The following is a 49,476-nucleotide window of genomic DNA, read 5'->3' as shown; positions in this document are numbered from 1 at the left end:
ATAACATGGATTTTAATCAATTTTCTTTTAGGGTGCGGTATGCCGAAACCGATCAAATGGGAGTGGTATATCACGGAAATTATCCGCAATACCTAGAGATGGGGCGGGTTGAGTGGTTAAGGGCGATAGGAATTTCCTATAAAACAATGGAAGAAAACGGAATAATGTTGCCAGTTATTTCTTTGAGTATCAAGTATAAAAAATCGGCATTGTATGATGACCTTCTTACAGTTACGACACGAATCCATAAGAAGCCATTGGTGCGGATAGAATTCGACTATGAAATACACAATGAAGCGAATGAATTGTTGATAACCGCGAACACGGTTCTGGCATTTATGGATACAAAGGCCAATAAACCTATGAAATGCCCAGATTATATTTTGGATAAACTAAATATCTAGTCGTTTTACTTTTACCGGATGCATGGAGGAAAACGTATTTTCCGTACGGTCAGCATCATTTTTTCTTACCGATATAACAATCTTACAGTCCATTTCCATTTCTTGGGAAATAATTTCCAATTGATTTTGTTTTATCGTTCTCATCACTTTATCCATATCAGGATAATCAAAGGAGAGTAAAAACTGCTGCTGTAAAGTCCTTTCCATGATATGGGCGCTCTCTAAGGCCATTTGTGCCGCAGTCCGGTAAGCGGCTATTAAGCCGCCTACGCCAAGTTTTGTGCCTCCAAACACCCTAGCGACAACAATTAACACATTGGTGATGCTAAAGGATTGTATTTGGCCATATATGGGCATTCCAGCAGAATTGTTGGGTTCCCCGTCATCATTAGCGCGATATTTAACATCCTCCACTCCTAATTGCCATGCATAACAAAGATGGTTGGCCGTTGGATGCTGTCTTCTGAGTTCCTCAAGAATCGGTTTTACCTCCTCTTCACTCAAAATCGGAAAAGCATAACCGAAAAATTTGCTTTTCCTTTCCTTGAACAAAATTTCCGTGCTTGGTTCGCTAATAGTTTTATAGGTATCAAGATTCATAATTACACTTAAAAATAGGCGACTAAAATGATGCTGATCACAGCAAGACTGATGCCCGCCCAGTTTTTTATACTGACTTGTTCTTTGAACAATACAATCCCCAATAGGGTTGTAGACATAACAATAGCCACATTGTTAATGGTGAAAACGGAAGCGCTGTTCAGCGCTTTGTGTTGGAGGGCAGCCAACAAAAAATAAATGGAAAAATAATTTGGGACCCCCAGAGCAATACCCCCTAGAACATTCTTTACTTTAAACTTTAATTTGTGTTTAAAGGATCTGACCGCTACAAAAATAAGTCCGGCCATTGCCGCAGATGCAAAAACAGTGGCCGAAAATAAAGGAAATTCCTCTATGGGCACTCGGGTCTCTTCCAAAAATTTAATACTCGTGTCTATTATTCCAGAACCTAAAAACACCAGTGCTGGCAAGATAAAAATATTTTTGGTTAAAGGGATGTCCTTTTCTTTTACAGAGGAAAAATATACGGCCGCCAAGGCTAAAACGATTCCGATTATTTTTAATGGTCCCAGTTTTTCGTTATAGACCACCACTCCAAATACCACTGGGATAACCAAAGACATTTTGGTGGCAACAGATGCAACCGAGATTCCACTTCGCTGTGAAGCTGCTGCCATAAGATTAAACACAAGGATAAATAATACCCCTAGTAACATAGTGCCCCAAAACCAAGGTTTTTCTGGGATTTCAGATAGGTTTATTTCCTTTGTGTAAAAGAAAAAACCAACCATAGAGGCTACTAGGTAATTAACAACAATGGCATATGGGGTTTCTACGCCAGTTTTGACAAACAACTTAAAGACTACAAATATGATGCTCGAAAATAGAACGCTCAGCCCAAGGTCTAGCATTACAACTTATTCTTTAGGTCAATGATGTCTTCTTTACCGACTAATAGATTCCAGGTTTTTATACCCAATTTTGACGCAGCTTCCGTATTTTCCAAAGTATCATCAATAAACAGAGTCTCTTCGGGGATTAGATGATTATTATCCAATACAAATTGGTATATTTCCTTATTCGGTTTTCTAAGTCTTATTTCATGGGAAAGGTAAAACTGCTCAAAACAATTTTTAAATCGCACGTAACGATCCATTCCTATAATCTGTTCCACATGTGGAATATGCAAGGCATTGGTGTTGCTTAAAAGGAATAATCGGTATTTTTTCTGACTTGCCAAGTCCTCAATAAACTTTAATCTGTATTCAGGGAAGTCCAACAGCATGGAATTCCAAATAGTGGAAATTTCGGTGGAGGAAAGATGATTGAAATCTGATTGTAGTTTTGAAATAAATTCATCGGGACTAATTTTTCCAACTTCAAAATCATCATTCAAGGCTAGGTAGCTAGGAGGAAATTCTAAAATCCCTTGATTTATGAACGCTTTAAAAACTACTTGCTTATCCAAGTTAATAAATATGTCCCCGAAATCGAAAATAATATTTTTAATCATGTCTGATCAGTGTTAAAGTATCGGTCAATAATGGTTTGTTTTCTATTACATTTCCTACTATCAACGGAGATTTTAATCCGGCACCAAACTGTGTTTGCCCTGTGAAAATTCTGGCCTCGTCCCATAGATCTTCTTCTATAAAGCTTTGTAAGGTTTTTGCGCCTCCCTCTATAATTACACTTAAAATTTGGTGTTTATGAAGTATGGTACAGACTTGTTGGGCTAAATTGTTCGTGAAATCTATTTTTTCGTAAGTAATGTCTGCAAGTGGTTCCTGTGGAAGGTTGCCAGTAATAACAATGGTTTTTACACCGGCGTCCATAACATGAAAATGGTTTGGGATTTTTAATTCCCGATCCAAGACTATTCTCGTAGGATTTTTTCCTTTCCAGCGCCTAACATTTAATTTTGGGTTGTCTGCAAGTACCGTATTTGTGCCAACCATAATAGCTTGTTCTTGACTTCGCCATTGGTGTACCAGCTGCTGGGAATAAGGATTGCTGATCCAAAATGGTTCAGGATTACCTTCTCGTTTAGTATCTAATGGGGCTATAAATCCATCACTGGTCTGGGCCCATTTTAAAATTATGTAGGGGCGTAGCTTGGTATGGAAAGTTAAAAAACGCTTGTGGTGTTCTCTACACTCTTGATCCATTATACCAACAATTACCTCGCAGCCTGCGGCCTTCAATTTCAGTACCCCCTCGCCGGCCACCTTTTCATGGGGGTCCAAAACGCCGATTACTACCCTTGGGATTTTATGTTTTATTATAAGATCGGCACAAGGTGGGGTTTTACCTTGATGGGAGCAGGGTTCCAATGTTACATAAAGCGTTGCCTTAGTTAAGAGTGTACTGTCTTGAACGGAATTAATGGCGTTTACTTCGGCATGCGCCCCGCCATAGGGACTGGTATATCCCTCCCCGATAATTTTTTGGTCATGAACAATTACACTACCTACCATTGGGTTAGGAAAGGTGCTCCCTAGACCATTTTTGGCCAGTTGTATACATCTCGAAATATATTTTTCATGTATCTTCACTCCGCTAAAATAGCACAATATTGGTAGAATTTAGGAAAGCATATGATAGGGACCATTATAAGGGAAATGGAAATAACGGATAATGAGAAGGTTGCTGGGGTAATACGAATGGTTTTAATTGAGTTGGGTGTTCCAAAAGTGGGCACCGCCTATGCCGATAGCTCATTGGACCGGATGTTCCAGAATTATGACCTACCCAGAGCTACCTACTTTGTGGTGGAGGAACAAGGAAGAATTGTGGGGTGTGCAGGGATTGCCCAATTGGAGAATTATGAGGGGAATGTGTGCGAACTACAGAAAATGTACTTTCTAGGAGAGGTCAGGGGTAGGGGGATAGGAGAAAAAATGATTAACAGCTGTTTAAAACGGGCCGTTGAATTTGGATATGAACACTGTTATCTGGAAACCTTACCTTATATGAAGGCAGCCCAAAAGCTGTACCTAAAAACGGGATTTGATTATTTGGAAGGTCCCATGGGCGATACCGGTCATTATTCCTGTAATGTTTGGATGTTAAAATCTTTATAGATTTTCAACCTTAGCTTTGTAGGTGCTTTACTATCATCTTATTATTGGCAATTAACGGATAAAAATGCAACTGAAAGAGATTAAAAATATATTCCATAAAGAACTGGATACACTTTTTCCCAACGAAGAGGTGGATAGTTTTTTTTATTTGGCCATAGAACATTATCTGGGCCTAAAGCGATTTGTATTGGCATTGGAGCCCAATCTAACTATTTCTAAGGAAGAGGAGGCGCAGTTGTTTAGGGTTTTGAGTGAAGTAAAACTGCAGCGGCCAATACAGTATGTGTTGGGGAATACACAATTCTGTGATCTGGATTTTATGGTGAATGAAAATGTGTTGATACCACGTCCAGAAACAGAGGAATTGGTCTATTGGATCCTGGACCAGCTCCCCCACAAGGGAAAAGAAATTTCCATATTAGATATAGGGACCGGGAGTGGCTGCATTGCGATATCGCTGTCCAAGAACCTCCCAAATGCCGAAGTAAAAGGGTTAGATATTTCAAAAAAGGCCATTCAGGTTGCGAGAAGCAATGCCGAAAAGAATAATGTAAAGGTGGAGTTTGTAGAATTTGATGCCCTCTCCTTAGAAGATTATGAAGGGCAATATGATATTATCGTTTCCAATCCGCCATATGTTAGGGAATTGGAAAAGAGCGCCATGAACAAAAACGTATTAGATTACGAGCCAAGTTCGGCACTCTTTGTTCCCGATGAGGATCCATTACTGTTTTATAAAAGTATTGTTAGGTTTGCCAGTGGCCATCTAAACAAAGGTGGGATGCTGTTTCTTGAGATCAATCAGTATTTGGGCGGAGAGACCAAAAAACTTATGGAAGATATGAGTTTTTCGGAAATTGAACTAAAGGAAGATATCTACGGGAACCATAGAATGTTAAAAGGGGTATGGAACCAATACATTTAAAAACTTCAAATTAAGCCGCGATGAGCAACTTACAATCAATTATAAGCAGTCTTAGTATCGCACTTTGATTTAAATTAAAAATATGAAATGAGCATGACCGAAATCTGGTCGCAAAAACGAATGAAGATATGCGAATCGCATATGACCGATAAAAATCAATAAATATCTACATATGAAAAGCATTGTAGTGTTTTGTGGTAGTAACGAGGGCAATGACCCACTAATAATACAAATGGCCTCCCAATTGGGCGAAGCATTTGCCAAAGACAATATTAGACTCATCTACGGTGGGGCCAAAATTGGAATTATGGGGAAGTTAGCTGCTGGTGTATTGGACAATAAAGGTGAGGTGATTGGAGTGATTCCCGATTTTCTAAAACTTAAAGAGGTCTTTCATACCCAACTTACCCAGCTCATAATCACTAAGAACATGCATGAGCGTAAATTGAAAATGCACGACCTATCCGATGCCATTATAGCACTTCCAGGAGGCTTTGGTACCTTGGAGGAATTATTTGAAATGGTTACTTGGGCGCAGTTGGGACTGCATCAAAAACCAATAGGCTTATTGAATATCAACGGTTTTTACGACGAACTGTTGGCATTCATGTGCACCATGGTGAATAAGGGATTTTTAAAACAGGAAAATTACGATATGTTACTGGTAGATGAATCTATTGAAGGACTTTTGACCAAAATGAGAAACTATCAGCCACAGCCATTGCCAAAATGGATAAAAAAGGAACAACTATAGATGGAGATTAAACAGCAAATAGAAAAACTGCGAAGAGAATTACATCAGCATAATTATAATTATTATGTGTTGGACAATGCTACCATAACCGACTATGATTTTGATATGAAATTGAAGGAGTTGCAGGCGTTGGAGGATAGGCACCCCGAATATAACGACTCCAATTCCCCAACCTTAAGGGTAGGAGGCGCCATTACTAAGAATTTTGAAACGTTGGCACACGAACGTCGAATGTATTCTTTGGACAATTCCTATTCCAAGGAAGATTTGGAAGACTGGGAAAAAAGGATCCAAAAAATATTGGGTGATGTAACGGTGGAATTCACCTGTGAACTTAAATACGATGGTGCCTCCATCAGTCTTACCTATGAAAATGGAAATTTGGTTAGGGGCCTAACAAGGGGAGATGGATTTCAGGGGGATGATGTTACCAACAATGTTAAGACCATCAGATCAATACCATTACAGTTGCAGGGGGATTATCCACTGAAATTCGACATTCGGGGAGAAATAGTGTTACCCTTTGAAGGCTTTGCCCAAATGAATAGAGAGCGGATCGAAAACGGAGAGGAGCCCTATATGAATCCGAGAAATACCGCTGCGGGGAGTTTAAAATTGCAGGATAGCGCATTGGTAGCAGAACGACCTTTGGATTGCCTTTTATACAGTATTGTGGGGACTGACCTAGGATTGGAATCACAATTCCAAATGTTAGAAAAAGCAAGGAACTGGGGATTTAAAGTCCCAACAGTAGCCAAGCTTTGTAAAAACACCGATGAAGTACTTCAATTCGTGGAGTATTGGGATGTGCACAGGCACCAACTCCCTTATGAAACAGATGGAGTTGTGGTTAAGGTAAACAGTATTCAATACCAAGAAGAACTGGGCTATACTTCCAAATCACCAAGATGGGCAATGGCCTATAAATTTAAGGCAGAACAGGTTTCAACTGTTTTGAATGAGATTTCCTATCAGGTTGGTCGTACAGGAGCCATTACACCAGTAGCTAATCTTGAGCCCGTTTTATTAGCAGGTACTACAGTAAAACGCGCCTCATTGCACAATGCAGACCAAATTGAAAAGCTAGATATCAGAGTAGGAGATACCGTTTTTGTAGAAAAGGGAGGAGAAATCATCCCAAAAATAATAGGGGTCGATTTTACTCAAAGACCTATAACGTCCCAACCTACAATTTATATTGACCGATGCCCGGAATGTGGAACACAATTGGAACGCAACGAAGGGGATGCCAAGCATTATTGTCCCAACGAATATGGGTGTCCACCCCAGATTACAGGTCGTATACAGCATTTTATTTCCCGTAAGGCCATGGATATTGAAGGGTTGGGTGGTGAAACAGTGGAGTTGCTTTTTAGGGAGGGTCTGATCCGGAATTATGCCGATCTGTATGGCTTAACTAAGGAACAGTTGTTACCCTTAGAGCGAATGGCAGAAAAATCGGCAGAGAATTTAATAAAGGGAGTCGCAGATTCTGTCAATATTCCATTTGAACGGGTGTTGTTTGCTCTGGGGATCAGGTTTGTTGGGGAAACCGTCGCTAAAAAATTAGCAAAAGCCTATAAGAGTATAGAAGCACTGCAGCACACCACGGTAGAGGAATTGATGCAAGTGGACGAAATTGGACAACGTATTGCAGAGAGTGTAGTTAATTTTTTTCAAAACGAAATCAATTTGGAGATTATTTCGAGACTAAAGGTGGAGGGAGTACAACTTGAGGTCTCAGCAGACAAACTTCTCAACCAGACAGACCTCTTTAATGGGAAGACTTTTGTAGTCTCTGGAGTTTTTGAAAATGTAAGTAGGGATGAGCTTAAGAAATTAATTGAGGATAACGGAGGCAAGGTAGGTTCCAGTATTTCTTCAAAAACTTCTTATCTTGTTGCGGGAGACAATATGGGACCCAGTAAACGAACCAAGGCCGAAAGTTTGGGAGTACCCATTATTTCGGAGACCGATTTCATAGGCATGCTATAATTTTGCCATCCGTTTAGAATGTAGATATTCAATTTTTGTCACAGAAAGTTTAGGGAGGTTATGAAGTTTAAAAAAAAATACTCGAAATAATATTTATGTATACCATCCTACTACTGTTAATCTGTATTGTTTTCATTATTGTAGCCTCTACCCGATTTAAGCTGCATCCATTTTTAGCATTATTGGCTGCCAGTTTGATATTTGGAATTTTTTCCGGACTTCCTTTGGAGGAGCTTATTAAAACAATTAATGAGGGGTTTGGTGCTACCATAGGAAGTATTGGTATTATAATTATTGCCGGATTAATCATTGGGACTTTCCTAGAAAAATCGGGTGGAGCCTATGCTTTGGCCAATCTTGTTCTACGGATTATTGGTCCCAAACGTGTTCATATGGCAATGGGTTTTATTGGTTATTTTATATCCATACCTGTCTTTGCAGACAGCGGTTTTATTATAGTCTCCCCATTAAATAGAGCACTTGCCAAAAAAGCCAAACTTTCCTTAGCGGGAACCACTGTGGCCTTATCCTTGGGATTATTGGCCTCGCACACCATGGTACCCCCAACTCCAGGACCTATTGCTGCAGCGGGAATTATAGGTGCCGATCTCGGTCAGGTAATTCTCTTTGGGTTAATGACCAGTATCCCAGCTTTATTGGTTTGTATTTTCTTTGCGAAAAAAATAGGTTCTAAGATATTTATTGATCCCGCACCTAAGATAACCGAGGAGCAGGTAAATGCCCAATTGAAAAATGCGCCATCGGTCCTTAAATCCTTTATTCCCATTGTTGTTCCTATTGTTCTAATTGTATTGAGATCCTTTGCCGAGTACCCGACCCTTCCTTTCGGGGAGGGAACTTTTAAGTTGGTAATTGGTTTTATAGGGAATCCTGTGGTAGCCTTATTGATCGGAATGGTCCTGTCCTTTACATTACCCGAAAAATGGGATAAGGAAATGTTGAGTACTACAGGTTGGATCGGGGAGGCACTTACTTCGGCAGCCATTATTATTTTAATTACCGGGGCAGGCGGAGCTTTTGGAAAAGTTTTGCAGACCTCGGACATAAGTTCATTGTTGGAATCCAACGTTACTAATGGAAATCTAGGGATCTGGCTTCCTTTCCTTATAGCGGCCGGTATTAAAACTGCCCAGGGTTCTTCTACGGTAGCCATAATTACAACTGCGTCTATTGTTGCTCCTTTAATGCCTGCAATGGGTTTTGATACCGAGGTTTCAAAAGCATTGGCAGTAATTGCCATTGGTGCGGGAGCTTCGGTGGTGTCCCATGCCAATGATAGTTTTTTTTGGGTGGTAACCCAATTAAGTGATATGAAGGTAAATCAGGGTTATAGGACCCATAGTTTGGGATCTGTCATTTTGGGGGGTTCTTCAATGATAGTTTTAACCATAATTAGTTTATTAATATAAAGGAGATGAAAATTTTTAAAACCAACCAAGGGGTTATTATTGAAAATGACTCTAAATTTTACCTTACCGATAAGGAATGGGATTCGTTTATTATGGACGATGACATTTATAACAATAGCCTTAGCTTAATTTACGACCTACATCCTATTGAAGATAGTGCTTCATTGATAGATGGTAACTTGATGCCACCTGTAGGGCGCCAAGAAATTTGGGCCTCTGGGGTTACTTATTACAGTAGTAGGGAGGCCCGAATAGAAGAGTCTAAGGATGCCGGTGGCGGCGATTTCTATGACCGTGTTTACCATTCAGAAAGACCGGAACTATTTTTTAAAAGTGCTCCTTATCGTGCGGTAGGCCATGGGGAACAGGTGCGGATAAGAAAAGATTCCAAATGGAATGTCCCTGAACCTGAACTAACCCTAGTAATCACCCCTAATGCAAAAATAATAGGCTATACCATTGGTAATGACATGAGTTCTAGAGATATTGAAGGAGAGAATCCCTTATATCTCCCACAAGCCAAGAGTTACGATGGAGCAGCGGCAGTAGGACCTTGTGTTTGGTTGACCAAGGAAGCTATATCAATGGATACAAAGATCAAAATTAAAATTGTTCGTAAGGGGAATACTGTTTTCGAGGGTGAGACAGAAGTGGGGCAAATGAAAAGGAAACCTAGTGATCTTGTTCACTATCTTTATCGTGAAATGTCTTTTCCGTACGGTAGTCTTCTAATGACGGGGACCGGTGTAGTACCACCAGATACTTTTACCCTAGATCACGGCGATGTTATTAACATTACGGTAGATTCTATTGGAACCCTATCCAATACGGTAGCATAGGTTATCTCATTTAAAACAATAACAATGTCCATTCCAAAAAGTTATAAGGAATTTGAAGAAACCCTTTTACAACAATTGCCACCGCCACCTTGGCCCGGAGCTTTGAAGGCCATGTGGTTCGATGTTAAGGGAGATTGGGAGTCGTCCCATAATATTGCGCAAGACATGCATAATAACAATGGGAGCTGGATCCATGCGTATTTACATAGAAAAGAAGGAGATAAATTTAATGCGGGTTATTGGTACAGAATGGCAGGAAAAAAATTTCCTGACATAAGCGTGGAGGACGAGCAACGGCAATTGGTGGAATATTTTTTGGAGTAATAGTGGTAGTAATGGTTGTTTCGGATAAAAGGGGTAGTCGATATTAAGTGAAAGAAGTAGGCCGTGAAACTTAATCACGGCCTATTTTATATAAAAATCATATTATCCCCGATATGATTTTTTATCCTTTATTTCCAGGGTATGGAAACACAGCGGAGTTATAATCAATAATCTGAATATTCCGTTGGGTAGAAAAAACGGGTAACGTTTTTAGAAACGTTGTTTTGGTAGATTGGGTCCACCTTTAATTTGTTCCATACTGGGGAATCAGAAAATGATTTCCAATGTGCATCCCTACTGGCCTGATTTTCAAAGGTAGTCATGTACATAAGATTGGGCATATTGGCCCCGGACAATACCTCACCATAGAAAACGGCATTAAAGCCTAAGTCATCAAAGAGTGTTACCTCCCCACCTTTGTTGAACATGGCTACTTTGTTGATGTATTTGGCTTCGGTTGCAGATTCATAGCTTCTCAGTTCGTAAATACGGTCTTTACGTGGTCCCGTTAAGGGAGGAGATTTCATTTTGGGCATGTCTACAAAAGCTTTCAAAAGAATCGATTCCACCCTACTATAGGGAGGATTTTTATAGTGTGCATCCAAGAAATCCTTAGCAGATGCCATATAGACGTTATCTTTTTGCAGTTTGGATTCCAAAGTCTCTAACTGTTGTATGTTTCTCATAGGAATCAAGACATTAATGCTCCTAGGGTTTAAAGAGTCGATGGTCCTAGGTTTAAAAACGCCCACGTTTTTAATATTCAGTTTCTTGAGGGCGGGTAAAAGTGCCTCGCTAAGGTATTTATCTGTTCTGTTTTCCTGCTCTTCGGTATCTAAAAGGTAGGTTTTAAGTTGGTAATATTCCCGCTGTTGGGCTTGGCCCCATGTGCTGATTGAGAATAAGAGTAAAAGAATAGGTAGGTATAAGACTTTGTGCATTAAGTTTAGATTAGAATTAATTATTAATTTTATTTTTAATGATGGATAAGTTAGGGATTTTGAAAACAATGTCTTTACTTTTTTTATAAAAGAAGAACTGCTTTCCTCCACAGATGCTCATATTTACATTGCCACTTAAATCATCGTTGCAATTTATTTTCTATAGATTTATGTGCTTTGAGTTCTATAACCACCGATTTAGAGGTAGGGGTGTTGCTATGATCCGCAGTACTACCTAAAGGCACCAATACATTGGCTTCTGGAAAATAAGTGGCACAACATTTTTCGGGAATATTGTATGCCAGTACAATGAATTTCTTGGCTACCCTCTCCGTTCCATTATGATAGTTGTACAGATCAACCAATTGCTTGTTTTTTAAGTTTCGTTTTTCAATATCTTTTGCGTTCATCAAGAGTACCCTTCTCTCATTGTAGATTCCACGATAACGATCGTTCAACCCGTATATGGTAGTATTAAACTGATCATGGCTTCGTATGGTCATCATTAGGAGTTCCTTTTCATTTAAGGGAATGTACTCGCTGTGGGAAATACTAAAATTAGCCTTCCCCGTAGGAGTATCATAGGTATTGTCTCTAGCGCAATTCGGTAAATAAAATCCCGACGGTTGCCTCAGCTGTTGGTTGTAATTATCGAAACCAGGAATACAGGCCTCAATGCTATTGCGGATATGGTCATAATGCAGTAGGTATTTGTCCCAATCTACCTTAGAATTGGTAAGTGTAGCCTTTGCCAAACCACAAACAATTGCCGGCTCACTCAATAGTTGGGTAGATACAGGAGTTAGACTTCCTTTGGAACTATGGACAATTCCCATGGAATTTTCCACGCTTACAAATTGTAATTCACCATTTTGGATATCCTTATCCGTTCTTCCCAAACAGGGCAAAATAATAGCTTCTTTTCCATGGATGAGGTGGCTTCGGTTCAGCTTTGTAGATACTTGTACTGTAAGATCACAATTTTGAAGGGCTTTTGCCGTATACAGCGTATCTGGGGTGGCGGATAAAAAATTACCGCCCATGGCAAAAAATACCTTTGCCTTCCCCTGATGCATGGCCTTTATACTTTCTACGGTATCATATCCGTTTTTTCGAGGCGGACTAAAATGAAATTCCTTTTCCAGATTGTCTAACAGGTATTTAGGGGGTTTTTCATATATTCCCATGGTCCTATCTCCCTGTACATTGCTATGTCCCCGAACTGGGCAGGTACCGGCCCCAGGTTTACCAATACTGCCTTTTAAAAGAAGAAGATTGACAATTTCCTTTATGGTATTTACGGAATTTTTATGTTGTGTAAGGCCCATTGCCCAACAAACTATCATTTTCCGCTTAGTGGCTATTATTTCTGCCGCTTTTTCCAATTCATCTATCGAAATTCCGCATTGCAGAATTAAATTCTCCATCTCCAAGGACCTTATATGGGTCAGGTAATTTTCAATTCCCTCCGTTTTTTCTTGAATAAATTTATGGTCTAACACGGAACCTGGGCCCTTATCTTCTTTGTCTAATAGTAATTTGGCCAATGCTTGCAGTAAGGCCATATCACCATTAATTTTGACCTGTAAGTATAGATCGGTCAAAGAAGTACTGATGCCCAAAGCACCTTTTAATTGTTGGGGATTGCTGAAATTCAATAACCCTGTTTCCAAGAGGGGATTTACCGAAATGATAGATGCCCCATTCTTTTTTGCTTTCTGTAGTGCGCTCAACATCCTAGGGTGATTGGTGCCAGGGTTCTGTCCTAAAATCAGTACAAGGTCGGTTTCATAAAAGTCTTCCAGCTTTACAGAGCCTTTACCAATTCCTAAGGTATCCGTAAGGGCCACCCCACTGCTTTCATGGCACATATTACTGCAGTCGGGCATATTATTGGTGCCGTACTCCCGAACAAAAAGTTGATATAGGAAAGCCGCTTCGTTGCTGGTTCTTCCAGAGGTATAAAAAATAGCATCGTTTGGGTGTTCTAAAGTATTTAGATGATCAGCTATCTTTCCAAACGCTTCTTCCCAACTAATCTCTTCATAATAATCTGCCCCTTCGGGTAAGAACATGGGCTGTGCCAGTCGCCCTTTTTTACCAATCTCATAGTCAGAAAGGGAGGCTAGGTAGGAGACACTATTATTCTTGAAAAAAGTGGCATCTAATTTTTTAGTGGTAGCTTCTTCGGCAATGGCCTTGGCACCATTCTCACAATATTCTGCCAAGGTACTTCTATCATCATCCGGATCTGGCCATGCACAACCTGGACAATCGAATCCTGTTTTCTGGTTGAGGTTGGCCAAGGCTTTTAATCCCCTACCTATTCCCATTTCCCCAAAAACGTGTTTGGCCGATGAAATAACCGCTGGAATTCCTGCAGCTACTTTTTTGGGAGTCCCAGTCCTTAGGCCCGTTAATTTTTCGGGCGGTTCCGGATTAGGTGATATGTCTTTTGTTTTTTTTGTCATCTCCCTTAATTAATAGCAGCTGGGTTAGGGTAATTGTCAGCTTGGTCTTCCGTGCGTTCATCCAAACAGACAAAATCTTTTTCAAGCAGTAGTCGCAACGTTTGGCCATCCTCTAAACCCATATTGTTTTCATAACCTACCCGTTCCACATCTGCCCATTTTTTATTTTGCGACATTGGAAAAAGCAGGGTTATGGTATTTTCTTGGAATGTTGCTTCCAGGGAGGTAATGTTGTCCAAGGCTTTTATGGCATATATAAAATGTGCACCATTAAATGCGGTACGCTCTTCAATAAATCCCGATTTCTGAAGGGAACTAACCTCTGATCTGGTCAGCCTGTATCGAATGGAATTCCCTTGTATCCTTATCTTCATTTGTATTCTGTTTTTTTACCTAACTTATAAAGTTAAGTTTTAGATAATTGGCCACAAAGTTTAAGATGTTATATTTTAATGCGGTTGGCGCCATTATAAATATTATAGCGGGTTTTGCTTAGGAAACCAACTAGAGTAACATCGTGCTCAATAGCCATTTCCACAGCCAGACTAGAGGGCGCTCCTACTGCCGCAATAAAATGGATGCCGGCCATTACCGCCTTCTGGATCAATTCAAAGCTGACGCGTCCACTAAGGAATAAAATGTGGTTGTCTAAGGGAAAGTGGTTATGTTGAAAGCAGTTTCCGATAAGTTTATCCAAGGCGTTATGTCTACCCACATCTTCCCTTAGGTTAAGTATATTTCCCGATAGCTCAAAAAGTGCTGCAGCATGGATGCCCCCGGTACGGTTGAAAATTGTTTGTTGTTGATTTAAAATTTCAGGGAAAGAGTTAAGGAGGTTCTTTTCTACTTGAAAATTAGCGGAAGAAGGAGGTAAAAGAGAAACTGTTTTTATAGCCTCCAAACTGGCCTTCCCGCAAACCCCACAACTACTGCTGGTATAAAAGTGTCGCTCTAATTTGCTGAGGTCAATATTTTCAGAATTGTTGAGGTAAATGTGTACCGTGTTATCTGCAAGAGATATTTTGTCTATTTGATCTGCGGTTGCTAAAATACCTTCCGTAAATAAAAACCCGACAGCAAGATCGGTATCATTACCCGGGGTGCGCATAGTAATGGAAATGTTTTTATTGCTGATAGGAGGGGAGGCTTGTAGCACACTGATACTAATTTCTAAGGGCTCTTCCACGGCCAGAGTGTCCGTTATTTCTTCCGTTTCATCAAATTTCACTTTGATGATTTTTTTGGTTATGGTCGATTTTTCGGTGTCTTCTTTCATGTTGATGTTTTTTGATGCAGGACAGTTTTACGCAATCAGAGTCACACTTTTTCATATCTATTTAACACTGATTTTAGGTGTGCTGCCCTTGGTTCTTTATTTGCCTCCAAAGGTTGAGAAGGGAATGGACCATTAAATGCCCTCTATGACCAATAGCAATATAGCTTTATCTGGCAAATTAATGCTGCAGGGCTTAATTAGTGGCATTATTTCGCCTAAATGGCAATGGAAATACCTTCGGATTTTGTTGCCCTTCCCTTTTCAAAGTAGAAATCCAATCGTCCTAAATTTATACCAAAACACCCTACTTGGTTCACTAAAACGGGAAGGTTTTTCCTGTTCTTGGCAATTGTAGGCTTCTCTAAAAAGGTGTGGGTATGCCCTCCAATGATCAAATCTATATTTTCAGTGGCTGCAGCTAATTTTAGGTCGTCCACTCTTTGGGGATTAGTATATTGGTAACCTATATGGGAAAGGCAGATGATGAGGTCGCAATTTTCCTGTTCCTTTAAAATGCGACTCATTTCTTGAGCCATTTCTATAGGGTCCAAATAAACCGTTTCTTTATAGAGTTTTTCGGATACCAAGCCAGCTAATGCTATTCCTAGTCCAAAAACGCCAATCTTTATACCATCACGCATAAAGGTTTTGTAGGGTTTCACATACCCGTGTAATATAGTTTTGGAGAAATCGTAATTAGCGGATAAAAAATCGAATTTTGCATATGGTAACTGTGCTGCCAATCCATCTAAGCCATTGTCAAAATCGTGATTTCCAATGGTAGCGGCATCATATTTTAGCATGCTCATTAATTTAAATTCCAATTCTCCCCCGTAAAAATTGAAGTAGGGGGTGCCTTGAAAAATATCCCCTGCATCAAACAATAGCGTATTCGGATTCTCCTTTCGTATTTCTCCTACCAAAGTAGCCCTTCTAGCAACACCACCTAAATTAGGATAGCTAGAGTGATTGTTGGGAAATGGATCTATATGACTATGAACGTCGTTGGTGTGCAGTACAGTAATATGTTTTTTTCCATCTTGTTGGCAAGAATTCATCGACAATCCACCTATACCAACAAATGCAGAAGAGGCTGCTGTTCGGCATAAAAATTTTCTACGTTCCATTCTTAATTTTTTTGTATAAATCGGTTATCTATTGCGGCATGCACGGTATCCACCCTTTTAAAGTAATCGATCATGGTATTTCTGATCAGATAATCGGTATTGGTAAGGGAGATATGGTTTTTAAAGAAATTCATCCTATCGCCTCCGGTCACCAAATAATCCGAAGTAGCCACAAAATAAGTTTTGTTTTCATCAAAGGGTTTCCCTTGAATATTTACCTCCTCCAAGGCTTTGTTTTTGTCTACAACAATTTGGATTCCTGCTATAGGGTGGGGTACACTAGCTGTTATAAGAAAGGCAACCAATTCCCGAACGGCTTTGCCATCCAATTCCGCAACAAAAACAGAATTTTCGAAGGGCATTACCTCAAATGCGCTCCGGGCTGTAATATTGCCTTTGGAAATAATAGATCGTATCCCGCCGAAATTTAGCAGCACAAAATCGATGTTGTTCCCTGTCCTCGACATAAATATGGGGTTTACTTCCTCAAGTACAATATCGGCCATTAAATTTCCTGCGGAGGTGTTGTACTGGCCCTCTGTTTTTGTAATAGTCACTGGGGTATAGGCAAGTACGCTGTCCAATATTTGATTTATTCTATGGTGGTATGGAGCTATAAATTTTTCTATGCTATCTGATGCCGATATGCTTTGATTGATCTCTATTTGCTTTCCACTAATATTTTTTAGCTCGGGCTTGGGCTGCCTACACGCGTGAAGGACACAGATTGTTATAAATGTAACAAAATGTTTGTTTTTCAAAATCATATAGTTCTTACCTTCGTATTAAGTTTGCAATGATATTATTTACATTTACAGTATTGATAATGTAAAAATACATGTTTTTAAAAAAGTTAATAGATAATTTAAAAATTAGGGCCAGTCGCAAGTATTTGCAGCAGGAATTAAAGTCGCCAACAAAGACACTTGTAGGTGGAGAAGGTATAAGTTCTATAGGGTGTATTGTAGATTTGGACCGATTTGATAGTACGGATTCCTTTTATGAATTTATAGAGGAGTTTTCATTGCGGCCCAATTCGGTGAAGATAATTGGGTACAAAAGGTATTATGACAAAAACTCGCCCTATTCCACACCAGTGTTTTCCGATAAGGATCTTGGTTGGAACGCAAAAATTGAAAATAGCTATGCGTTAGAATTCTTGGGCCGGGAATATGATTTATTGGTAAATTATTATACCGAGGATAAATTATTGTTACAATTAATGACCTTAAAGACAAGAGCGAGATTAAAGGTGGGTTTTGGGGAAGTGGATAAAAGTTTAAATGATTTGATATTGAATGCACCCATATCGGATTTTCAAACCTTCAAGAAGGAATTGAAAAAATATTTACGGGTACTAAACGAGATATAATAATGGAACAATTAGTAGGTACGGGTGTTGCTTTGATCACGCCGTTTAATGAAGATTTCACAATAGATACCGGAGCTCTAACAAGGGTTGTAGAGTATTGTATAGCTGGTGGTGTAGACTATTTAGTGGTTTTGGGAACCACTGGGGAATCTGTTGTACTTTCCAAAAAGGAAAAGCAATTGGTTATAGATACCGTACTAAAAGCCAATGATGGGAGGCTTCCTTTGGTATTAGGTGTTGGTGGCAACAATACCGCTGAAGTGGTAGAGGAGCTAAAAAGGGCGGATCTTAAGGATTTTGTAGCAATATTGTCCGTATCCCCTTATTATAACAGACCTACCCAAGAGGGTATCTATCAACATTTCAAGGCTATTTCCTTGGTTTCACCGATACCGATCATCCTCTATAACGTACCGGGAAGAACAGGGAGCAATATGTTGCCAGATACCGTGCTGAGATTGGCAAATGATTTTAATAATATAGTGGCCATTAAGGAAGCTAGTGGTGATATGCTGCAAATAATGCGCCTCATAAAGGATAAGCCATCTGGATTTATGGTCATTTCTGGTGATGATTTCACTGCACTCCCAACGGTACTTGCTGGTGGTTCGGGAGTGATATCCGTATTGGGACAGGGACTTCCTTCAGAATTTACACAGATGATCCGCTTTGGCCTTGAAAATAAGGTTAAAGAGGCTTTTAATTTACAATATTCCTTATTGGATGGAATGGATTTGATTTTTAAGGAAGGAAATCCTGCTGGTATCAAGGCAGTACTTGAGCAAATAGGAATTGGTACGGCTGTAGTTAGACTTCCATTAGTGGAGGCAACCGCAAGCCTTAAAAAAAGCATCAAGAGTTTTGTGAGTTCCGTACTTAAGTCAGTAGTGTAAAATTTAATTAATTATTATTTCGCCGGTGTTTGTAAGTGATTTAATGATCTATTTACAGCAGCGGTTTTTTTTGTAATACTTAGTGGGTTAGATATCATTCCTCCAGGAATAAGCTGGAGAATAGGTAGAAGGGCGTATCAACCTTTCCATTAGAATTACAAGTTACTAGGTTGACCTTTAGCACTATTGAAACCCTAAATAAAACGTCCATTACGGGGCGATTTCTATGGATCATAAATAGGAATATTTCCCAACAAAGTTAAAACTTGTACAAAAAAGTTGCGACAAGAAGGGGAGGGAGCTATTTTAGCTTGATAAAAATGTTTTTTATATCCGTTGAGAATCCTTAATTTTGCAGAATGTTTTTAAAAATGAAGCGAATATTACCCTTTTTATTATTGGCAGTTATCCTAAGCTCTTGTAGTGAGTATCAGAAAGTACTTAAAAACGAGGATGTTAAAGCAAAGTATGATTTGGCTGAAAAATTTTATGACGAAGGCGATTTTAAGAGGGCAAACCGTTTATTGGAGCAGATTGCCCCTAAATATATTGGTAAGCCTCAGGGAGAAAGGGTTATGTTTTTCTTCGCAGACTCTTATTTCCAGACCAAGGACTACAATATGGCTGGATACCAATTTGAAAGATTCCTAAAATCGTACCCTAAAAGTGATAAAGCTGCTGAGGCAGGATTTTTAGGTGCAAAAAGTTATTACAAATTATCGCCGAAATATTCTTTGGATCAAACCGATACCGATAAGGCATTGATTAAATTACAGAATTTTATAAATACCTATTCCGATTCCGAGTATTTGGTGGAAGCCAACATTATGGCGAAGGAACTTACGACCAAAATAGAGCGCAAGGAATACGAAATTGCCAAACAGTTCCATAAGATTGGCGAATTCGACTTTACTTTTTTAACTCCGGCAGTAAAGGCCTTTGATAATTTTGTTTCGGATAATCCTGGTTCCGTATATCATGAGGATGCACTTTATTATAAGTTTGATTCAGCCACCAATTTGGCCTTCAATAGTTTTGATCATCTTAAAAACGAGCGATTAAATAAAGCTAAATCGGCTTATAATGCGTTTAAAAAACAATTTCCAGAGTCGAAGTATCTGAAAGATGCCAACAAGACCTTGGAAAAAATAGAAAAAGAATTACAAAATTATTCCAAATAAAACACCTTCTGTTATGAATATGAACGATTTAAAGAACTCTAAAGCTCCGGTTTCTACGGTAACCATCAATAAGAACGAATTTGATGCTGCAACGGGAAACATTTATGAGGCTATTTCAATTACTGCAAAAAGGGCGGTTCAGATAAATTCTGAGATTAAAAAGGAACTTTTGGAAAAATTGGAAGAGTTTGCTACCTATAGCGATAGCTTGGAAGAGGTTTTTGAAAATAAGGAACAAATAGAGGTTTCTAAATTCTACGAAAAACTTCCTAAACCACATGCTATTGCAGTGAGGGAGTGGTTGGACGATAAAATTTATTATAGGAATACAGAGAAAGACGCATAAAGGATGTTAAGCGGAAAAAATATACTTTTAGGGGTTACTGGAGGTATAGCTGCTTATAAAACCACCTTTTTGGTACGTTTACTTATTAAAGCTGGCGCTAACGTTAAAGTAATTTTAACGCATAGCGCCAGCTCTTTTGTTACGCCCTTAACCTTGGCTACCTTGTCTAAGAATCCAGTACATTCTACTTTTATAAATGAAGAAGATGGTAGCGTCTCTTGGAATAACCATGTGGAGTTAGGACTCTGGGCAGATCTTATGGTCATAGCCCCGGCAACCGCAAATACCATGTCAAAAATGGCCCATGGCAATGTGGATAATTTGTTGATGGCTACTTATCTTTCTGCAAAATGTCCTGTTTATTTTGCCCCGGCAATGGATCTGGATATGTTTATCCATCCTTCTACTGCAGAAACCTTTGAAAAATTGAGTTCCTTTGGGAATATTATGATTCCAGCTACTTCTGGAGAGCTTGCAAGTGGGCTAGTAGGAGAAGGTCGTATGGCGGAGCCAGAAGAGATATTGGATTTTTTAATTCGGGATCTTTCAAAAGGATTACCTTTTAAAGACCGGAAAATATTGATAACAGCTGGTCCTACATACGAAGCTATAGATCCTGTAAGATTTATTGGGAATCATTCTTCAGGCTTAATGGGATACGAATTGGCTCAAAAAGCGGCCAATATGGGGGCGGAAGTATTTTTAGTTTCAGGACCGTCACATTTAACTATTCAGCATACACAAGTAACCCTTATTAAAGTCATCTCAGCCGATGAGATGTACAAGGAGGTGCATAAGCTCTATCGAGATATGGATATTGTAATCTGCGCTGCGGCGGTATCAGATTACAAACCAAAATCGGTTGCAGATCAAAAAATAAAAAAGAGCGACGAGGAGTTCTCTATCTCATTGGTGAAAAATAAGGATATTCTATTTTCCTTGGGTCAAGAGAAAAGGGAACAGTTTTTAGTCGGTTTTGCACTGGAGACCGAAAATGAGAAAGAAAATGCCATAGGGAAATTGAAACGAAAAAATTTAGACGCCATTGTGCTTAATTCCTTAAACGATACTGGGGCAGGCTTTGGTAAGTTGACCAACAAAATTTCCTTTATTGATAAGAATTTGGATTTAAAAACGTTTGAGTTAAAAACCAAGGCAGAGGTTGCTCTGGATATTTTAAACGAAATTATAATCCGTACCCATGCGTAACTTTCTTCTAGCTGCAATTTGTTGTCTTATTTCCATAGGCGTGGGAGCACAGGAATTAAAATGTACTATTACCGTAAATGCGGATCAAGTAGGTCTAACCAATCAGCAAATTTTTAAGACCTTGGAACGTTCCCTGAACGATTTAGTAAACAAAACCAGCTGGTCTAACAGGATTTATAAGGATAACGAAAAGGTAAACGCACAAATGTTCATTACCATTACGGAATACGAATCCAATCGATTTAAAGGAAATATACAAATACAATCTTCCCGACCCGTTTTTAATACTTCATATGAAAGTCCCATTCTTAATTTTAAGGACAACCAATTTAATTTCCAGTATATAGAGTTTCAGCCATTGATCTATAACGAAAATAATATGGATTCAAATTTGGTGGCAGTACTCTCTTATTACGCATATGTTATTTTGGGATTGGATGCGGATACTTTTTCCTTGGAGGGTGGGAATGATTATTTTAGGAAGGCCCAACAAATTGTTGCGCTATCGCAAAGTGGTAGTTTTGCCGGTTGGTCCAAAACCTCCGGTGATCGTAGTCGGTTCGAGTTGGTAGACAACCTAATGTCTAATTCCTATAGGGAGTATAGGGTAGCGATGTACAATTATCATAGAAAAGGTCTGGACATACTTTCGGATAATAATAGTACTGGAAAACAGGTGGTTGCCGGAACAATGCGTTTGTTCGAGACGATGGCTACTAGGCATCCCAATGCTTTTTTGACCCAGACGTTTTTCGATGCCAAAGCTCAGGAAATCCAGAATATATTTTCCGATGGTCCCAAGGTAGATGTAGTTCAATTAAAGGAGACCTTAAATAAAATTGCACCACTTTATTCTTCCACATGGAATGATATAAAATTTTAAGTGGATTATTTACATCCTCCCATTTTTTTCCAATGCAATAAAAATTATCTTTACCTGAACATTAGAAATTGAACCTTGCTGACAAATCTTTCCATAAAAAATTACGCCCTTATAGATCACTTAAACGTTAAGTTCACCAACGGCTTTACGGTAATCACCGGTGAGACCGGTGCCGGTAAATCCATTTTATTAGGGGGATTGGCCTTGGTGTTGGGCAAGAGGGCAGACCTTTCCTCTCTTAGAGAGAAGGAGAATAAATGTATTGTAGAGGCCGAATTTGAAATTTCTAAATACGGATTGGAGTCGTTTTTTTTAGAAAACGATTTAGATTTTGAAAAGAAAACGATCATAAGACGGGAAATTTTGCCTAGCGGAAAATCAAGGGCCTTTATCAATGATTCCCCGGTTAACTTGGATGTGCTCTCCAAATTGGGAGATCAATTGATAGATGTGCATTCCCAGCATCAGACCATGCAATTGGCGGATAATGATTTTCAATTAAAAACTATTGACGCCCTTGCAGATAACGAGAAGTTGTTAAAGGAGTATACCGCCAAATTGATGCAATATCAAGCCGTATCAAAGGAATTGGAGCAACTTTTGGAATTCCAGAGCAATGCAACCAAGGAACATGAATACAATAGTTTTTTGTTGCAAGAATTGAGTGCAGCTCCACTAAAGGAGGGGATAATTGAAACCCTGGAGGAGGATTACGAGCAGTTGAACAATGTGGAGATTATCCTAGAGCAATTGTCCCATGCGCAACAATTGTTGAACGATGAGCAGATTGGGGTGGTAAACCTTCTGACAGAATTAAAGCAAACCTCTAGTAAATTGGGGCATTTTGGACAGCAATATTCGGACGTGGACCAACGAATTAAATCAGTTTTTATAGAATTGGACGATATTTCCAACGAATTTAGTAACCTAAACGATAAGGTAGAGGCCAATCCCGAAATGTTGGAGGAGGTAAATACCAAATTACAGCTCTTGTACAACCTCTTAAAAAAGCACAATGCCCAAGATGTGATGCAGCTAATGGAAATTAGGAGGGAATTGGAGGAAAAAGTAAGGGCAACCGAAAATGTTGAAAGTGATATAAAGGCTAAGAAAAAAGAGGTGTTGGAATTGGATACAGCACTAAATAACACCGCTGTGAAACTGAGCAAGAACAGGAAGGGGATTATTCCCAAACTTAAAAAACAATTAGAAGATACTCTGGTGGAGTTGGGGATGGCAAGTGCTACATTTAAGATAGAGATTCAACCTTCCGCCGAATTTAAACCTTCGGGAAAAGACAATTTAACCTTTCTATTGTCTGCCAATAAGGGCTCCGCATATGGAGAACTCAAAAAGGTGGCATCTGGTGGGGAACTTTCCAGAATTATGTTGACCATTAAGTCTATACTAGCGAAATACGAACAATTGCCTACTATGATGTTCGATGAAATCGACACAGGGGTCTCTGGAGAGATATCCAATAAAATGGGCGATATCATGTGTGAAATGAGTCAAACCATGCAGATATTCTCTATTACACACCTACCTCAGGTTGCAGCTAAGGGCGCTCATCACTTTAAAGTTTATAAAGAAGAAGAGTTGATGGGGACCAATACCAAGATGAAATCATTAACCAAGCAGGAGCGGATTACCGAGCTTGCGGAAATGTTAGGGGGAAAGACCATTTCGGAATCGGCACTGGCCCATGCACGGCAATTACTGAATTAAAACGGCCCTACTATTTCTGTTTTCGTTTATCTACCTATTTTCCATAGCTACTATACGCCATCTAAATTCACGACGGTCATACCATGATGATGGGTTGAATTATCGGACAATTCTAGCGTAAACTATTATTAGGTGCTTCTACCTAATTATTTTATTTGATAAGCTTTCGCTCCTGAAAAAATGCCCCGTTAATTTTTAATATCTTTGTCCATCTTAAAATTCACAAAGAAATAGAAGTATGTCGTTTAATTTATTGAAGGGAAAAAGAGGGATTATATTTGGAGCTTTGGACGAAAATTCTATCGCTTGGAAAACTGCAGAGACCGTTCATGCAGAGGGCGGAACATTTGTACTTACCAATGCGCCAATTGCCATGCGAATGGGACAGATAGATGAACTTGCCAAAAAAACAGGTGCTACTATTGTAGCTGCTGATGCCACAAGTGAAGAGGACCTAGATAATCTAGTAGCAAAATCCATGGAAATATTGGGTGGAAAGATAGATTTTGTACTCCATGCGATCGGTATGTCCGTTAATGTTCGTAAAAGCCGACCCTATACCGATCAAAAGTATGATTTTACTGCTAAGGGTTGGGATGTGTCTGCGCTCTCCTTTCATAAGGTGATGCAAAGTTTGTATAAGGCAGATGCCATGAGCGAATGGGGAAGTATAGTAGCACTTACTTATATGGCGGCACAACGTACCTTCCCCGATTATAACGATATGGCCGATAATAAAGCTTATTTGGAGTCTATTGCTCGTAGTTTCGGATATTTTTTCGGAAAGGAAAAAAGGGTGCGGGTGAATACCATTTCCCAATCCCCAACGCCTACTACTGCAGGACAAGGAGTAAAGGGATTTAACAGCTTTATTAACTATGCTGAGAAAATGTCACCATTAGGTAATGCTTCAGCTCAGGATTGTGCGGAATATACTGTAACCTTATTTTCGGATTACACCAAAAAAGTGACCATGCAAAACTTGTTTCACGATGGTGGATTTTCCTCCACAGGCGTGAGTCAGGAAGTAGTGGACGGTTTCAAGGAATAAATAGCCTACTCCAATACCAAAGTCGCTTTAAATTACAGGTGTAAGGCAGCATTTAACAGGATAGTCAAGCTTGGTTGGGTGATTGTTTGTTTTATACCAAAACCTTGGCAGAATCCTTTTTCTGTCGCATCACTTTTTAATAGTACTATAGAAAATGAACCTATTTTATTCCTTTATTGTTCCCGTTTATAACAGACCCAATGAAATTGATGAGCTCCTGCAAAGCCTTGCTCTCCAGGATTACAGTAAGCCTTTTGAAATTGTAATTATAGAAGACGGGTCTACCGAGAGTTCTCAGGAGGTAGTGGAAACATATGGGGATAAACTTGCCATCACCTATTTAACAAAAGAAAATTCAGGCCCAGGGTCGTCCCGAAATTATGGGATGCAACGCGCCAAAGGAAATTATTTTATTGTTCTTGATTCGGATTGTATACTTCCACCCCAATATTTATCCCTAGTAGATGCGGACCTAGCGGAAAACTATGTAGATTGTTATGGGGGGCCAGATGCGGCTCACCCTTCCTTTAGTCAGGTTCAAAAGGCCATTAATTACACAATGACCTCTGTGTTTACCACCGGGGGGATCAGGGGCAATAAAACGGCTGTTGGTAAATTCCAACCTAGGAGCTTTAATATGGGGTTGTCCAAAGAGGTATTCGAAAAAACTCAGGGCTATGGTACTATCCATCCAGGGGAAGACCCGGATTTAACTTTTAGAATATGGAAGGCCGGTTATGAAACAAAACTTATCCCCGATGCTTATGTTTATCACAAAAGAAGGATAGATTGGAGCAAGTTCTATACCCAGGTAAATAAGTTTGGGATGGTTAGGCCAATATTAAACGAATGGCATCCAGGGACTGCGAAAATCACATATTGGTTCCCTAGTTTGTTCTGTCTGGGATTATTTATCTCATTTGTGTTATTATTTTTTGGGATGATAGCACCAATTGCCATTTATCTCCTGTATTTTGGTTTGCTTTTTGTACATTCCTTTGTAGTGAATAAAAGTTTTATGGTGGCGCTTTTGTCTCTGATAGCAGTGCTAATCCAATTTGTTGGTTATGGAATTGGATTTCTTAAGAATTCCATTCTTTTGGCCGTCAGCAATAAAAAACCCCAGGACTTATTTCCAAATCTATTCTTTAAAACCCTATAGAAATTGATAAAACACATAAAAAACGGACTTCAGAAAAGAAAGGTGAAACTCTTCTTAATGTTTCTTTTAGGGTCTAGTTTGGCATGGTTTATAAGTAATCTAGCGGAACAATATACTAACGATACCACTTTTGATCTTTCTTACACCAGTGCTCCAGATAGCTTATTGTTGAAAAAGGTGTCCAAAAAGAACATAAAGGTCAGGTTAAGGGCTAGTGGCTTTCAATTTTTAGTGTTCGGATTTAAGAATAAGGTGGTTACGGTAGATCTATCTAACTTGGGAAAACGGGGGCGAAAGTATTATATGTCGCCAATGGACTATAGGGGCCAAATAGAGTCCCAACTTCCCAACTTTATCAACATCGTGGATATGGACAGGGATAGCATGTTCTTCAATTTTCAGAAGCTTACCAAAAAGAAACTTGCCGTGGTCTCCAATGTAAATATCGATTTTGAGCAACACTATTTATTGGACAGGGATGTAACATTGATACCCGATTCTATAACGGTAATAGGCCCGGAAAGTGAAGTGTCGGAGTTGAAGAGTATTCCGACAAAAAAACTATCTTTTGCGAACTTGACTGGTAACTTTTCCAAAACGGTAGATTTACAATTACCGACCCACTTAAAGAATACCACCTTTTCTAGTAAGAAAGTGAAAGTGGAGGGGGAGATATTTAAATTTTCAGAGCGCATCCTTACAATACCCATAAACGTGATAAATGTTCCTGAAGGAGTGGTGGTAAGGACATTTCCTGAGACTGCTGAAGTGTTGTGCAGGGATCGGTTGGTTAATTTAAAAAAGTTAAAGTCGACTGACTTTGAGGTTAGCGCGGATTATGCGCAATTTGAAGAAAATGGGGATAATATCCTTGAGCTCGAAATCACTAAGAAAATAGAGTCTTTAAATGTGGTACAGTTAAAGGAAGATAAGGTGGAGTTTATATTGATGAAACAATGAAAATCGTAGGTTTAACAGGGGGAATTGGCAGTGGTAAATCTACTGTAGCAGGAATGTTCCGTGAATTAGGGGTACCCGTTTATAATTCGGACGAAGAGGCAAAGGAGTTAATGGGTAATTCCGATCATATAAAACAGCAGATCGTTACTTTATTAGGAGAGGATAGTTATGATGGACGAGTATTGAACCGGACGTATATATCCCAAAGAGTCTTTAAGGATTCTGAATTACTGAAAGCTCTAAATGATATAGTGCATCCCGCTGTGCGCAACCATTTTAAGGAGTGGGCGCGTAATCAAAATTCGGATTATGTAATTCAAGAGGCGGCAATTATATTTGAAAATGGGACCCATAATCTCTATGATCAAATAATATTGGTAACGGCACCCTTAAATATTAGGATCAATAGGGTAGTGCAACGAGATGGGGTTAGTACCGAGCAGGTTATGGAAAGGGTGAAAAATCAATGGGAAGATAATAGGAAGGTACCCCTCGCGAATTTTGTTATTGAAAATTCTGAAATACAGAAAACGGCTGGCCAAGTAGCGTCTATACATCAAAAACTACTTAAAACCAAGTGTTAAAGTCGAAATTTTAACATATTTGTTAAGGTTAGGTTAAACGTACGATCCACTAAATGTTAAATTTATAATTTTACTGTTAATGAATAAAAGGTTATTTGGTCTGTTGGTTGTCTTAATGAGCCTTTCCCTTATTGGGATTATTTTTGTTCAAAGCTATTGGATTAACAAATCGGTAGAAGACAAAGAGGAGCAGTTTTCCAATACAGTGACCCAAATATTAAATAGGGTCGTAGAAAATATTGAAAAAAGGGAAGTTCAAGATTATCTTAATGAATTTTACAAATTAAAGGATAGTATTGGGAAGCCAAAGGCTACGCATCTTAAGAATTTCTTTTTTTTCGACCGGGATATAAACTCCAACGAAATTCGTTTTTATACCCATGGTATTTTGGAGGAGGATTACAATATGGCATCTAAGTTCTTTGATATAGGGTTGGACACTACCACCTTTAAGAATATTACTAGTACTAGGATGACGGAGATTTATAAGGAGGATTTTGGGTTGGATGGAAGACAATACTCTCTTACTCCGGTACAAAAGTTAGAAAAAATAGGCGGACTTACCTCTGTGGATAAGGCTGCTCTGGACGATGTTTTTAGGGAACAGGCCAAATCTAGGTCTATTCATAAACGCGTATCCAAACAGGAAATTGAATTGTTTTTAAGTCGGGAACTAAAAAATAGGGGAATCGATATTGATTACGAGTACGGAGTGTACAGCAAAGGACTACCCACCAAAGTGCGTTCCAAAAAATTTAAATTCTCTGAAACAACACTATATAAGGCGCCGTTGTTTAAAGACAGTGATGGAAACACCAACTTTTCATTGTTGATTACGTTTCCGAAGAAAAAAAGTTTTCTGATCCAATCTATTCTGGGGATGGCGATTTTATCCTTGGCATTTACTTTGGTCATTGTTGTTGCCTATTCTAGTGCCATTTATCAATTGATACGGCAAAAACAGATTTCAGAAATTAAATCGGATTTTATCAACAATATGACGCATGAGTTTAAAACGCCGATCGCAACAATTAATTTGGCTGTGGAAGCAATAAAAAACCCAAAAATAATTGATGATAAAGAGAAGGTGCTGCGGTACTTGCAAATGATAAAGGACGAAAATAAAAGAATGCACGCTCAGGTAGAAAATGTACTCAGAATATCCAAATTGGAAAAAAATCAGTTGGATATTAATAAGGATAGGGCAGATGTGCACGACATAATTGAAGATGCAATTACACATGTAGAACTGATAGTAGCAGATAGGGGGGGGTATATAAACACCCATTTAGAGGCAAAGCGCTCCGAGGTATTGGCCAATGAAATGCATTTTACCAATGTTATTGTCAATATTTTGGACAATGCTATAAAGTATTCCCATAGTGTTCCTAAAATTGATGTATTTACGGAAGTTGTAGGGAATTATATAATTATTAAAATAAAAGATCAAGGATCAGGAATGGGAAAAGTGGTCCTAAAAAAGGTATTTGAAAAATTTTATAGGGAGCATACCGGAGACATACACAATGTTAAGGGCCATGGTTTAGGTCTGGCTTACGTAAAAAAAATAGTAGATGATCACCAGGGTGAGGTTTATGCCGAAAGTGAAAAAGGTAAAGGAAGCACTTTCTATTTAAAACTACCCTTAATTTAAATTATGATGGAAACAGTAAATAAAAAAATATTGCTAGTGGAGGATGATCCTAATTTTGGAATTGTCCTAAAGGATTACTTGGCCATGAACGATTTTGATGTTACGTTGGCGAAAAATGGAATGGAAGGTTTTGAAAAATTCAAGAAAGACAATTTTGATGTTTGTATTCTTGATGTAATGATGCCTTACAAAGACGGATTCACCTTGGCAAAGGAAATCAGGGAAAAAAACGAAAACGTTCCCATTGTGTTCTTAACTGCCAAAACAATGAAGGAAGATGTGCTTAAAGGATATAAGGCTGGTGCCGATGATTATCTTAATAAGCCCTTCGATTCTGAAGTTTTGTTGATGAAGTTAAAAGCCATTATCCAAAGAAAATCTTCAAACTCCTTGGCAGATAGCAAGCAGTTTGAATTTACGATTGGTGGATTCCAGTTGAACTCTAAACTTAGATTCTTAAAATATAAGGATGAGGAGGCTATAAAGCTTTCCCCAAAGGAGAACGAGCTACTGAGATTGTTGGCCTTACACGAGAACGACCTGATGCCTAGAGAATTGGCATTGACCAAGATTTGGAGAGATGACAATTATTTTACCTCTCGAAGTATGGATGTATATATCGCTAAATTGAGGAAATACTTGAAAAGGGATGATACCGTGGAGATTTTGAACATTCACGGGGAAGGGTTTAGGTTGGTTATAAAAACCGAATAGACCAAATCCAGTGTAAACAAAAAAACACCGGAGTTACCGGTGTTTTTTTGTTTAGGGTAGTTGCTTTAAAATTTCTGCAACGATCTCTTCGGGATCTGGAGCTACAGATACTTTTATGGCATCGGTTGGAGGTTCAAAGGTATCCCATTGGGATTGTAATAAAGTAGCAGGCATAAAATGACCCTTACGTTTATTTAGTCTGGATGAAATAAGCTCAAAACTACCTTCCAAGGAGATCCAAACTACATGGGAACTAATGTTGCGTTGCAGTAGCGTTCTATAAGATTCCTTTAGGGCAGAACAGGCTATAATACATCCATCTGTTCTATGTTCTATGGCCAATTGGTTTAAACGGATCAACCACGCTAATCGATCTTCATCATTTAAAGGATGGCCACTAGCCATTTTTTTAATATTGGCTTCGGAATGGTACTTATCGCCCTCAAAAAAGGGAAATTTCAGCTCTTTGGCTAATAACTCGCCTATGGTTGACTTTCCAGTGCCGGAAATCCCGATCACAAATAGGATATTTCGAGTGGGTTTTGTCATTTCTTTCCAATTTCTTGTTCTACTTTTTGAAGGACTTCTTTTAGGTTGTACTCATGGTCTACCCATAAAATATCCCCTTTCTTTCGCAACCAGGTAAGTTGACGCTTGGCAAACCTTCTCGTATTTTTTTTTATTTCCGCAATGGAGGTATCTAAATCAAAGTCCCCCTCCATAAAACGGAACAATTCCCTGTAACCAACAGTTTGCAGCGCGTTTAATGCACTGTATTCTTTTAGGGAGCTTACCTCCTCTAAAAGGCCTTGCGCCATCATTAAATCTACTCTTCTGTTTATTCTATCGTAGATAATCTTTCTATCTGCTTCTAATCCTATCGTAATGGTTGCAAAGTCCCTAGATTTCTTTTCCCTGTTTAAAAATGAGGAGTAGGGAAGCCCACTTCCAATACAGACCTCCAAAGCCCTTATTAGTCGATGTGGATTGTTCAAATCTACTTTTTCGTAATATTCCCTATCCAAATCTTTTAGTTGCTCTTGTAGTTTGGTGATTCCGTTATCAAGTAATTCTTGGTTTAATCGTGTGCGTATTTCTGCATCAATCTCGGGAAAATGGTCAAGTCCTTTGGTAACGGCATCAATATAAAGCCCACTTCCGCCTACCATTACCACAACTTTATTTTCTTTAAAAATATCATTCAGTTTGTCTAAGGCCTCCCTTTCAAAATCACCCACGGTATATTCTTCATGAATGCTCCTGTGCTGTATAAAATGATGCGGTACTTGGGCGAGTTCCGTCTCTGAAGGAACTGCAGTACCAATAGACATTTCACTGTAAAATTGTCGGGAATCTGCAGAAATAATCTCCGTTTTAAAATATTTGGCAAGTTCAATGCCCAGAGTGGTCTTTCCTATAGCGGTAGGGCCTACCACGGAGATCAGTATTCTTTCCATCCTTAATGGTCATCTAATTTATAACCACATTGCCTACAGTAATGGGCGTCACTTTGTAATACATCTGAACTGCAATTTGGACACGCTCTTCCAGTGTCCAAGGTATCGCCCTTGCTCATTCCTGAGGCATATTCTGCGGACACGATTCCGGTTGGTACGGCAATAATACCATAACCAATGATCATGATCATCGTAGCAATAAATTGTCCCAATGGGGTCTGTGGAGAAATATCCCCATAACCTACCGTAGTTAGTGTAACAACAGTCCAATACACACTGTGGGGTATGCTGGTATAGCCATTTTCAGGTCCCTCTACAATGTACATGACCGTACCCAATATGACGGATATAATAATAACAAAAAAGACGAAAACAAAAATTTTGGTCTTACTGGAGTTAAGGGCCCTGATTAAATTATTGGATTCTCCAACAAAGCGCACCAGTTTTAAAATCCTAAATATCCGTAAAAGTCGCAGTATTCTAAAGGCTGTAATAAACTGGGAGCCTACCAAGAACAGGGAAAGGTATTTAGGAACAGTGGATAGGAAATCTACGACTCCAAAGAAACTGAATATATATTTCTTGGGTCTATTAATTGTAATTACACGCAAAATATATTCTAAGGTAAATAGAATGGTGACCACCCATTCCGAGATATTTAGGAAATTATGGTACTCCTTATCAATATAAGGTACACTCTCCAGCATCACAATAATGACACTGTAGACAATTAGGCCGAGCAATAAGAGGTCAAAAAGTCTTCCCGCTGGGGTATGGGTCCCGTAGATTACTTCATGAATCTTTAATTTCCACTTTTTTAATCTTTCCGCGTTCACGTGTTTAGTTCTAATATTTTAACTCCTTTTTTCTTTCGAAGATAGGAGGTGATAATATGTCTTGTATTCTCATTATTGTCCATTGGGGTAATAATCGACTCCAAGATATGGATGTTATTTATCTGATGGTTTAAATTGAAATATCCCAATCCTTTAAAAATACCATTTTTAATTAGAATACCACATCGTTCCCCAGCTTCTCTTCCCTTGTCTAGAATTAGAATACTATTTGATGGGATGCTGTATTTTTTGATAAGCAGATGTACTCTTTGGTTGTAATTTTCAGCTTGCTCCTTATGGATACATGCACCAAGACATTGATCTTCTGAATAATGGGAACACTCTTTTTTGGCCTGAGAAAGTCCGTTGATCTTATTGCAAAGTTGAAATTCTTCTCTTATGGAGTGAAGGAAATTTTCAGCACCTTGTAGGCTGTTGAAGGTGGCAATAGGTTCCTTTCTAGGGTTTACCTTTTCTGCGGTCAAGAAAATATAACCTTCATCGTTGACCCCTTGATAAACCCCATGAGAAAACAAACGCCGTTTGTAATTCGCGTTGTATTTGGGTTTGTTCCGACTCAATTCCGTATTTTCCTTAAGCAATGCTGCCAATTCGTTACCGGTACTTTCGTAGGTTACCCTTTTAGTTTCTTTCTGAATTTTTCTAGCCTTCTCACCATTATTGGTAAAGTACTGATTGATTCGTTTCTTAATGTTGTTGCTTTTTCCCAACAATATAATTTCCCCATCCTTGTTATGGATATAAAAGACACCAATCTCTGAAGGAAGCGTTTCCACTATATCCAATTGCCTTGGAGAAAGTTCTCCTTGGGTCTCATTTCGCAACACATTTTTAACAATGGATTTATCAAGATCCTTGGACAGCAATAACTTAAAAAGTTGTAAAGTAGCTAGGGCGTCTCCATTGGCGCGGTGGCGATCGCTTACGGGAATTCCTAGAGAGCGCACCAATTTGCCAAGACTATAAGATTCTGCATCGGGCAGCAATTGCTTGGACAATTCCACGGTACACAGGGTCTTTCGCTCAAAATTGTAACCCAATCTCCTAAATTCAGTCCGTAAAATCCGGTAATCAAATTGCGCATTGTGTGCTACTATTACCGCATCCTCGGTAATTTCCACAATCCGTTTTGCCACCTCATGGAATTTTGGAGCCGTTCGCAACATATTATTGTTAATTCCTGTTAACTTGACAACAAAGGGTTGAATTTCCTTTTCGGGATTTATTAGGCTAATGAATTGATCTACCACCTTATGCCCATCATATTTGTGAATAGCAATTTCTGTAATTCCCTCTTCATTGTATTTACCTCCGGTGGTTTCTATATCTAATACTACGTACATGTATTGTTTCTAATTCTCGATAACAAAACAAAGATAGCTATTCTGTTGCCATACAATTAAGATGAGAGGTTAATTTCTAGCTCCAAAAATACTGCTTCCCAGTCGCACCATAGTACTGCCCTCATCAATGGCAATATGGTAATCCCCGCTCATTCCCATAGATAGGTCTTTTATACCGGATAGCTTTGCTTCAACTTTGTCAAATAAACTTTTAAGGGTCCGGAACTCTTTTATTATTTGTTGGGAATCCTCTGTAAAAGTGGCCATGCCCATGAGCCCCGTGATTTTTATATGTTGCAAGGGTTCCAACTCCCCTGAAGAAATTAAATCCATTAATTCCGTTTCATCAAAACCAAATTTAGATTCCTCCTCGGCAATGTGTACTTGTAGTAAACAAGATATGGTTCGGTCGTATTTTTTAGCCTGCTTATTGATTTCTTTTAGGAGTTTTAGGCTATCCACCCCATGTATCAAGGATACAAATTGAGCCATATACTTTACCTTGTTACGTTGAACATGCCCAATCATATGCCAATGAATATCTTTGGGCAAGGTCTCCCATTTCTCGGTCATCTCCTGAATTTTGTTTTCACCAAAAATCCGATGTCCTGCTTCATAGGCTTCCTGTATGCTAGCTATAGGCTTTGTTTTGGATACTGCTACCAAAGTGACATTTGAGGGCAGGGATTCCTTTATTTTGGTGAGATTATCTCTTATAGACATATGAGTTACTTTTAGTACGTTATTTTATTTATAAAACATGATGTTTTAGCGGAATTGTGGGGATACCACTTCGGCCTTTCGAGAGGAGGAATAGTCGTAGAATCCTTGCCCGGATTTTACACCAAGTTTACCTGCCATAACCATATTCACCAAAAGTGGACAGGGTGCGTACTTGGGATTCTTAAAACCATCGTACATTACGTTTAATATGGAGAGACAGACATCCAAACCAATAAAATCGGCCAGTTGTAAGGGCCCCATGGGATGGGCCATTCCTAACTTCATTACCGTGTCTATTTCCTCAACTCCAGCCACCTTGGTGTAAAGTGTCTCAATAGCTTCATTTATCATGGGCATTAATATCCTATTGGCGACAAACCCAGGGTAATCATTGACTTCAGTAGGGGTTTTTCCAAGGTTTTTGGATAGTTCCATTATTGTATTGGTCACCTCATCAGAGGTGCTATAGCCCCTAATAATCTCCACCAACTTCATAATAGGGACCGGGTTCATAAAATGCATCCCTATTACCTTGTCTGCCCTTTTTGTAGCGGCAGCGATCTTGGTAATGGAGATGGAGGAAGTGTTACTGGCTAAAATGGTATTGGGAGGACAGAGGTTGTCTAATTCCCCGAAGATTTTTAATTTTAGATCCGTATTTTCAGTAGCGGCCTCAATTACCAGATTCACCTCCTTGACTCCTTCAGATAGAACAGTAAATGTGCTTATATTCTCTAAGGTCAATTTTTTGGTAATATCGGTGATCAACTCCTTGGCGATCATTCGATCTAAATTTTTGCTGATGGTTGATATCCCTTTTTTCAAAGATTCCCCACTGATATCTATTAGGTTGGTTTTATATCCGTGTTGGGCAAATACGTGTGCAATGCCATTTCCCATGGTACCTGCACCTATGACTGCAATGTTTATCATTGATTTATTTTTTTACAATAGTAGGTTGAGTAACAAAACCTTTGTCAATAATTTATGTAAGCTGTCTAAAACGACTTAATGATCTGTAATGCCACTTTCAGAGCTTTAAAGCCTTGTTCTAGGGTTACTACCGGTGTGGTGTTATTGTTAATGGCATCGGCAAAAGTCTCCAATTCATCCAATATGGCATTATTTATAGGAATGGAGGGGTTTTCAAAATAAATTTGTTTTTTCACTCCTTCGGCATTCTGTAATATCATGTCAAAATCTCCTGGTTCTTCTGGGGCATCCTTCATTTTCACCACTTCAACCTTTTTCTCTAAAAAATCTACAGAGATATAGGCATCACGTTGAAAAAAGCGTGATTTCCTCATATTTTTCAAGGAAATTCTGCTGGCAGTAAGGTTAGCGACACAGCCATTTTCAAATTCTATTCTTGCATTTGCAATATCAGGAGAGTTGCTAATTACCGAAACGCCACTGGCATTGATCTGTTTTACCTCTGAATTTACAACGCTGAGTATGGCATCAATATCGTGTATCATTAAATCCAATACTACCGGAACATCGGTTCCCCGTGGATTAAATTCGGCTAACCTATGGGTTTCAATAAACATAGGGTTGAGGATATTTTCCTTTACCGCCATAAAGGCAGGATTAAATCGCTCTACATGCCCCACCTGTCCCTTTACTCCGTGTTTTTTTTCGAGGGCTAGGAGAGTTTCGGCCTCCTCCAAAGTGTTGGTGATGGGCTTTTCTATAAATACGTGCTTGCCCTTTTCCATGGCCCTTCTGGCACAATCGAAATGGGAAAGGGTAGGGGTAACGATATCTATTACGTCTACAGCATCTATTAATTTATTGATATTATCAAAGAAAGTATACCCAAATTCGGCAGCGACCTTCTTCCCGTTGATTACATCTGGATCGTAAAAACCGACTAAGTTATACTTGGTGGATTCATTGAGTAACCTAAGGTGTATTTTTCCTAAATGTCCTGCTCCTAGGACGCCAACATTAAGCATAGAGTTGTTTTTTGTTCAAAAATAAGGATAGTTTGTAAGTATTGAGCCCTAAAACATAAAATAGGATAGGTCTGCTACGGTTTTGCTGGATTAATCAATTGTAGTATATTTCAGAAAGAAAGGTTGATTATAGGGCTTGCTTAAGGTTATCGCTAATTATACCAGGTGTTTAAATACGGGTCTGAGATTTAGATTTTTTTTATTCTAATTAAGGGCTGCTCAGCACCAATTACTTACATTAAATCCTATTTTACAATAGCACATCACCCCTAACTTATTAAGTTTTCTTTTATAACTTTACAGGCCAAAACCAAATGAATTGAAAGATACCTTAAAACATCGCGGAATGCGCAACAAGCTTGCCGAAGTCTTAATAGATAAGGGGATTGTGGACATTGCGGTGTTAAATGCCATCCGTGCCATTCCCAGACACTTGTTCTTAGATAGTAGTTTTGAAGATCACGCCTATCAGGACAAAGCCTTTCCTATTGGAGCAGATCAAACTATTTCACAACCGTATACCGTAGCTTTTCAATCACAACTGTTACAGGTAGAGCCCAATCACAAAATATTGGAAATAGGTACAGGGAGCGGTTATCAAACGGCTGTTCTTTTAAAGCTAAAAGCAAAGGTATTTACTATTGAACGGCAATTGGAGCTTTTTAAAAAAACCAATCTGTTTTTTAAGAAAATGGGGTATAGGCCCAAAAAAGTAATATTTGGGGATGGCTATAAAGGTTTGCCGGAAGAAGCGCCTTTTGACAGTATTATTGTAACAGCAGGTGCCCCATTTGTGCCCAATCCTTTGTTAGCACAACTAAAAATTGGCGGGAGATTGGTGATTCCTATTGGGGGAGACGAGCAGGTAATGACTTTATTTATCAGAAAATCTGCAAAGGAATTTGAAAAAAAGGAATTGGGTTCCTTCAGGTTTGTACCTTTATTGGAAGATAAAAATTAGCTTATAGTACGGGACCTTGAATTAGATTTTAGTTGTTGAAGCTTTTTTTGACGCGATCCAAGTTTTTCTTGTTATCCCTATCTTTAATGGTCTCTCGCTTGTCAAAAAGTTTTTTACCCTTGGCTAGGGAAATGTTTATCTTGGCCAAGCCACGGTCATTGAGAAATAGATTGAGAGGGATGATGGTAAGTCCACTATTTTTAACCTCTTTTTCCAATTTCTTTAATTCCCCACGCTTAAGCAGTAGTTTACGCTCTGCCTTGGGGGTGTGGTTGTAATGTGAGCCATGGGAGTATTCGTCTACCTGCATATTTACAACAAACAGCTCGCTCCTATCATTAAATTCGCAAAAGCTCTCTGAAATGGAGGCTTTACCTTCCCGGATCGATTTTATTTCGGTACCCGACAATACGATACCTGCAGTATAAGTGTCCAACAATTCATAGTCGAACCGAGCCCTTTTATTCTTAATGTTTATTTTTTTCTGCATATGTTGTACAAAAATAGAAACAATTATCCAATTTATCATCTTGGAAGGCATGGTACTACTTGTAAATTTGGATTTTATTATAGTTTAAATGTAATGTTTTCCCCATTTTTGCGATTAATCTGAAAACATATGATGAGAATAGTATATTTCGCCGTTTTTGCAGTAATGTTGGTATCGTGTAAGGAGCAACCAAAATCTGAGCTTACTGCCCAAGAAATTGTGGATAAGTCTATTGAGGTCAGTGGAGGTGAGAAATATAAAAACAGTACTATTTCCTTTAAATTTAGGGATTTGGAATATCGTTCTACGTGGAAAGATAACAAACGCGAATTAAGTAGAGCCGGAATCATGAATTCCATGCAGGTGGTAGATGTTTTGTACAATAACAAGTTAGAACGAACTGTAAGCGATAGTTTGGTGATATTATCCGATTCCCTTTCCAATGTTTACGCTAACTCCGTCAATTCCGTGCATTATTTTGTGAACCTGCCTTACGGCTTAAATGATTCCGCGGTCAATAAGGAGTTGTTGGGAGAAACCACCGTTAAAGATAAAAGCTATTACAAGGTAAAGGTCACTTTTGATCAAGTTGGTGGGGGAGATGATTTCGATGATGTTTATGTGTACTGGTTTAATAAGGATACTTTTAAACCAGATTATCTGGCGTATAGCTTCCATGTAGATGGTGGGGGTATGCGTTTTAGGGCTGCTTATAATGAGCGCTATATAAACGGAATACGCTTTGTGGATTATGAAAATTATAAAGTTGCCCCCCAAGGGACATCTATATATGAAACGGATAAATTGTATGAAAAGGGAATGTTAGATCAGCTTTCTAAAATTGTGTTGGAAAATGTGCTGATACAACGGGCACACTAATCCATTTTTAAACGAATATCCGATACTTTCCCATTTATAATCCTAACTATGAATAAACTGGAATTGTCATAATCGTCTATAGTTTCATACTTTTTTTCGCCCAACAAACTATTTACAAACTGGGGAATAGTATTGCTATGACCAACAACAAGAACGTTTTTATCTAAATTATTGTTTTTAAATTCTTCGATATCCACCATATTGGGATCATAATATTGAGAGGTAATTTCCTTCTTTATGGAAATGGGGGCGGCAGTCATGGTAGTTCTTTCATAATCGGTAATATAGATGGCATCTAAGGCAACCGGATCTAAGACTTCTGCCCAACGGATAGCCCGACCCAAGCCTTCCTGATTTAATTCGGGATCCGCATTTTCTGGATCGTTACGATCTTTTTCTGCATGCCTTATAAAGTAGAATGTGGAAATGTGATTTTCTGTGTCTTCCACAATTACTTTTGGGTCCTCCTTGCAGCCCCATATACCCAAGGTTAAAGTTAAGATTAGCAATAAGTTAATGCCCTTCATGATAAATTTAATTTTGATAAATACATATTTCTTATAATCTAACATAAATTTTGGTAAAAAAGTATGCTATACTCGTAGTTTTTTGTTCTTTTGTGTATGGGTACAAAATTTTCCGTATTTCTGGTTATACTTGGGGTTTGTTTTTCCAGCGCTCAAGATGTTGTGCTACCTACAGATTTTAGGCAACACAACGGATCGGAATTTAATTCCAGTTTAATGAATCCAGTTTTTTCGTTGGACAGGAATAATCCGCATTCCATCACTTTTTGGTCTAGATATCAATGGCAGAATATTGATAGTGATCCATCCTCTTGGTTTTTAAATTACCATGGTAAAATTAACGACCGTTCCTCAATGGGGGTTGGTTTTATTCAACATAATACTGGTGTATTTCTTAATACGGGTGGATGGTTAAACTATGCCCATGCCTTCAATTTAGGGAGTAATATGCAATTGTCCTTTGGCCTAAACGTTTTTGGTTATAACAGCGAACTGGCTGATAAGCGATATCTGTCTGGCTCCGATATTGTTCTTCCGCAACAACAAGTTTCTGATGATTTTATATTGCAATTTGCACCGGGAGTTCGTTTAGAAATAGATGATTTTGGTATTGGATTGTCTTCCGATAATTTAATCGATTATAATTTTACCACAAGCAAGACCAACTCGTACGCAGACGAAAAGACTTTTATGGGGACCTTGGATTACCAATTTCCAATACAATTGTTCAATGGGTTGGGGGAATCTTATCTAAGGCCAATGGTATACGTAAGGTCTGTCTCGTATGGAGATACCCAAGTTGGAATTAACACCCTGCTATCTTCTAGTAAGTTTTGGGTTCAGGGAGGATATAATAGTTTCTATGGCGTTTCCGGAGGTATAGGAGGTAGGTTCTTTAAGCAAGTGTCTCTGGGAGCTTTAATTGAAGTTGGTCTTGATAATACCATAAAAGATGAAAACCCCAGTTTTGAGATTGTGGCGGCCTATAGCTTTGGAAAGCAAAACGATCCTAAGAATGGGGTAGAGATGGAAACATTGGAGCCAACCAAAAGGAAAGAATCTAAGAAGAAAATCAAGAAATCTAAACGTAAAAACAGAAAAGCGCAAGAAGAAGAATTGGCGTTGGAAATTCAGCGTGCAGAAGCCCAGCGGATAAAGGAAAAACAAGAAAACGATGCCCTTGCAGAGGCGACAAGGTTAAAGACACAAAGGCGGATAGATTCCATTCAACAATTGGAAATAGCACATGCTCGTAAAATAAAAGCTGATCTGGATAGAATTGAGGAAAGGAAAAAAGCAGGTAAGAAAATTACAAGTGGCCATTATGAGGAGGTAGAAAAACTGGAAAGTGAAAAAGCCGGATTTTATTTGGTTGTCAACGTGTATGGGAGCGATAGGTATCGTGACATTTTTGTCCAAAGTTTACAAAAGAAAGGGATCAACGCTAGTTATGTTTATCTCCCTAAGAAAAAACACGACTATGTGTATTTGGATAGATATGACACCCTAAGCGAAGCCGAAGCAGCTAGGGATAGTAAATTTTATGGAAAATATACTGAAATAATATGGATTTTTAGAATAGTTGGAGAATAACATATTCCTAGCAAACATAAAGTTGGGAGTTTTGGGGAATTTATTTTTTTATTTCCTTGGTGACCAATTGATCTAAATATGCTACCGTATTTATCAAATATTTCCTGTCACTTGTGATTGTTGCCATGGTAATAGCTCCTTGAAGCATGGTAAATAGTTGTTTGGAAAATTGTAGTGGGGTTACTGGTAACCTTATTTCATTGTTATTGACCCCATTTTCTAGCACAAGGGCAATTTTTCCTTCAATAATTTTTATCGTTTCCTTAGTGGCCGCCAAAAGCTGAGAGTTGTTGTTTTTGGCATCTATTCCTACATTCACAATGGGACATCCCCCTAATTCTTCTGTAAATTCGTCATAGTGTCGATAGAAATCTGTAAGTACAAAAAGACGCTCCAAAGCAGTCCCCTCAGTATTTAATTTTTCATCTATTTTAGCAAGCAGTTTCTTGCTATTGTATTCAAATGAAGCAAGGGCCAGAGAATCCTTGTTTTCAAAATTCCCGTACAAGGCACCCTTGGTCAATCCTGTTGCCTCCGTAAGATCACTCATGCTGGTACCTACATACCCTAGTTTATTAAAAATTGGCGCTACGGTTTCAATAATATAGGCCGTGGTTCTTTCTGCTTTAGTAGACATGTCCTTACCGTTTTGTGCGAATATATAAAATTTTATACTGCATGGTATATATTGTTTGTGAAAAAGTTGGTCGGGTTTTAATTTTAACGATTTATGAAGATAAGCTAATATTATATAATGGAAAAGAAAAACTTACACCACTTAAGGGGGAGCATTTTAATAAGCTTATTATGGTCCCATAAAAAAGGCGCTCTATTGCTTAAATAGAACGCCTGTTAATGAGGTTATGTTTTTCCTAATTTATTTGGTAAGCTCATTTTCATTTCTGAAAACCAGCTTGTCATCAAAGGAGTCTATAAGGACAATACTACCTGAATGGATCTTTCCACTAAGGAGTTCCTTGGAAATATTGTTCAACACTTCTTTTTGTATCACTCTCTTTATAGGTCGTGCTCCATATTGTGGGTCATATCCCTTGTTTGCCAAATATGCGATAGCTTCATCTGTTGCGTCAATGGTTATTTGCTGTTCCCCAACCAGCTTTTTCAACTGATTTATTTGTAAGGCGACAATTTTGCTAATGTCCTTTTTACTTAGAGGCGTAAACATTATAATGTCGTCTATTCGGTTTAAAAATTCTGGTCGAACAGTTTTCCTTAAAAGCTCAAGAACTTCAACCCGTGCTGCCTCGGTTGCGCTATAAATATCTTTATTGGTCTCAAATTTTTCTTGGATAATGTGGCTTCCAATATTACTAGTCATAATAATTATGGTGTTCTTAAAATCGGCCACCCTTCCCTTGTTGTCTGTTAAGCGCCCTTCGTCTAGAACTTGCAACAACACATTAAAGGTGTCGGGATGCGCTTTTTCAATTTCATCCAAAAGTACCACGGAATAAGGTCTTCTTCTTACCGCTTCTGTTAATTGACCACCTTCATCATAACCTACATACCCCGGAGGTGCACCTACCAATCTACTCACTGCATGCCGTTCCTGATATTCACTCATATCTATACGGGTCATGGCATTTTCATCATCAAAAAGATAGGCTGCAAGTGTTTTGGCTAATTCTGTTTTCCCTACCCCTGTGGTTCCTAGAAACAGGAAGGAGCCAATAGGTCTTTTGTGGTCCTGTAATCCAGCACGACTCCTTCTAATGGCGTCTGATACAGCCTCAATGGCTTCTACTTGTCCAACCACTCTTTTATGGAGTACGCTTTCTAGGCTAAGGAGTTTCTCTCGTTCACTTTGTAGCATTTTTGTAACTGGGATACCCGTCCATTTTGCCACTACTTCGGCTATATCCTCGTAGGTTACCTCTTCTTTGATTAAGGTTTCCCCAAGTTGTTGTTGTTCAAGAACACCTTGGAGTTTCTCTAATTTTTCTTGGGCTTCTTTAATTTTTCCGTATCTAATTTCCGCTACCTTACCGTAATCTCCATTTCGTTCGGCCCTTTCGGCTTCCATCTTGTAATTTTCAATATCCTTTTTTGTTTGTTGAATATCGTCTACCACTGCCTTCTCACTCTCCCATTTTGCGAAGATTTCGTTGCGGTCTTCTTTTATATTGGCCAGGTCAATATTTAGTGCATTTAGTTTTGAAGTGTCGTTTTCGCGTTTTATGGCCTCTATTTCAATTTCCAACTGCATTATTTTTCGATCTAGTACATCTAGCTCCTCAGGTTTAGAGTTTATTTCCATCCGAAGTTTTGCTGCCGCCTCATCCATTAGGTCGATTGCTTTATCGGGCAAAAATCTATTCGTAATATAACGTTGCGATAGTTCTACGGCTGCAATAACGGCTTCGTCTTTGATCCTCACTTTATGATGGGCCTCATACTTTTCCTTTATTCCCCTAAGAATGGATATGGCACTTTCTGTATCGGGCTCGTCTACGACTACTTTTTGGAATCTGCGCTCCAACGCCTTGTCCTTCTCAAAATATTTCTGGTACTCGTCCAAAGTAGTGGCTCCTATGGCCCGTAGCTCTCCACGAGCAAGTGCGGGTTTAAGGATATTGGCCGCGTCCATGGCGCCCTGACCGCCACCGGCACCTATAAGTGTGTGTATTTCATCAATAAATAGGACAATATCTCCGTCCGATGTAGTTACTTCTTTTATAACTGCCTTTAATCGCTCTTCAAATTCACCCTTGTATTTCGCGCCAGCGATAAGCGCTCCCATATCTAAGGAGAAAATTATTTTATTCTTCAGGTTTTCCGGGATGTCTCCCTGTACAATTCTATGGGCAAGGCCTTCGGCTATAGCGGTTTTACCTACCCCTGGTTCCCCAACTAACATAGGGTTGTTTTTGGTTCTACGGGATAAAATCTGTAACACCCTTCTTATTTCTTCATCCCTCCCGATTACGGGGTCCAATTTACCACTGTCTGCCAGCTCGTTTAAATTTCTGGCGTATTTGTTCAAGGAGTTATACGTGTCTTCCGCGCTCTGGGAAGTGACCTTTCCTCCTTTGCGTAATTCTGTAATAGCAGCGGTAAGATCTTTCTCAGTAGCGCCCTGATCTTTTAGAATCTGGGCAATCTTGCTTTTGGATTTAAAGATGGCCAGTAACAAATGTTCAATGGACACATATTCATCCTCCATTTTTTTAGCGATGATACCTGCTTCAGTCAAGGTTTTTCCCGCTTCCCTAGAAACCATAATATCCCCTCCGGTTACTTTTGGAAAACTTTCCAGTTCCTTTTCCAAAATTTGCTCTACCATAGATATATTGACATTTAGTTTCTTGAGAATAAAAGGAAGTACGTTTTCCTCTACCTCAGAAATTGCCTTAAATATATGCTCGTTTTCTATTTGTTGATGCCCATGACCTTGTGCAATTTGTTGTGCATGCTGTATGGCTTCTTGCGATTTAATGGTGAAATTATTAAAGTTCATATAGCTGTTTTTAATTCTTATTTAATGGTTACTTTTAATGTTTTTAAGGCAACAACCTTACCATGTTTTTTTTGGAGACAAAACGACATATAAACCTCTGGAAAACAACGACAAAAAGTCAGTCTGTAAGGAGATGTGCCTATATTCGACTTAATTATAAAATTACAAAATGGGAATATTAAATAAGCTATTTGGGAAGGATAATAATGCGGATAAAAAGGAAACTAAGGTGGTACCTTGGATACCGCTTGCTGCTTCGGATCAATTAACGGAAATTAAGGAGAAATCTGCTGAGAAGACCCAGGTAATTTTTAAGCATTCAACAACTTGTGGGATTAGTAGAATGGTGATGAAGAGGTTTAATGAAGAGTACGATTTATCAAGTGATCAGGTTGATTTATATTATTTGGATTTACACGGCTATCGTTCAATATCCAATGAAATAGCAGAATTATTTCAGGTACAACATGAATCGCCCCAAATATTAGTCATTAAAAATGGGGTAGTGGTGGCTCATGATTCGCACGGTGGCATATCACAAGTAAATTTGGAACAGTTGGTTTAATCCAATGTACGCTCCTATTTGTTGTTATAATTTTAAGGTACTTGCGCATTCCTGTTTTAACGGAAGGAATAAGCGTTAATTAAATCGGTGCCTATTGAGGATGCCTTTTAGCTTGTGCTTTAAATCTTCACCTGCGTCATATACCATTTGTTCGCTTGTAGGGAACGGAACGGAGACTTGTTTTAGAAAGGGCAACAACTCATCTTCCAGAGCTCGTTTGTCGCCATCGTATTTAGCATATATATGGCGAAAAACAAATTCGCTCATCAGTGGATATGCATTTAACTGTTGATGAGTGTGTAGATCTATAAAACTTATATTGCCTGTTAGCTGTACCATTTTAAATTGTGTAAACTCATAAAAGTTGCTTTGTATCGTTTTAAACTTATCTACTTTTATTTTATTTCCAAGGCTATCTTTTAAAACTTGCCCGTTGGCATTAACTGCATATTTGTAACCATCCTTGATTTGTTTTTCCTTTTGGATCTGTTTTTCCGTAAGTTGTTCTGGACTTATGTTAATTTGCTTAAAAGCCACCTCCATTTGGTAGTCATATTGAAGGTCTTGCCTGGTATTGGAATGGTATACGGTCCATTTGTCGTTTAGGCCATAGGTATTAAAATTCAATAGTTCCTCTTCTAGTCTAGCTGGAATTATTTGATCGGAATCATTGATGAGTACTACGTTGACATAGTCTAATCCTTTGTTATAAGCTTCTTCTGCTTTTAGTTTTACATCTTTGAAATCGGGATTAATTTGGTTTAAATAGGTAAAATCCTCATAGGATTTTCTGAAATCCTGCTTATTTATTCCAGTTTGTAAAAGGGTTGTGGCGTTTTTGTGAAGAAAGTCCGAAAATCTATCTTTAGCTCTAATAATATCCTCATCATAATCCTTAAAAGCGAATTTAGCCTGCCTATTCTCGTCAAAAAGTTGTAATGGCAGTAATGGCCGTATGCGTTCCTGTTTGGATTTTAACTTTTGGTATCCGTTATAAATGGCCTCCAGATTTGAAGGATTATTATCTTTTTTTAGAAATGCAATATGTTGTAATTCTCGTTCAGTGTTCTTTTTAAAGGCCTCTTCCAAAAGATGGATATAGGGCTGATTGCTTTTTTTGGATTTGTTCTCAGCAATGTTTTTTAGTGCATTGTTTATTGCAATATCATAATTGCCTAGATTTATATCTTCCTGCGTTTTTTTAACCCCACTACAAGAAATTATAATCAGCATTACTATAGGGGCGAGTATAATTCTTTTCATAAATACAACATATCTGGTGTTAGGTTAAGCTAAAGACCTCACATCTTGTTTTGGCAGTATAGCCATATTTCTAATTGCAAAACTTATAAATAATGAAACGGACAAGAATGAAAAATCGTATAAAAAGCAGGTGATTAATACTTTATTTTTGCTTTGGCTGAAATACAGGTAACAATTTTGTGGAGACTTCCCCAAATCCTATGCGGACGTTCGCTTTCTCACAATACCCTATCATAGTAACGGTATCATTGTCCTCAATAAATTTTCTAGTGGAACCATCCTTAAGCTTTAACGGATTTTCCCCCCGCCATGTAAGCTCTAGCATTGAACCGTAGTTTTCCGGGCTTGGACCAGATACCGTTCCGCTTCCCATCATATCACCGCTATTAACCTTACAACCGTTTACCGTATGATGTGCCAATTGCTGTGCCATGGACCAATACATATATTTAAAATTTGATCTGGTGATTACGGTTTTAGACCCATTTTCAGGAGTTATTGAAACTTCTAGACTAATATCAAAGCCTCTTTTACCAGTATGTCTTAAATAGGGCAAGGGAGTTGGATTTTGTTCTGGACTGGGTACTCTAAAAGGTTCCAACGCATCCAAAGTAACGATCCAAGGGGAAATGGAAGAGGCGAAATTCTTGGCTAAAAATGGACCTAAAGGGGCGTATTCCCATTTTTGTATATCCCGTGCACTCCAATCGTTAAAAAGTACCATTCCGAAAATGTAATTCTCTGCATCCTCAACCGGTATCGGTTCACCCAAAACATTGGCGTCGGTGGTTATAAATGCCATTTCTAATTCAAAATCTACTAATTTGGAGGGGCCAAATACGGGAAGGTCTGCTCCATCTGGAAGTGTCTGTCCCATTGGTCTTCGTATGGCAGTGCCACTTGGTACAATGGAGGAGCTTCTCCCGTGATAGCCAACTGGGATATGTAGCCAATTGGGTAGAAGTGCATTTTCAGGATCTCTGAACATTTTGCCTACATTGGTGGCATGTTCCTTACTGGAATAAAAATCCGTATAATCCCCTATCTGGACCGGAAGTTGCATTTCTATCTCGTCTAAAGTAAATAGAACTATATTTTTATGGTCATCGTTGTTTTGAAGTGACTTGTTGGTTATATCAAAAATTTCACTTATCCTATTCCGGACCAAGCGCCAAGTTTTTTTTCCATCCGATATAAAATCGTTTAAGGTATCCTGTAGAAAGATATCGTCGGTCAATGGAATACCTTTAAAATACCCCAGTTGATGCAATGCTCCCAAATCTATGGCATAATCGCCAATTCTAGTGCCAATGGTTATAATGTCATCTCTGGTCAAGAAGACACCAAAGGGTATGTTCTGGATGGGAAAGTCAGAATTGGCCGGAACTTGGAGCCAGGTCTTTTTTGTTGGATCGTTAGTTTTTAGAGGCATTGAAGGATTGTTAATTATTGTTGAATAAATATCTTATCAAATATATTATTTTCTTCCAATTAACGCTCTGCAATTTGTATTTTTACACCCTATTAAATTGAATCTTTAACAATATGCAACGCGATAATTTAATTTTTGAACTAATTGAGGAAGAAAGGGAACGCCAAATTGATGGAATAGAACTTATAGCTTCCGAAAATTTTGTCAGTCCTCAAGTAATAGAAGCTGCAGGATCTGTACTAACCAATAAATATGCGGAAGGCTACCCAGGAAAGCGCTATTATGGAGGTTGTGAAGTGGTTGATGTAGTAGAGCAAATTGCCATAGATAGGGCTAAAGAATTGTTTGGGGCGGCTTATGCCAACGTACAGCCTCATTCTGGATCCCAGGCTAATGCCTCTGTTTACCACGCTTGTTTGCAACCTGGTGATACCATTCTTGGATTTGACCTTTCCCATGGAGGGCACTTGACCCATGGTTCGCCCGTGAATTTTTCAGGTAGGTTATATAACCCAGTGTTTTACGGGGTAGATGAGGAAACCGGAGTATTGAATTATGATAAAATTCAGGCTATTGCAACGAAGGAACAGCCAAAATTGATTATTGCTGGGGCATCTGCCTATTCTAGGGATATGGATTTTAAGAAATTCAGGGAAATTGCAGATAGCGTTGGTGCTATTTTGCTGGCTGATATTGCGCATCCAGCCGGAATGATCGCTAAAGGAATATTGAACGACCCAATACCTCATTGTCACATTGTAACCACTACTACTCATAAGACCTTACGTGGACCTAGAGGTGGACTTATTTTGATGGGAAAGGATTTTGACAATCCATTTGGTGTTAAATTAAAGAACGGAAGTCTTAGAAAAATGTCAGCACTTTTAGATTTGGCTGTTTTTCCAGGAAATCAAGGCGGACCTTTAATGCATATTATTGCGGCTAAAGCTGTGGCATTTGGTGAGGCCCTTACAGATGACTTCTTGCACTATATGTTGCAAGTGAAAAAGAATGCCGCCGCAATGGCAAGTGCCTTTATGGATAAAGGTTATAAGATCATCTCTGGAGGTACGGATAACCACATGATGTTAATTGACCTTAGAAATAAAAATATAACGGGTAAGGATGCTGAAAATATATTGGTAAAGGCCGATATAACTGCCAATAAAAATATGGTGCCCTTTGATGATAAATCGCCATTTGTTACCTCGGGCATTCGTTTTGGTACTGCAGCGATCACCACAAGGGGACTTAAAGAAGAGCACATGGCCGTTATTGTTGGATTTATAGATCAAGTATTGATGAATCCTGAAGACGATAATCTAATTCAATCCGTGAAGGAAGAAGTAAATGCCTTGATGCATAACAGGGAATTGTTTCCTGTTTAAGGGAATTTTACAACATAGAAAAAAACCAACAACTTTAGCGTTGTTGGTTTTTTTTATGTTTTGTGTTCAATAGAAGGTACTATTCGTTCAAGATCTGAATATCCCCATGAATAATTTTTTGAGACTGTAGATCGTATATGGCCGTTTCCTCCGCATTGTTATAATATACGCCCCAATAAATGAAATAATTGTTTTTATTATTAGTGTCGATCGGATTGACTATTGGAATGTTATCTGCTTTTAGGGCAACTTCCTCAAAGATGGGAATAAATATTTCAAAAGGAGTTTCCGATAACCCTTTGGTATAGTAGATATTGTGATGGCAAAGTTCTGTAGTTATATTCTCTATCTGTTCGCATATGCTTTGTTCGTAAATCTTACTGATAAGAATATTAGTATCTGTTAAGGAAATGGTTAATTCACTGATATCTATTGCAGTAGTGTTTACTTTTCGCAAGTCGGAATAGGCCTTAAGGAATAATGTGGTTTTTCTGGAATGAGATTTTGGGCCCAATGTGGAATGCGGTACGGGATTCAGTAAATACTCTAACGATTCTGATAAAGTAAAATTGCAGTTAATCTCGATGCTTAAATTCGCCTCTCCCTCCTTTAAGTCATAATCGCTGATCGTTACATTTGCATAGAAATCCTTTTCTAAGCGCCTTCTAAAAATATCCAGACCAATAATATGATCG

50 protein-coding genes (1 of these 50 only partly in view) are annotated in these 49,476 nt (G+C 38.7%); 26 read left to right on the top strand and 24 right to left on the bottom strand.

The window, feature by feature from the left end; genetic code table 11:
- Positions 1-5 precede the first annotated feature (5 nt).
- The gene (locus KCTC52924_RS19330; RefSeq protein ID WP_251809362.1) at positions 6-404 is read left to right on the top strand and encodes a thioesterase family protein; all 399 of its coding nucleotides are present in this window, start codon (positions 6-8) and stop codon (positions 402-404) included.
- Here KCTC52924_RS19330 and KCTC52924_RS19325 read toward each other — a convergent pair.
- The 4 genes from KCTC52924_RS19325 to ribD are packed head-to-tail and all read right to left on the bottom strand — an operon-like array spanning position 393 to position 3,520.
- Positions 393-1,004, bottom strand: coding sequence for a YigZ family protein (locus tag KCTC52924_RS19325; RefSeq protein ID WP_251809361.1), 612 nt, complete (start codon positions 1,002-1,004; stop codon positions 393-395). The genes KCTC52924_RS19330 and KCTC52924_RS19325 overlap by 12 nt on opposite strands.
- 8 nt (positions 1,005-1,012) lie before the next feature.
- Entirely contained in the window at positions 1,013-1,876 is an 864-nt protein-coding gene (locus tag KCTC52924_RS19320; protein WP_251809360.1) for a DMT family transporter, read from the bottom strand.
- On the bottom strand, positions 1,876-2,478 hold the full coding sequence (locus tag KCTC52924_RS19315) for an HAD family phosphatase (RefSeq protein ID WP_251809359.1): 603 nt from the start codon (positions 2,476-2,478) through the stop codon (positions 1,876-1,878). Before KCTC52924_RS19315 ends, KCTC52924_RS19320 begins: the two co-directional genes overlap by 1 nt.
- Positions 2,471-3,520, bottom strand: coding sequence for a bifunctional diaminohydroxyphosphoribosylaminopyrimidine deaminase/5-amino-6-(5-phosphoribosylamino)uracil reductase RibD (gene ribD, locus KCTC52924_RS19310; RefSeq protein ID WP_251809381.1), 1,050 nt, complete (start codon positions 3,518-3,520; stop codon positions 2,471-2,473). Before ribD ends, KCTC52924_RS19315 begins: the two co-directional genes overlap by 8 nt.
- Before the next feature lie 42 nt (positions 3,521-3,562).
- Between ribD and KCTC52924_RS19305 the strand changes: the two genes are divergently transcribed.
- The 7 genes from KCTC52924_RS19305 to KCTC52924_RS19275 all read left to right on the top strand — a co-directional run bounded on the left by KCTC52924_RS19305 (position 3,563) and on the right by KCTC52924_RS19275 (position 10,315).
- On the top strand, positions 3,563-4,048 hold the full coding sequence (locus KCTC52924_RS19305) for a GNAT family N-acetyltransferase (protein WP_251809358.1): 486 nt from the start codon (positions 3,563-3,565) through the stop codon (positions 4,046-4,048).
- 64 nt (positions 4,049-4,112) lie between these two features.
- Complete coding sequence (prmC, locus tag KCTC52924_RS19300) at positions 4,113-4,973, top strand: peptide chain release factor N(5)-glutamine methyltransferase (RefSeq protein WP_251809357.1); 861 nt, start codon at positions 4,113-4,115, stop codon at positions 4,971-4,973.
- Positions 4,974-5,145: 172 nt separating this feature from the next.
- Entirely contained in the window at positions 5,146-5,727 is a 582-nt protein-coding gene (locus KCTC52924_RS19295; protein WP_251809356.1) for a TIGR00730 family Rossman fold protein, read from the top strand.
- A complete protein-coding gene (gene ligA, locus KCTC52924_RS19290; protein ID WP_251809355.1) occupies positions 5,728-7,722 on the top strand; it encodes an NAD-dependent DNA ligase LigA in 1,995 nt (664 codons plus the stop codon).
- Between the two features lie 95 nt (positions 7,723-7,817).
- Positions 7,818-9,152, top strand: coding sequence for a GntP family permease (locus KCTC52924_RS19285; protein ID WP_251809354.1), 1,335 nt, complete (start codon positions 7,818-7,820; stop codon positions 9,150-9,152).
- Between the two features lie 5 nt (positions 9,153-9,157).
- Positions 9,158-9,991: a fumarylacetoacetate hydrolase family protein gene (locus tag KCTC52924_RS19280; protein WP_251809353.1), complete on the top strand. Its 834-nt coding sequence runs from the start codon at positions 9,158-9,160 to the stop codon at positions 9,989-9,991.
- Positions 9,992-10,015: 24 nt separating this feature from the next.
- Positions 10,016-10,315, top strand: coding sequence for a hypothetical protein (locus tag KCTC52924_RS19275; RefSeq protein WP_251809352.1), 300 nt, complete (start codon positions 10,016-10,018; stop codon positions 10,313-10,315).
- Between the two features lie 164 nt (positions 10,316-10,479).
- Here KCTC52924_RS19275 and KCTC52924_RS19270 read toward each other — a convergent pair whose 3' ends face one another.
- From KCTC52924_RS19270 to KCTC52924_RS19245, 6 genes are all read right to left on the bottom strand, one after another.
- Complete coding sequence (locus tag KCTC52924_RS19270) at positions 10,480-11,256, bottom strand: NIPSNAP family protein (protein WP_251809351.1); 777 nt, start codon at positions 11,254-11,256, stop codon at positions 10,480-10,482.
- A 140-nt stretch (positions 11,257-11,396) separates the two neighbouring features.
- Positions 11,397-13,727, bottom strand: a complete 2,331-nt coding sequence (locus KCTC52924_RS19265) for an FdhF/YdeP family oxidoreductase (RefSeq protein WP_251809350.1) — start codon at positions 13,725-13,727, stop codon at positions 11,397-11,399.
- A gap of 5 nt (positions 13,728-13,732) precedes the next feature.
- Positions 13,733-14,101, bottom strand: a complete 369-nt coding sequence (locus KCTC52924_RS19260) for a DUF7009 family protein (RefSeq protein ID WP_251809349.1) — start codon at positions 14,099-14,101, stop codon at positions 13,733-13,735.
- Positions 14,102-14,169: 68 nt separating this feature from the next.
- Positions 14,170-15,003, bottom strand: coding sequence for a formate dehydrogenase accessory sulfurtransferase FdhD (gene fdhD, locus KCTC52924_RS19255; protein ID WP_251809348.1), 834 nt, complete (start codon positions 15,001-15,003; stop codon positions 14,170-14,172).
- Between the two features lie 215 nt (positions 15,004-15,218).
- Positions 15,219-16,130, bottom strand: a complete 912-nt coding sequence (locus tag KCTC52924_RS19250) for a bifunctional UDP-sugar hydrolase/5'-nucleotidase (protein WP_251809347.1) — start codon at positions 16,128-16,130, stop codon at positions 15,219-15,221.
- A 2-nt stretch (positions 16,131-16,132) separates the two neighbouring features.
- Positions 16,133-16,897 (bottom strand): 5'-nucleotidase C-terminal domain-containing protein, encoded by a 765-nt coding sequence (locus KCTC52924_RS19245; RefSeq protein ID WP_251809346.1) that lies wholly within the window; start codon positions 16,895-16,897, stop codon positions 16,133-16,135.
- Between the two features lie 71 nt (positions 16,898-16,968).
- Here KCTC52924_RS19245 and KCTC52924_RS19240 point away from each other — a divergent pair, with 71 nt between their 5' ends.
- The 13 genes from KCTC52924_RS19240 to KCTC52924_RS19180 all read left to right on the top strand — a co-directional run bounded on the left by KCTC52924_RS19240 (position 16,969) and on the right by KCTC52924_RS19180 (position 29,867).
- Positions 16,969-17,502: a DUF6913 domain-containing protein gene (locus tag KCTC52924_RS19240; protein WP_251809345.1), complete on the top strand. Its 534-nt coding sequence runs from the start codon at positions 16,969-16,971 to the stop codon at positions 17,500-17,502.
- A 2-nt stretch (positions 17,503-17,504) separates the two neighbouring features.
- On the top strand, positions 17,505-18,395 hold the full coding sequence (dapA, locus tag KCTC52924_RS19235) for a 4-hydroxy-tetrahydrodipicolinate synthase (protein WP_251809344.1): 891 nt from the start codon (positions 17,505-17,507) through the stop codon (positions 18,393-18,395).
- A 359-nt stretch (positions 18,396-18,754) separates the two neighbouring features.
- Entirely contained in the window at positions 18,755-19,576 is an 822-nt protein-coding gene (locus KCTC52924_RS19230) for an outer membrane protein assembly factor BamD (protein ID WP_370671489.1), read from the top strand.
- A gap of 13 nt (positions 19,577-19,589) precedes the next feature.
- On the top strand, positions 19,590-19,922 hold the full coding sequence (locus KCTC52924_RS19225) for a DNA-directed RNA polymerase subunit omega (RefSeq protein WP_251809342.1): 333 nt from the start codon (positions 19,590-19,592) through the stop codon (positions 19,920-19,922).
- Between the two features lie 3 nt (positions 19,923-19,925).
- Positions 19,926-21,131, top strand: a complete 1,206-nt coding sequence (coaBC, locus tag KCTC52924_RS19220) for a bifunctional phosphopantothenoylcysteine decarboxylase/phosphopantothenate--cysteine ligase CoaBC (RefSeq protein ID WP_251809341.1) — start codon at positions 19,926-19,928, stop codon at positions 21,129-21,131.
- Entirely contained in the window at positions 21,124-22,014 is an 891-nt protein-coding gene (locus KCTC52924_RS19215) for a DUF4835 family protein (RefSeq protein WP_251809340.1), read from the top strand. The genes coaBC and KCTC52924_RS19215 overlap by 8 nt, the downstream gene beginning before the upstream one ends.
- A 75-nt stretch (positions 22,015-22,089) precedes the next feature.
- On the top strand, positions 22,090-23,742 hold the full coding sequence (gene recN / locus KCTC52924_RS19210) for a DNA repair protein RecN (protein WP_251809339.1): 1,653 nt from the start codon (positions 22,090-22,092) through the stop codon (positions 23,740-23,742).
- Between the two features lie 238 nt (positions 23,743-23,980).
- On the top strand, positions 23,981-24,793 hold the full coding sequence (locus tag KCTC52924_RS19205) for an enoyl-ACP reductase (RefSeq protein ID WP_251809338.1): 813 nt from the start codon (positions 23,981-23,983) through the stop codon (positions 24,791-24,793).
- Positions 24,794-24,947: 154 nt separating this feature from the next.
- Positions 24,948-25,955, top strand: a complete 1,008-nt coding sequence (locus tag KCTC52924_RS19200; protein WP_251809337.1) for a glycosyltransferase family 2 protein — start codon at positions 24,948-24,950, stop codon at positions 25,953-25,955.
- A 3-nt stretch (positions 25,956-25,958) separates the two neighbouring features.
- Positions 25,959-26,915, top strand: coding sequence for a YbbR-like domain-containing protein (locus KCTC52924_RS19195; protein WP_251809336.1), 957 nt, complete (start codon positions 25,959-25,961; stop codon positions 26,913-26,915).
- Entirely contained in the window at positions 26,912-27,499 is a 588-nt protein-coding gene (coaE, locus tag KCTC52924_RS19190; RefSeq protein WP_251809335.1) for a dephospho-CoA kinase, read from the top strand. Before KCTC52924_RS19195 ends, coaE begins: the two co-directional genes overlap by 4 nt.
- A gap of 79 nt (positions 27,500-27,578) precedes the next feature.
- Positions 27,579-29,153, top strand: a complete 1,575-nt coding sequence (locus KCTC52924_RS19185) for a sensor histidine kinase KdpD (protein WP_251809334.1) — start codon at positions 27,579-27,581, stop codon at positions 29,151-29,153.
- Positions 29,154-29,159: 6 nt separating this feature from the next.
- On the top strand, positions 29,160-29,867 hold the full coding sequence (locus KCTC52924_RS19180; protein WP_251809380.1) for a response regulator transcription factor: 708 nt from the start codon (positions 29,160-29,162) through the stop codon (positions 29,865-29,867).
- Between the two features lie 51 nt (positions 29,868-29,918).
- On the opposite strand, the gene KCTC52924_RS19175 is transcribed toward KCTC52924_RS19180, so the two are convergent.
- The 7 genes from KCTC52924_RS19175 to KCTC52924_RS19145 all read right to left on the bottom strand — a co-directional run bounded on the left by KCTC52924_RS19175 (position 29,919) and on the right by KCTC52924_RS19145 (position 36,205).
- Positions 29,919-30,416, bottom strand: a complete 498-nt coding sequence (locus KCTC52924_RS19175) for a gluconokinase (RefSeq protein ID WP_251809333.1) — start codon at positions 30,414-30,416, stop codon at positions 29,919-29,921.
- Positions 30,413-31,324, bottom strand: coding sequence for a tRNA (adenosine(37)-N6)-dimethylallyltransferase MiaA (gene miaA, locus KCTC52924_RS19170; RefSeq protein WP_251809332.1), 912 nt, complete (start codon positions 31,322-31,324; stop codon positions 30,413-30,415). The genes KCTC52924_RS19175 and miaA overlap by 4 nt, the downstream gene beginning before the upstream one ends.
- Before the next feature lie 2 nt (positions 31,325-31,326).
- Entirely contained in the window at positions 31,327-32,160 is an 834-nt protein-coding gene (locus KCTC52924_RS19165; protein WP_251809331.1) for an ion transporter, read from the bottom strand.
- Positions 32,157-33,524: an exonuclease domain-containing protein gene (locus KCTC52924_RS19160; protein WP_251809330.1), complete on the bottom strand. Its 1,368-nt coding sequence runs from the start codon at positions 33,522-33,524 to the stop codon at positions 32,157-32,159. The genes KCTC52924_RS19165 and KCTC52924_RS19160 overlap by 4 nt, the downstream gene beginning before the upstream one ends.
- Before the next feature lie 69 nt (positions 33,525-33,593).
- Complete coding sequence (locus KCTC52924_RS19155) at positions 33,594-34,247, bottom strand: YggS family pyridoxal phosphate-dependent enzyme (RefSeq protein ID WP_251809329.1); 654 nt, start codon at positions 34,245-34,247, stop codon at positions 33,594-33,596.
- 45 nt (positions 34,248-34,292) lie between these two features.
- Positions 34,293-35,180 (bottom strand): 3-hydroxybutyryl-CoA dehydrogenase, encoded by an 888-nt coding sequence (locus KCTC52924_RS19150; RefSeq protein ID WP_251809328.1) that lies wholly within the window; start codon positions 35,178-35,180, stop codon positions 34,293-34,295.
- Between the two features lie 65 nt (positions 35,181-35,245).
- A complete protein-coding gene (locus tag KCTC52924_RS19145) occupies positions 35,246-36,205 on the bottom strand; it encodes a Gfo/Idh/MocA family protein (RefSeq protein WP_251809327.1) in 960 nt (319 codons plus the stop codon).
- Positions 36,206-36,524: 319 nt separating this feature from the next.
- Between KCTC52924_RS19145 and KCTC52924_RS19140 the strand changes: the two genes are divergently transcribed.
- On the top strand, positions 36,525-37,166 hold the full coding sequence (locus KCTC52924_RS19140; protein WP_251809326.1) for a protein-L-isoaspartate(D-aspartate) O-methyltransferase: 642 nt from the start codon (positions 36,525-36,527) through the stop codon (positions 37,164-37,166).
- 28 nt (positions 37,167-37,194) lie between these two features.
- Here KCTC52924_RS19140 and smpB read toward each other — a convergent pair whose 3' ends face one another.
- A complete protein-coding gene (smpB, locus tag KCTC52924_RS19135; RefSeq protein ID WP_251809325.1) occupies positions 37,195-37,656 on the bottom strand; it encodes an SsrA-binding protein SmpB in 462 nt (153 codons plus the stop codon).
- Between the two features lie 129 nt (positions 37,657-37,785).
- Between smpB and KCTC52924_RS19130 the strand changes: the two genes are divergently transcribed.
- Positions 37,786-38,535, top strand: a complete 750-nt coding sequence (locus KCTC52924_RS19130) for a DUF6503 family protein (protein WP_353057514.1) — start codon at positions 37,786-37,788, stop codon at positions 38,533-38,535.
- Here the strand turns inward: KCTC52924_RS19130 and KCTC52924_RS19125 are convergent.
- Entirely contained in the window at positions 38,532-39,062 is a 531-nt protein-coding gene (locus KCTC52924_RS19125; RefSeq protein ID WP_251809324.1) for a histidine phosphatase family protein, read from the bottom strand. The genes KCTC52924_RS19130 and KCTC52924_RS19125 overlap by 4 nt on opposite strands.
- A gap of 96 nt (positions 39,063-39,158) precedes the next feature.
- Here KCTC52924_RS19125 and KCTC52924_RS19120 point away from each other — a divergent pair, with 96 nt between their 5' ends.
- Complete coding sequence (locus tag KCTC52924_RS19120; RefSeq protein WP_251809323.1) at positions 39,159-40,655, top strand: PorP/SprF family type IX secretion system membrane protein; 1,497 nt, start codon at positions 39,159-39,161, stop codon at positions 40,653-40,655.
- A gap of 40 nt (positions 40,656-40,695) precedes the next feature.
- Here the strand turns inward: KCTC52924_RS19120 and KCTC52924_RS19115 are convergent, their stop codons facing one another.
- On the bottom strand, positions 40,696-41,292 hold the full coding sequence (locus KCTC52924_RS19115) for a TetR/AcrR family transcriptional regulator (protein ID WP_251809322.1): 597 nt from the start codon (positions 41,290-41,292) through the stop codon (positions 40,696-40,698).
- Between the two features lie 240 nt (positions 41,293-41,532).
- Complete coding sequence (gene clpB / locus KCTC52924_RS19110) at positions 41,533-44,133, bottom strand: ATP-dependent chaperone ClpB (protein ID WP_251809321.1); 2,601 nt, start codon at positions 44,131-44,133, stop codon at positions 41,533-41,535.
- A gap of 169 nt (positions 44,134-44,302) precedes the next feature.
- Between clpB and ytxJ the strand changes: the two genes are divergently transcribed.
- The gene (gene ytxJ, locus KCTC52924_RS19105; protein WP_251809320.1) at positions 44,303-44,698 is read left to right on the top strand and encodes a bacillithiol system redox-active protein YtxJ; all 396 of its coding nucleotides are present in this window, start codon (positions 44,303-44,305) and stop codon (positions 44,696-44,698) included.
- A gap of 75 nt (positions 44,699-44,773) precedes the next feature.
- Here the strand turns inward: ytxJ and KCTC52924_RS19100 are convergent, their stop codons facing one another.
- Positions 44,774-45,961: a hypothetical protein gene (locus tag KCTC52924_RS19100; RefSeq protein ID WP_251809319.1), complete on the bottom strand. Its 1,188-nt coding sequence runs from the start codon at positions 45,959-45,961 to the stop codon at positions 44,774-44,776.
- Between the two features lie 142 nt (positions 45,962-46,103).
- Complete coding sequence (gene fahA / locus KCTC52924_RS19095; RefSeq protein ID WP_251809318.1) at positions 46,104-47,393, bottom strand: fumarylacetoacetase; 1,290 nt, start codon at positions 47,391-47,393, stop codon at positions 46,104-46,106.
- Between the two features lie 113 nt (positions 47,394-47,506).
- On the opposite strand from fahA, the gene glyA reads away from it, so the two are divergent.
- Positions 47,507-48,781, top strand: a complete 1,275-nt coding sequence (gene glyA, locus KCTC52924_RS19090; protein WP_251809317.1) for a serine hydroxymethyltransferase — start codon at positions 47,507-47,509, stop codon at positions 48,779-48,781.
- Between the two features lie 79 nt (positions 48,782-48,860).
- Here glyA and KCTC52924_RS19085 read toward each other — a convergent pair whose 3' ends face one another.
- A protein-coding gene (locus KCTC52924_RS19085) for a hypothetical protein (protein WP_251809316.1) crosses the window boundary here: on the bottom strand, positions 48,861-49,476 show its 3' portion. The gene runs 56 nt beyond the window's last position; only the last 616 of its 672 coding nucleotides appear in the window; its start codon lies beyond the right edge, outside the window — the gene reads right to left on this strand; its stop codon occupies positions 48,861-48,863.

It is taken from the genome of Arenibacter antarcticus (genome assembly GCF_041320605.1).
Classification (GTDB): domain Bacteria; phylum Bacteroidota; class Bacteroidia; order Flavobacteriales; family Flavobacteriaceae; genus Arenibacter; species Arenibacter antarcticus.
The sequence above is the reverse complement of the archived record's forward strand: the minus strand, read 5'-3'. Positions and strand labels throughout refer to the sequence as shown.

What these genes read in the sequence shown, in the direction of transcription:
- KCTC52924_RS19270 (WP_251809351.1), bottom strand. Translation starts at nt 11,256, where the DNA reads ATGCACAAAGTCTTATACCTACCTATTCTTTTACTCTTATTCTCAATC.
- KCTC52924_RS19125 (WP_251809324.1), bottom strand. Translation starts at nt 39,062, where the DNA reads ATGAAGGGCATTAACTTATTGCTAATCTTAACTTTAACCTTGGGTATA.
- KCTC52924_RS19205 (WP_251809338.1), top strand. Translation starts at nt 23,981, where the DNA reads ATGTCGTTTAATTTATTGAAGGGAAAAAGAGGGATTATATTTGGAGCT.
- prmC (WP_251809357.1), top strand. Translation starts at nt 4,113, where the DNA reads ATGCAACTGAAAGAGATTAAAAATATATTCCATAAAGAACTGGATACA.
- KCTC52924_RS19260 (WP_251809349.1), bottom strand. Translation starts at nt 14,101, where the DNA reads ATGAAGATAAGGATACAAGGGAATTCCATTCGATACAGGCTGACCAGA.
- KCTC52924_RS19295 (WP_251809356.1), top strand. Translation starts at nt 5,146, where the DNA reads ATGAAAAGCATTGTAGTGTTTTGTGGTAGTAACGAGGGCAATGACCCA.
- KCTC52924_RS19250 (WP_251809347.1), bottom strand. Translation starts at nt 16,130, where the DNA reads ATGGAACGTAGAAAATTTTTATGCCGAACAGCAGCCTCTTCTGCATTT.
- KCTC52924_RS19315 (WP_251809359.1), bottom strand. Translation starts at nt 2,478, where the DNA reads ATGATTAAAAATATTATTTTCGATTTCGGGGACATATTTATTAACTTG.
- coaE (WP_251809335.1), top strand. Translation starts at nt 26,912, where the DNA reads ATGAAAATCGTAGGTTTAACAGGGGGAATTGGCAGTGGTAAATCTACT.
- glyA (WP_251809317.1), top strand. Translation starts at nt 47,507, where the DNA reads ATGCAACGCGATAATTTAATTTTTGAACTAATTGAGGAAGAAAGGGAA.
- KCTC52924_RS19325 (WP_251809361.1), bottom strand. Translation starts at nt 1,004, where the DNA reads ATGAATCTTGATACCTATAAAACTATTAGCGAACCAAGCACGGAAATT.
- KCTC52924_RS19320 (WP_251809360.1), bottom strand. Translation starts at nt 1,876, where the DNA reads ATGCTAGACCTTGGGCTGAGCGTTCTATTTTCGAGCATCATATTTGTA.
- KCTC52924_RS19100 (WP_251809319.1), bottom strand. Translation starts at nt 45,961, where the DNA reads ATGAAAAGAATTATACTCGCCCCTATAGTAATGCTGATTATAATTTCT.
- KCTC52924_RS19280 (WP_251809353.1), top strand. Translation starts at nt 9,158, where the DNA reads ATGAAAATTTTTAAAACCAACCAAGGGGTTATTATTGAAAATGACTCT.
- fahA (WP_251809318.1), bottom strand. Translation starts at nt 47,393, where the DNA reads ATGCCTCTAAAAACTAACGATCCAACAAAAAAGACCTGGCTCCAAGTT.
- ytxJ (WP_251809320.1), top strand. Translation starts at nt 44,303, where the DNA reads ATGGGAATATTAAATAAGCTATTTGGGAAGGATAATAATGCGGATAAA.
- fdhD (WP_251809348.1), bottom strand. Translation starts at nt 15,003, where the DNA reads ATGAAAGAAGACACCGAAAAATCGACCATAACCAAAAAAATCATCAAA.
- KCTC52924_RS19305 (WP_251809358.1), top strand. Translation starts at nt 3,563, where the DNA reads ATGATAGGGACCATTATAAGGGAAATGGAAATAACGGATAATGAGAAG.
- KCTC52924_RS19185 (WP_251809334.1), top strand. Translation starts at nt 27,579, where the DNA reads ATGAATAAAAGGTTATTTGGTCTGTTGGTTGTCTTAATGAGCCTTTCC.
- smpB (WP_251809325.1), bottom strand. Translation starts at nt 37,656, where the DNA reads ATGCAGAAAAAAATAAACATTAAGAATAAAAGGGCTCGGTTCGACTAT.
- KCTC52924_RS19180 (WP_251809380.1), top strand. Translation starts at nt 29,160, where the DNA reads ATGGAAACAGTAAATAAAAAAATATTGCTAGTGGAGGATGATCCTAAT.
- KCTC52924_RS19150 (WP_251809328.1), bottom strand. Translation starts at nt 35,180, where the DNA reads ATGATAAACATTGCAGTCATAGGTGCAGGTACCATGGGAAATGGCATT.
- KCTC52924_RS19145 (WP_251809327.1), bottom strand. Translation starts at nt 36,205, where the DNA reads ATGCTTAATGTTGGCGTCCTAGGAGCAGGACATTTAGGAAAAATACAC.
- KCTC52924_RS19175 (WP_251809333.1), bottom strand. Translation starts at nt 30,416, where the DNA reads ATGACAAAACCCACTCGAAATATCCTATTTGTGATCGGGATTTCCGGC.
- KCTC52924_RS19120 (WP_251809323.1), top strand. Translation starts at nt 39,159, where the DNA reads ATGGGTACAAAATTTTCCGTATTTCTGGTTATACTTGGGGTTTGTTTT.
- KCTC52924_RS19215 (WP_251809340.1), top strand. Translation starts at nt 21,124, where the DNA reads ATGCGTAACTTTCTTCTAGCTGCAATTTGTTGTCTTATTTCCATAGGC.
- KCTC52924_RS19230 (WP_370671489.1), top strand. Translation starts at nt 18,755, where the DNA reads ATGTTTTTAAAAATGAAGCGAATATTACCCTTTTTATTATTGGCAGTT.
- KCTC52924_RS19115 (WP_251809322.1), bottom strand. Translation starts at nt 41,292, where the DNA reads ATGTCTACTAAAGCAGAAAGAACCACGGCCTATATTATTGAAACCGTA.
- miaA (WP_251809332.1), bottom strand. Translation starts at nt 31,324, where the DNA reads ATGGAAAGAATACTGATCTCCGTGGTAGGCCCTACCGCTATAGGAAAG.
- KCTC52924_RS19130 (WP_353057514.1), top strand. Translation starts at nt 37,786, where the DNA reads ATGATGAGAATAGTATATTTCGCCGTTTTTGCAGTAATGTTGGTATCG.
- KCTC52924_RS19245 (WP_251809346.1), bottom strand. Translation starts at nt 16,897, where the DNA reads ATGATTTTGAAAAACAAACATTTTGTTACATTTATAACAATCTGTGTC.
- KCTC52924_RS19285 (WP_251809354.1), top strand. Translation starts at nt 7,818, where the DNA reads ATGTATACCATCCTACTACTGTTAATCTGTATTGTTTTCATTATTGTA.
- clpB (WP_251809321.1), bottom strand. Translation starts at nt 44,133, where the DNA reads ATGAACTTTAATAATTTCACCATTAAATCGCAAGAAGCCATACAGCAT.
- KCTC52924_RS19330 (WP_251809362.1), top strand. Translation starts at nt 6, where the DNA reads ATGGATTTTAATCAATTTTCTTTTAGGGTGCGGTATGCCGAAACCGAT.
- KCTC52924_RS19225 (WP_251809342.1), top strand. Translation starts at nt 19,590, where the DNA reads ATGAATATGAACGATTTAAAGAACTCTAAAGCTCCGGTTTCTACGGTA.
- KCTC52924_RS19240 (WP_251809345.1), top strand. Translation starts at nt 16,969, where the DNA reads ATGTTTTTAAAAAAGTTAATAGATAATTTAAAAATTAGGGCCAGTCGC.
- KCTC52924_RS19160 (WP_251809330.1), bottom strand. Translation starts at nt 33,524, where the DNA reads ATGTACGTAGTATTAGATATAGAAACCACCGGAGGTAAATACAATGAA.
- coaBC (WP_251809341.1), top strand. Translation starts at nt 19,926, where the DNA reads ATGTTAAGCGGAAAAAATATACTTTTAGGGGTTACTGGAGGTATAGCT.
- KCTC52924_RS19200 (WP_251809337.1), top strand. Translation starts at nt 24,948, where the DNA reads ATGAACCTATTTTATTCCTTTATTGTTCCCGTTTATAACAGACCCAAT.
- KCTC52924_RS19265 (WP_251809350.1), bottom strand. Translation starts at nt 13,727, where the DNA reads ATGACAAAAAAAACAAAAGACATATCACCTAATCCGGAACCGCCCGAA.
- KCTC52924_RS19275 (WP_251809352.1), top strand. Translation starts at nt 10,016, where the DNA reads ATGTCCATTCCAAAAAGTTATAAGGAATTTGAAGAAACCCTTTTACAA.
- ligA (WP_251809355.1), top strand. Translation starts at nt 5,728, where the DNA reads ATGGAGATTAAACAGCAAATAGAAAAACTGCGAAGAGAATTACATCAG.
- KCTC52924_RS19155 (WP_251809329.1), bottom strand. Translation starts at nt 34,247, where the DNA reads ATGTCTATAAGAGATAATCTCACCAAAATAAAGGAATCCCTGCCCTCA.
- dapA (WP_251809344.1), top strand. Translation starts at nt 17,505, where the DNA reads ATGGAACAATTAGTAGGTACGGGTGTTGCTTTGATCACGCCGTTTAAT.